This window comes from Paenibacillus sp. NPDC055715 (genome assembly GCF_053617595.1).
This window is the reverse complement of sequence record NZ_JBSHGA010000006.1, coordinates 1-57,671: the sequence shown is the minus strand read 5'-3', so window position 1 is coordinate 57,671 and position 57,671 is coordinate 1. Positions and strand designations below refer to the sequence as shown.

At 43.7% G+C, this 57,671-nt stretch carries 44 protein-coding genes, 1 rRNA gene and 1 pseudogene; 39 read left to right on the top strand and 7 right to left on the bottom strand.

The window, feature by feature from the left end; genetic code table 11:
• Positions 1 to 69 precede the first annotated feature (69 nt).
• The 7 genes from ACWGOO_RS11905 to ACWGOO_RS11875 all read left to right on the top strand — a co-directional run bounded on the left by ACWGOO_RS11905 (position 70) and on the right by ACWGOO_RS11875 (position 7,728).
• Complete coding sequence (locus ACWGOO_RS11905; RefSeq protein WP_452483602.1) at positions 70 to 1,380, top strand: serine protease; 1,311 nt, start codon at positions 70 to 72, stop codon at positions 1,378 to 1,380.
• 174 nt (positions 1,381 to 1,554) lie between these two features.
• A complete protein-coding gene (locus ACWGOO_RS11900) occupies positions 1,555 to 2,112 on the top strand; it encodes a class I SAM-dependent methyltransferase (RefSeq protein ID WP_452483600.1) in 558 nt (185 codons plus the stop codon).
• Between the two features lie 184 nt (positions 2,113 to 2,296).
• Complete coding sequence (locus tag ACWGOO_RS11895) at positions 2,297 to 3,106, top strand: RNA polymerase sigma factor (RefSeq protein WP_452483598.1); 810 nt, start codon at positions 2,297 to 2,299, stop codon at positions 3,104 to 3,106.
• 113 nt (positions 3,107 to 3,219) lie between these two features.
• A complete protein-coding gene (locus tag ACWGOO_RS11890) occupies positions 3,220 to 3,603 on the top strand; it encodes a hypothetical protein (protein ID WP_452483596.1) in 384 nt (127 codons plus the stop codon).
• A 319-nt stretch (positions 3,604 to 3,922) separates the two neighbouring features.
• The gene (locus ACWGOO_RS11885; protein ID WP_452483594.1) at positions 3,923 to 4,117 is read left to right on the top strand and encodes a hypothetical protein; all 195 of its coding nucleotides are present in this window, start codon (positions 3,923 to 3,925) and stop codon (positions 4,115 to 4,117) included.
• A gap of 116 nt (positions 4,118 to 4,233) precedes the next feature.
• On the top strand, positions 4,234 to 6,657 hold the full coding sequence (locus ACWGOO_RS11880) for a glycoside hydrolase family 44 protein (protein WP_452483592.1): 2,424 nt from the start codon (positions 4,234 to 4,236) through the stop codon (positions 6,655 to 6,657).
• A gap of 714 nt (positions 6,658 to 7,371) precedes the next feature.
• Positions 7,372 to 7,728, top strand: coding sequence for a hypothetical protein (locus tag ACWGOO_RS11875; RefSeq protein ID WP_452483590.1), 357 nt, complete (start codon positions 7,372 to 7,374; stop codon positions 7,726 to 7,728).
• A gap of 72 nt (positions 7,729 to 7,800) precedes the next feature.
• Here ACWGOO_RS11875 and ACWGOO_RS11870 read toward each other — a convergent pair whose 3' ends face one another.
• Both ACWGOO_RS11870 and ACWGOO_RS11865 read right to left on the bottom strand, forming a co-directional pair.
• Entirely contained in the window at positions 7,801 to 8,937 is a 1,137-nt protein-coding gene (locus tag ACWGOO_RS11870) for a DUF4179 domain-containing protein (protein ID WP_452483588.1), read from the bottom strand.
• The gene (locus ACWGOO_RS11865; RefSeq protein WP_452483586.1) at positions 8,909 to 9,484 is read right to left on the bottom strand and encodes an RNA polymerase sigma factor; all 576 of its coding nucleotides are present in this window, start codon (positions 9,482 to 9,484) and stop codon (positions 8,909 to 8,911) included. Before ACWGOO_RS11865 ends, ACWGOO_RS11870 begins: the two co-directional genes overlap by 29 nt.
• A gap of 285 nt (positions 9,485 to 9,769) precedes the next feature.
• Here ACWGOO_RS11865 and ACWGOO_RS11860 point away from each other — a divergent pair, with 285 nt between their 5' ends.
• Positions 9,770 to 11,167 (top strand): helix-turn-helix domain-containing protein, encoded by a 1,398-nt coding sequence (locus tag ACWGOO_RS11860; protein ID WP_452483584.1) that lies wholly within the window; start codon positions 9,770 to 9,772, stop codon positions 11,165 to 11,167.
• A 99-nt stretch (positions 11,168 to 11,266) separates the two neighbouring features.
• On the opposite strand, the gene ACWGOO_RS11855 is transcribed toward ACWGOO_RS11860, so the two are convergent.
• Positions 11,267 to 11,638: a helix-turn-helix domain-containing protein gene (locus tag ACWGOO_RS11855; RefSeq protein WP_452483582.1), complete on the bottom strand. Its 372-nt coding sequence runs from the start codon at positions 11,636 to 11,638 to the stop codon at positions 11,267 to 11,269.
• Between the two features lie 251 nt (positions 11,639 to 11,889).
• On the opposite strand from ACWGOO_RS11855, the gene ACWGOO_RS11850 reads away from it, so the two are divergent.
• A complete protein-coding gene (locus ACWGOO_RS11850; RefSeq protein ID WP_452484007.1) occupies positions 11,890 to 13,299 on the top strand; it encodes a DNA-binding protein in 1,410 nt (469 codons plus the stop codon).
• A gap of 204 nt (positions 13,300 to 13,503) precedes the next feature.
• Positions 13,504 to 13,728, top strand: a complete 225-nt coding sequence (locus ACWGOO_RS11845; RefSeq protein WP_452483580.1) for a Spo0E family sporulation regulatory protein-aspartic acid phosphatase — start codon at positions 13,504 to 13,506, stop codon at positions 13,726 to 13,728.
• A gap of 236 nt (positions 13,729 to 13,964) precedes the next feature.
• Here ACWGOO_RS11845 and ACWGOO_RS11840 read toward each other — a convergent pair whose 3' ends face one another.
• Both ACWGOO_RS11840 and ACWGOO_RS11835 read right to left on the bottom strand, forming a co-directional pair.
• On the bottom strand, positions 13,965 to 14,759 hold the full coding sequence (locus ACWGOO_RS11840) for a flagellar motor protein MotB (protein WP_452483578.1): 795 nt from the start codon (positions 14,757 to 14,759) through the stop codon (positions 13,965 to 13,967).
• Positions 14,743 to 15,573: a flagellar motor protein gene (locus tag ACWGOO_RS11835; RefSeq protein WP_452483576.1), complete on the bottom strand. Its 831-nt coding sequence runs from the start codon at positions 15,571 to 15,573 to the stop codon at positions 14,743 to 14,745. Before ACWGOO_RS11835 ends, ACWGOO_RS11840 begins: the two co-directional genes overlap by 17 nt.
• A 208-nt stretch (positions 15,574 to 15,781) precedes the next feature.
• On the opposite strand from ACWGOO_RS11835, the gene uvrB reads away from it, so the two are divergent.
• The 4 genes from uvrB to ACWGOO_RS11815 all read left to right on the top strand — a co-directional run bounded on the left by uvrB (position 15,782) and on the right by ACWGOO_RS11815 (position 22,625).
• Positions 15,782 to 17,773 (top strand): excinuclease ABC subunit UvrB, encoded by a 1,992-nt coding sequence (gene uvrB / locus ACWGOO_RS11830; RefSeq protein WP_452483575.1) that lies wholly within the window; start codon positions 15,782 to 15,784, stop codon positions 17,771 to 17,773.
• Between the two features lie 168 nt (positions 17,774 to 17,941).
• Positions 17,942 to 20,803 (top strand): excinuclease ABC subunit UvrA, encoded by a 2,862-nt coding sequence (gene uvrA, locus ACWGOO_RS11825; protein WP_452483573.1) that lies wholly within the window; start codon positions 17,942 to 17,944, stop codon positions 20,801 to 20,803.
• 314 nt (positions 20,804 to 21,117) lie between these two features.
• Positions 21,118 to 22,314 (top strand): hypothetical protein, encoded by a 1,197-nt coding sequence (locus tag ACWGOO_RS11820; protein ID WP_452484005.1) that lies wholly within the window; start codon positions 21,118 to 21,120, stop codon positions 22,312 to 22,314.
• 35 nt (positions 22,315 to 22,349) lie between these two features.
• On the top strand, positions 22,350 to 22,625 hold the full coding sequence (locus ACWGOO_RS11815; RefSeq protein ID WP_452483571.1) for a hypothetical protein: 276 nt from the start codon (positions 22,350 to 22,352) through the stop codon (positions 22,623 to 22,625).
• A gap of 69 nt (positions 22,626 to 22,694) precedes the next feature.
• Here ACWGOO_RS11815 and ACWGOO_RS11810 read toward each other — a convergent pair whose 3' ends face one another.
• Positions 22,695 to 24,320 carry a nitrite/sulfite reductase gene (locus ACWGOO_RS11810; protein WP_452483569.1) on the bottom strand — a complete coding sequence of 542 codons (1,626 nt, stop codon included), beginning with the start codon at positions 24,318 to 24,320 and terminating at the stop codon, positions 22,695 to 22,697.
• Positions 24,321 to 24,661: 341 nt separating this feature from the next.
• Here ACWGOO_RS11810 and ACWGOO_RS11805 point away from each other — a divergent pair, with 341 nt between their 5' ends.
• The 5 genes and pseudogenes from ACWGOO_RS11805 (at position 24,662) to galU (ending at position 32,791) form a co-directional block, all read left to right on the top strand.
• The gene (locus ACWGOO_RS11805) at positions 24,662 to 25,900 is read left to right on the top strand and encodes a S1C family serine protease (RefSeq protein WP_452483567.1); all 1,239 of its coding nucleotides are present in this window, start codon (positions 24,662 to 24,664) and stop codon (positions 25,898 to 25,900) included.
• 48 nt (positions 25,901 to 25,948) lie between these two features.
• The gene (locus ACWGOO_RS11800) at positions 25,949 to 27,862 is read left to right on the top strand and encodes a stalk domain-containing protein (protein WP_452483565.1); all 1,914 of its coding nucleotides are present in this window, start codon (positions 25,949 to 25,951) and stop codon (positions 27,860 to 27,862) included.
• 483 nt (positions 27,863 to 28,345) lie between these two features.
• Positions 28,346 to 30,856, top strand: a complete 2,511-nt coding sequence (locus ACWGOO_RS11795) for a DUF3656 domain-containing U32 family peptidase (protein ID WP_452483563.1) — start codon at positions 28,346 to 28,348, stop codon at positions 30,854 to 30,856.
• A 226-nt stretch (positions 30,857 to 31,082) separates the two neighbouring features.
• Positions 31,083 to 31,778: pseudogene (locus ACWGOO_RS11790) on the top strand (DEAD/DEAH box helicase); the annotation flags it as partial.
• Between the two features lie 119 nt (positions 31,779 to 31,897).
• Positions 31,898 to 32,791, top strand: a complete 894-nt coding sequence (galU, locus tag ACWGOO_RS11785; RefSeq protein ID WP_452483561.1) for a UTP--glucose-1-phosphate uridylyltransferase GalU — start codon at positions 31,898 to 31,900, stop codon at positions 32,789 to 32,791.
• A gap of 77 nt (positions 32,792 to 32,868) precedes the next feature.
• Here the strand turns inward: galU and ACWGOO_RS11780 are convergent, their stop codons facing one another.
• The gene (locus ACWGOO_RS11780; RefSeq protein WP_452483559.1) at positions 32,869 to 35,325 is read right to left on the bottom strand and encodes a Wzy polymerase domain-containing protein; all 2,457 of its coding nucleotides are present in this window, start codon (positions 35,323 to 35,325) and stop codon (positions 32,869 to 32,871) included.
• Between the two features lie 135 nt (positions 35,326 to 35,460).
• On the opposite strand from ACWGOO_RS11780, the gene ACWGOO_RS11775 reads away from it, so the two are divergent.
• From ACWGOO_RS11775 to ACWGOO_RS11680, 20 genes are all read left to right on the top strand, one after another.
• The gene (locus tag ACWGOO_RS11775) at positions 35,461 to 36,264 is read left to right on the top strand and encodes an ABC transporter permease (protein WP_452483557.1); all 804 of its coding nucleotides are present in this window, start codon (positions 35,461 to 35,463) and stop codon (positions 36,262 to 36,264) included.
• Complete coding sequence (locus tag ACWGOO_RS11770) at positions 36,261 to 37,565, top strand: ABC transporter ATP-binding protein (RefSeq protein ID WP_452483555.1); 1,305 nt, start codon at positions 36,261 to 36,263, stop codon at positions 37,563 to 37,565. Before ACWGOO_RS11775 ends, ACWGOO_RS11770 begins: the two co-directional genes overlap by 4 nt.
• 4 nt (positions 37,566 to 37,569) lie before the next feature.
• A complete protein-coding gene (locus ACWGOO_RS11765; protein ID WP_452483553.1) occupies positions 37,570 to 38,559 on the top strand; it encodes a class I SAM-dependent methyltransferase in 990 nt (329 codons plus the stop codon).
• Positions 38,559 to 40,076: a hypothetical protein gene (locus tag ACWGOO_RS11760; protein ID WP_452483551.1), complete on the top strand. Its 1,518-nt coding sequence runs from the start codon at positions 38,559 to 38,561 to the stop codon at positions 40,074 to 40,076. The genes ACWGOO_RS11765 and ACWGOO_RS11760 overlap by 1 nt, the downstream gene beginning before the upstream one ends.
• Before the next feature lie 9 nt (positions 40,077 to 40,085).
• On the top strand, positions 40,086 to 42,422 hold the full coding sequence (locus ACWGOO_RS11755) for a glycosyltransferase (RefSeq protein WP_452483549.1): 2,337 nt from the start codon (positions 40,086 to 40,088) through the stop codon (positions 42,420 to 42,422).
• Positions 42,412 to 43,551: an acyltransferase family protein gene (locus ACWGOO_RS11750; RefSeq protein WP_452483548.1), complete on the top strand. Its 1,140-nt coding sequence runs from the start codon at positions 42,412 to 42,414 to the stop codon at positions 43,549 to 43,551. The genes ACWGOO_RS11755 and ACWGOO_RS11750 overlap by 11 nt, the downstream gene beginning before the upstream one ends.
• Before the next feature lie 59 nt (positions 43,552 to 43,610).
• On the top strand, positions 43,611 to 43,955 hold the full coding sequence (locus ACWGOO_RS11745; RefSeq protein ID WP_452483546.1) for a DUF2304 domain-containing protein: 345 nt from the start codon (positions 43,611 to 43,613) through the stop codon (positions 43,953 to 43,955).
• 48 nt (positions 43,956 to 44,003) lie between these two features.
• Positions 44,004 to 44,252: a GtrA family protein gene (locus ACWGOO_RS11740; protein WP_452484003.1), complete on the top strand. Its 249-nt coding sequence runs from the start codon at positions 44,004 to 44,006 to the stop codon at positions 44,250 to 44,252.
• 24 nt (positions 44,253 to 44,276) lie between these two features.
• Complete coding sequence (locus ACWGOO_RS11735) at positions 44,277 to 45,020, top strand: sugar phosphate nucleotidyltransferase (RefSeq protein WP_452484001.1); 744 nt, start codon at positions 44,277 to 44,279, stop codon at positions 45,018 to 45,020.
• 30 nt (positions 45,021 to 45,050) lie between these two features.
• Positions 45,051 to 45,599, top strand: a complete 549-nt coding sequence (gene rfbC / locus ACWGOO_RS11730; RefSeq protein ID WP_452483544.1) for a dTDP-4-dehydrorhamnose 3,5-epimerase — start codon at positions 45,051 to 45,053, stop codon at positions 45,597 to 45,599.
• A gap of 112 nt (positions 45,600 to 45,711) precedes the next feature.
• Positions 45,712 to 46,731 (top strand): dTDP-glucose 4,6-dehydratase, encoded by a 1,020-nt coding sequence (gene rfbB / locus ACWGOO_RS11725; protein ID WP_452483543.1) that lies wholly within the window; start codon positions 45,712 to 45,714, stop codon positions 46,729 to 46,731.
• Between the two features lies 1 nt (position 46,732).
• On the top strand, positions 46,733 to 47,608 hold the full coding sequence (gene rfbD, locus ACWGOO_RS11720) for a dTDP-4-dehydrorhamnose reductase (protein WP_452483541.1): 876 nt from the start codon (positions 46,733 to 46,735) through the stop codon (positions 47,606 to 47,608).
• Positions 47,609 to 47,737: 129 nt separating this feature from the next.
• Entirely contained in the window at positions 47,738 to 48,676 is a 939-nt protein-coding gene (locus ACWGOO_RS11715; protein ID WP_452483999.1) for a glycosyltransferase family 2 protein, read from the top strand.
• Between the two features lie 213 nt (positions 48,677 to 48,889).
• Positions 48,890 to 48,982 carry a putative holin-like toxin gene (locus ACWGOO_RS11710; protein WP_219727884.1) on the top strand — a complete coding sequence of 31 codons (93 nt, stop codon included), beginning with the start codon at positions 48,890 to 48,892 and terminating at the stop codon, positions 48,980 to 48,982.
• A 249-nt stretch (positions 48,983 to 49,231) separates the two neighbouring features.
• Entirely contained in the window at positions 49,232 to 50,140 is a 909-nt protein-coding gene (locus tag ACWGOO_RS11705) for a glycosyltransferase family 2 protein (RefSeq protein ID WP_452483539.1), read from the top strand.
• The gene (locus ACWGOO_RS11700; RefSeq protein WP_452483537.1) at positions 50,137 to 51,537 is read left to right on the top strand and encodes an undecaprenyl-phosphate glucose phosphotransferase; all 1,401 of its coding nucleotides are present in this window, start codon (positions 50,137 to 50,139) and stop codon (positions 51,535 to 51,537) included. Before ACWGOO_RS11705 ends, ACWGOO_RS11700 begins: the two co-directional genes overlap by 4 nt.
• A 290-nt stretch (positions 51,538 to 51,827) precedes the next feature.
• On the top strand, positions 51,828 to 52,520 hold the full coding sequence (locus tag ACWGOO_RS11695; protein ID WP_452483997.1) for a heptaprenylglyceryl phosphate synthase: 693 nt from the start codon (positions 51,828 to 51,830) through the stop codon (positions 52,518 to 52,520).
• A gap of 41 nt (positions 52,521 to 52,561) precedes the next feature.
• Positions 52,562 to 54,886 (top strand): DNA helicase PcrA, encoded by a 2,325-nt coding sequence (gene pcrA / locus ACWGOO_RS11690; RefSeq protein ID WP_452483535.1) that lies wholly within the window; start codon positions 52,562 to 52,564, stop codon positions 54,884 to 54,886.
• Positions 54,887 to 54,974: 88 nt separating this feature from the next.
• Entirely contained in the window at positions 54,975 to 56,990 is a 2,016-nt protein-coding gene (ligA, locus tag ACWGOO_RS11685; RefSeq protein ID WP_452483533.1) for an NAD-dependent DNA ligase LigA, read from the top strand.
• 395 nt (positions 56,991 to 57,385) lie between these two features.
• Positions 57,386 to 57,671, top strand: a 16S ribosomal RNA gene (locus tag ACWGOO_RS11680); the annotation flags it as partial.

Genomic DNA, 57,671 nt, shown 5'->3' with positions numbered 1-57,671 from the left:
ATATAGAATAAATGAATATGAAATGTACGTGATCCGCTAAACAGCGGGCCAGGGGTATAAGGAGTGTGAATGAACTTGGAATGGGCTTTACAATGGGGATGGAGCGTTCTAAATGCTTGCTTGTACCTACTTTTGCAGCCGTTTTACTATATCTCGATACTCATTGTCGCGCTTGGCTATCGTCAGCAAATGCTGCTGGAGCGCAAGCTCTTTCATACCAGGCTGCACAATTGGGCGGGGCAGACGTGGCGCGTAGTCTGGAGTGGTCTAATCGCGGGGCTGACCCTGTCCGCTCTGGGGATGTTCGTAAGTGTGCATCTAACCTCGGCTTCCATCGTATGCCTGTGGGTGACCACATTGCTGCTTATGCTGGTGCGCGTGCGTTACCTGTGTCTGGCCTATTCGGTGGGCCTGCTGGGTGTAGCCCAGTTTGCTTTGAACGTGGCAGAGGCCTGGCAGCCTGAGGGAGCGCTCGGAACATCGGTGACAGCCATCCGTGGATTGGATATTCCGGCGTTGCTGGTGCTGGTCGCCGTGCTACATGTGGCTGAGGCGCTGTTGGTTCGCTGGCAGGGAGGAAAGGCCGCTGCTCCACTGTTCGTGGAGGGCAAGCGGGGGAGGCTGGTTGGAGGCTACCGGATGGAAGACCTCTGGCCCATTCCATTGTTGCTTCTGGTTCCTGTTCAGGGAGGCTCTACGCTTCCGTGGACGCCGCTGTTTGGTGATGGAACCGGATATATGCTGGCAGCCTTACCTGTCCTTATGGGCTTCAGCAGCGTGGCGTTAGGCCAGTTGCCACGCCAGAAGGCGGTGCTAACGTCTAACCGCCTGCTTCTCTACAGTGTAGCCTTGCTCCTGCTGAGCATGCTGGCGGCGTGGTGGAGTCCGCTGACGCTGGTGGCAGCGTTGTTCTGCTTCCTGGCCCATGAGGCGCTGATCTGGTACGGCAACATGGAGGAGAGCCGTCTCAGCCCTATGTTTGTTCATCCAGAGCAAGGGCTTCGTGTGCTGGCTGTGCTGCCGAATAGTCCTGCGACGGCGATGGGTATTCTGCCCGGTGAGGCCATTTACCGCGTGAACAGTGTCGTCGTAAACAGCCGCAACGAATTGCACCAAGCCTTGCGTATTAACTCCGCTTTTTGCAAGCTGGAGGTACGCAATCTGCAAGGTGAGAGCAAGTTTGTACAGCGCGGCATGTACAATGGCGATCACCACCAGTTGGGAGTCGTGCTTGCTCCGGACGCGGACGTAAGCTGGGCCGTATCCATACGTTCGGTCTCCATCTATCGGATGGTTGCCATGCGCTTGGGCGCACGGCGGCGTAAAGGTGGACAGGCTTCCAAGACGGAGAGTCCAAGTTTGGACACGATAGAAAAATAAAGGGTACAGAGAGGGCAGTTTTATTTGACTAGATTTGAATAAGGCTGCCCTCTTTTTAGATTCAGACAGTAGCCTGCTTGAAATGACTATTCTGATCGGTATACAATGAATATGTAATTCGATATCTTGATGAACCGAATGCCTATTACGTGTGTCAAGCAGGGAGAGGGAAATATGAATGCGATTCACTTTATTCGAGAGTACATCAGGCATCCACGCAGCGTAGGCGCTGTCATGCCAAGTTCAAGACAGTTGGCCAAGCAAATTACCACACCCATCTACTTTGACCAAGCATCGTGCATCATTGAGTATGGTGCAGGTACCGGTGTGTTTACGCAAGAACTGATTAAGAACAAGCACCCGGATACGCTACTGCTAGTGATTGAGGCCAATGAATCGTTTTATAAAACATTACAAAGCAAGTACGGACACTTGGAGCAGGTGCACGTCATTCATGGATCGGCCGAGCATGTAGCCCGGTTTATGAAACAGTATCATGTCTCGAAAGTGGATTACGTCGTATCAGGACTCCCTTTTACCAGTTTACCGGCCGCTTTATCCAGTCTGATTTTGGGACAAACGGCCGAAGTATTGGGTCAGGAGGGCAAATTTATTACGTTTCAGTATAGTAAGGTCAAACACAATTTTTTTCGTACCTTCTTTGACGACATCCAAATCAAAAAGGTACATTACAACGTCCCGCCCGCCTATGTTTTCACTTGCAGCCTGTAATCGGTCAGCTATGTAGAGGATTAGAAAAAATACGAATGTGAAGATACGGATTTCCATGAGAAGACCTGGTCAACGTCATTAAGATGTTGAAAAGGTCTTTTTTGTTGATTGTTTTGGAAGAAAATTGTAACGCATTGTCCTTTCAAATGATCTAATAGATAGGCAACTTGAAAGGAGGACTCCTTTGAATATTGAGAATGAGGTCAAAAAGGCGCAAGGCGGGGATAGGCGAGCTTTTGTGAACATCATTAGAGAAGTGGAGAGTGACCTGTACGGAATGGCGCATTCTATCCTGCGAAATGAACAAGATAGTGCTGATGCTCTACAAGAAGCAATACTCAAGGCATACAAGTCTTTGGGTACGTTACGGGATGAACGTTTCTTTAAAACTTGGCTGTATCGGATTGTAATCAACGAGTCAAATAAAATAGCTAACAAGCGTTCTCGCTCTGTTACGGTGTCTGAGTTTTCAGACCCAATGAGTATTTCAGGTGAGTATGAAAACATTGAATTGCATGAAGCGGTAGAGCAGTTGGAGGAGCCAATGCGGATCGTCATTATTTTGAGATACTTTTATGATCTGAATATTAAGGAGATTTCAAAAGCATTGGACATTTCAGAAAGTCTGGTTAAAACGCGTTTGTATCGTGCACGGAGAAAGGGGGACACCGATCCATGGAAGATATTAATCTGGATGATAATTGGAAAACAGCTAAAGAAAGATCCCGCAACAAGCATGTCATTGCCCCCTATGTGCTTCAACGGCTGGAAACGGTATATAGCCAGATTGAGACAGGTTTTGTCTATCAACAAACGAATTCTGTGGATTCATCCTTTCGTCGCACAAATTCAAGAGAACTATCCTAGCAGCTTCTTTAGTTACTGTAATGAGCAGTGGAATGATAGCTTCTGCATTTGTTTCTCCTACGATAGCGAAATCGTTGTGGCTAGTTCTTTACGGAGATATAGGGATTTGTTAAAATGCAAAATTTGATTAAGGAATCATATTTTAAAATGGGACACAACCTATATATTACATATGTTGGAATCTGTTAGATTTTGTGCGATTCAACGATAAATCTGAACTTTTGTTAAAGGAGATTATGTATGGAAAAACCGATGATGTTCATGCGTTGGTGTAAGCATTATGACTTAAGTGACCGCGAGACGGATTTTGTATCGTTTTTTATGATGAATTTCTCGGCCGCTCGATCAGGCAATCTATCCAAGCTTAGGGAGCAATTCATCGAAGTTCAGAAAAAAACCTTTCCTGAATACCCGTTTGATATCACCCCTGAGGAGCTGGATTATCTCAAATTTGAAGGACTAATGAAACGGGTGTTGAAAATTCATTTTGACACGGCGGAACTGCTATACTCTTTCTATCTCCAAAAGCTGTGCGCTCCCTTGGCAGAATACATTTTATCCACTGGAGAATCAGAGCCTGCACGCATCTATTATGAGCTAATTCAAAAGGATAAGGCACGGTAGGAGAAATGAGTGTAAATCAACAAGAGTTTTAGAATAGATTGAAGAAATTATTTTTCCTCAGGCAATTCAAATGTGTGGGCTTATTTCTGTTAAACATATATCGTTCCTAAGTTCTATTCTAGGGAGAGAAATAGTGATAAAATATGAAATGGAATGTACGGAAAACAGTATATTCCTTTCCATGAATAGATAACCTATCGAAGTTTGTCCAGTTTCTAAAGAAAGGCGGTGATAGAGCCAGAACAACTTTGCGGCGAATTCATGTTCTCTACTATAACGGTACTACCTTGATGCAAACGGCAAACCCACCATGTGCGGTGTGAATACGTCTGTTGCAACACTTGAGGATCCGGGTCAATTCTGGATTTCGGACGGTGAGGAGAGTGGAGTCAACCGGATACTTGGAGCTTCGACTGGCGAAATCCAAGCGTGTATCAACAAAAACGAGTGGACGAACTACAATGTGACAGATGAATATTCCTGCGATCCTACAAAAAATGAATTTGCAGATTAGAGTAAGGTGACGCTGTACCAGAACGATAAACCCGCTTAAGATCAGATGACTTAAGGCCTGACGGAGTGGCACTCGTACGGGTGCCGCTCTTTTCAAATGTAAAGGAGGAAAGCGGCATGAAGGCGAAAAATAGTAGTAGTATGTTGTCCAAACATTCCAAATGGTTGCCTATCGTCATGGCATGCACGATTATAGTAGGGGGGACTCTACCAGCTACAACTGTAGTTCACGGTCAAACAGCAAAGACCGTTACCATTAAAGTCGATACATCCAAGGACCGTAAGCCTATTAGTCCTTATATATACGGTACCAATGAGGATTTGGCAGGCGATGAAAATCTGGCTGCCAGACGACTTGGTGGCAATCGAATGACCGGATACAACTGGGAAAACAATATGTCCAATGCAGGAAGCGATTGGGAGCAATCCAGCGGTGACTATTTATGCAACAAAGGCGGTCTGACAAAAGCCGAATGTGAAAAGCCGGGAGCGGTGACGACTTCGTTTCATGATCAATCGCTGAAGCTTGGCACTTATTCTTTAGTTACGCTGCCGATGGCCGGTTATGTGGCCAAGGATGGAAACGGAAGTGTGCAGGAAAGCGAAAAGGCTCCTTCCGCTCGTTGGAATCAGGTCGTAAACGCCAAAAATGCGCCGTTTCAACTGCAGCCTGATCTGAATGACAATCAGGTTTATGCAGATGAATTCGTCAACTTTTTAGTGAAAAAGTACGGCGCCGCTTCAACAAAGACGGGTGTGAAAGGATATGCGCTCGACAATGAACCAGCTCTCTGGTCGAATACGCATCCGCGTATTCATGGTGAAAAAGTCGGAGCGAAAGAGTTGGTAGATCGGTCGGTAAGTTTATCCAAGGCAGTCAAAGCGGTTGACGCGAGCGCGGAAATTTTTGGGCCGGTTCTTTACGGTTTTGGCGCCTATAAAGATCTTCAAAATGCACCTGATTGGAAGTCTGTAAAAGGCAACTACAGTTGGTTCGTGGACTATTACCTGGATCAAATGCGCCTCAGTTCGCAAGCCGAAGGCAAGAGATTGCTGGATGTTTTCGATGTGCACTGGTATCCCGAAGCAATGGGCGGAGGCATACGAATTACGAATGAGGTCGGCAATGACGAAACGAAGAAAGCCAGAATGCAGGCGCCTCGTACTTTGTGGGATTCGACCTACAAGGAAGATAGCTGGATCGCTCAATGGAACAGCGAATTCTTGCCTTTACTGCCTCGATTGAAACAGTCGGTGGACAAGTATTACCCGGGAACCAAGCTGGCTTTGACCGAGTATAGCTACGGGGGCGAAAATGATATTTCCGGCGGTATAGCTATGACCGATGTGCTGGGCATCTTGGGTAAAAACGATGTTTATATGGCAAATTACTGGAAGTTAAAAGATGATGCCAACAACTACGTTAGTGCCGCTTACAAGCTTTACCGCAATTATGACGGAAAAAGCTCTACCTTCGGCGATATCAGCGTTAATGCACAAACATCAGATATTGTTAATAGCTCGGTGCATGCTTCCGTAACGGATGCATCCTCCAAAGAACTGCACCTCGTTGTCATGAATAAAAGCATGGACAGCGCATTCGACGCCCAATTTAATCTTTCCGGCGAGACGACTTACGGTTCCGGTAAAGTATGGGGCTTTGACAAAAATAGCTCGGAAATTAAGGAAGCAGCGCCAATTACGCAAATTTCAGGCAACCGCTTTACCTATACAGTACCGCCTTTGACGGCTTATCACATCGTGTTGACTGCCGGCAATGATACACCTGTGGAAAATCCTAAAAGCTTCACGCTAAACGCAGCGGGCGAAACGGCGAAAGTAAAACTGAGCTGGACAGCATCGGCGAATGCGGTAAGCTATGAAGTGAAGCGTTCGACGGCTGAAAACGGCGCGTTCGCCACAGTAGCGAGCGATGTATACGGAAGCAGCTACACCGACACAGCCGTAACGGCAGACACGACGTACTACTACCAAGTCGTAGCGAAGAATGATGCAGGCCAAACGGTGTCGAACACGGCTAGCGCAGCGCCGAAAGCGGATGCTCAGCAGCCGCCAAAGGGACTGGTGCTCCAGTATCGCGCAGCGGATACCAGTGTGAACGACAATCAATTTAAGCCGTATTTCCAAATTTTAAACAAAGGTACAACCTCCGTACCGATCAACGAGTTGAAAATTCGCTACTACTACACGATCGACGGCGACCGCGCGCAGACATTCAACTGCGACTATGCGACGCTGAGCAGCTCGAAGGTGAACGGCAAGCTGGTTAAAATGGATAAAGCTGTAACAGGGGCTGATTATTATTTGGAAGTCAGCTTCAACTCGAATGCAGGCGTGTTAGCACCTGGAGAAAGCACGGGCCAAATTCAAACCCGTGTGAATAAAACAGACTGGTCGGACTATAACGAAAGTGACGATTACTCGTATAAAGGCACGCAAACTTCATTTGCTGATCATACGAAAGCTACGTTGTATCATAATGGCGTACTTGTTTGGGGAGCCGAACCGACAGCTAATTAAGACAAGCGTCCGTTATACGGCAACATGTGAATCAAACGATGATTTGCGCCGATGGGGAGAGCCAGCACTGCGGGGTTCGCTAGCTGATCAAACGGCTATGAATGGCACACTCTAGTTTGGATTACGGGAGATACTGCCATTTTTAAATTATATAAGTACCATCGCTGAAATGAGCAGGGGGGATTTAGTATCCCACCTGTTCATTTTTTTGTCCCCCCCCAGTTCGACTGGGAGGCTCAGGAATTATCATAGCTATTTGCTCGGAAGTATAGAAGACAAGTAATCTACGAGAAATTGAAACTAGAGATCGGAAAAAAACAGGGAACGATGCGAGCAAAAAGGAGTAATGGAGATTTGAAGCAATTCCGTTTGTGGGCTAAAGCCAACTCGTATACTTTGGATTTACTTTTGGGTATAGAGATATCCTTCCTGAGTATATAACTTTCCTCAAGCATCACTCTGATGAAGTAGGCTAGGCCAATCTTAAGGAATTGACCTTTTTATTGATTATTTGTAAAAAAAGAAATGATATGTTTAAAAATATCCTTCTCAAAAGACATCAAGAATTATAATGAAATTAATTAGAAGAAAGAGGGTGGAGAAATGAAAAGGTAAATATTTTGAGAATAACAGAAACGTAGTCACAGACATAAAGTAAAGTATTTACTATTTTGGAAAATTTTAAAGAAAACTATTCAAGAGGAGAAATGACAAATGAAAAAAGCCATCTTAGCACTATCAATTTCAGCGTTAGCGTTATCTTTGGGGGGAGTAGCTTCCGCTTCACCAGTAAGTTCAACGGAATCAGCTGTAACCCCAGCGACAGTCACAGTAACTTTTGAACCTGCTAACGGAGAAAAGCTACCTATCAAGCCACAGAAGGATGTTAAGTTAGGTATGGGGAGCGAATATTATATGGATGGCTCCAACTGGATGCTTTTATATGGAAGCAATGTCGTTAGTCTTTCTGGCAATAAAGTTACTATTATTGGTTATGGTACAGCTCAGGTAAAAGCTTTTAAATCTAATGGTGCCGAGCTAGGTGTATACACCTTTATTGTAAAAAGATAATGATATGAAGAAAGCGAGTGAAATTCACTTTCTTCATATCAAGCTGTCGAGGAAAATCTCGACAGCTATTTCTTATTTACTTATTGGCAAGGTGAACTCTAGTTTAGGAAAATATTCTATTATTTCGTTTCCTTTTTTATCTAATTCAAACTGACTTTTGTCTTCTTTTTTAAAGATATTCTTGTAAGTTTTAATGGTAATTGATTTTGGAATGGATTTAAAGGGTTCGAATTGGGAATCAGTAACTAAAACATTATCATCTGTTGCGCTCCAACCACTAGCACCTATTAATTTTGAAGAAGTTCCTTTTTCATCAAAAAGCTCATAACTTAGAAAAGGTAATGAGGAAATTTTTGAATGTTCAGGTAATACAATACGTGTGGTAATGTTGGTTGTAATCGGAGTAAATTCGATCTTTTCTAACTTAAGATGAATATCTCCATAATCTCGACTAATGGAAGGCATCAGAACTAGATTGTTTTTAGTGTTTTTTTCTACAGGAATACTAATTTTAAATGGTTGTTGTATCCCAGACACGGGCATGGAAAGCGTTAAATTAAACTTATCTGGGAAAGATTTTCCCCCTTGGTTACGTAAATCTGAAAATTGTATAATTGTTGAGTTAGAATTTTTTCCAGGAATCATATAAGGATCAATGGAGTTGCTTGTGTTAGCAGGTGCATAAGAGTTTATTTCTTTTCCATTAATAGTAAGTGTAACATCGTTGATCAGTGATGATACCGTTTCATTTAAAAATCTTTTGTCAGTGGTTTGTCGTTCTAAGGCAATTGATACACGTGTTCCATCAAACATGACTTCCGGTACGCTGAGAGTCAGACCATCGTGAGTGTCACTAAGATTTGGTTTTGATAGCAGCCCTTTTTCGTCCGCTGTTTGTAAACCAAGATCACCAGCTAGCTGGAATATAGAATTCATACCTGGAATTTGTCTAATAGATGCAGCCATAGTTGGTGAAATAAAGCCAGTACCAACCACAAGCATAAACGTCATTGCAAGCATAGCAGAAGTCACAATAATTGTATTACGTGTCCTTTTTGGTCGAGTGTTAGATCGCTTATAGCGTCTTGTGCCTACTTTCTCAAAGCGTTCCATCGTTTTATCCATTAAATCAACTTGTATTGGAGTATTCCGAATAAGCTTTTGTAAATGCTCGATTTCTTTATCTTCCGGTTTTAAAGGAATGTTCATACTTTTTTCCTCCCTTTTCCTTTTGGTGATTTAGTTTTTTACGGAGTCGCTCATATTTTTTCCGGGTATTTGATGGTTTTAGTTCCATAATTGTTGCAATCTCTTCATAGCTGTATTCTTCCAACGAACGCAACAATAAAATTTGCCTCTCTTCTAACGTTAGATGATCCAGTAACTCGTGAATTAAATCTGTGTATTCGTGTGCTGGTTGTTGCTTTAGGTTCAATTTATACTGGATGAACGATTTAAACGTTCTAGTGTTTCTTTTTAATAAGTCATTACAGTGATTTTGAGCAATTTTGTATAGCCAAGCTGAAAAGGAGACTGTAGGTACGAACTGATGGATATGCTCAAGCCCTTTAATAAATATTTCTTGAGCAGCATCTTCCGCTTCTTCCTGATTTTTAAGTAAATAGTAGCAATATAAAAAGATCTGTTGTTGATAACGCTGTATGATATGTGTGTATGCTTGTTTGTCGCCCGTTTGTACCTGTTCTATTACAAGGTTGATATCTGCATCTTGCTTATTTACATGTAGTTTTTCCATGAACTTCCCTCCTCTCTGCCTATATAACTGAAAAAGGGATGCATTTGTGACATTCAAATAAAAAAACTTAAAGTTTGCTTTTAATGCTTCTCTTTATGTACTTCATTCAACTTATCCATTATCACGGGATTCGTTAAAACAAGACTTCTTTTTAAGGCATCATAAATTAGAATGAACATTCAAACCATTTATTTCTCTTTTTTCACACTTTTGTATTATTTTAAGATTTCTTATAGGGATTATTTTACATATTCATATGATTGAAGCTTGATGAGGAGGATTAGCATGGAACATACACCTACGATCCGCTCAAAGATAGAGACAGAATTGAAGCAAAGGGGCTATAGTTTTAGCAGCTTCAGTAAAATATCTGGTATTAACCGTGGCACATTCAGCACCATGCTGAACAGTAACCCGCCCAAGCCGATCTCCGTTCGGCAGATGGACTTGATTACCAAGGCACTGGGATATCCCGAGGGATGGCTATATGAGCTGTACATAGATGAATGCTTTTACGAAGGAAAAGGGCACTGGAAGCGGATTAAGCCGTTTCTGTTGCGTTGTGTGGAGTTAGGAAGACAGGACTTCATTCAAAAGGTGTTGTCGAGGCTGACAGAGGATTTGTCCTATGTGCCGACCATATTTGAGCTTGCAGAAGAATTGCATAAAGTAGGCAAGGAAAAGGGGATCACTCCCTTTTACGAGTGCGTAGTAGAGAACGAAAGATATTATCACTCGGAACGGCGGGCGATTAGCCAGTATCGATTATTTTGTTACTCTTTAAACAAAGATCTGGAGAATAATCGCCAACAGGCTACTAAATTTACTCCTTATCGCAAAAACTTGCCTGAGTATCATCAACTGGATGCTTTATTAAAGCTGGCAAATGTATACTTTCAAATTTATGACTGTGAGACAACTATACAATACGCGAAAGAACTTGAGGCACTTGCCACAAATATTTATCAGCAGCAGATTCAAGCTAGAATAAAAAATCGTGAAGTAAAATCTCTAAACACGGAAAGACATCTAATCGTATATTATGGTCAGGCATATTTAATGCAGGGGAATGCCCGCGAAAAGCAAGGACTATATGAAGAAGCAATGGAATTCATACCTTACTATGCAGATTTGACTGGTTTTGAAGGACTGGATGAAATAGGAATTTTAGAGGCGAGGAAATTTGAAATGTGGGCAGAAGCAAACCGCTTAAATTTAGAAATTCTAATGGGAAATATGACTAGTTTGCCTGTCTATGTTGAGCTTATTAAAAGTAATCCTGAAGAAATACTTCAGGGGCTACTAACCATTATGGAATCGGCCAATATTTACAATCACACAATAGACGATATCCTGATCCTTTTTGCTGAGAATATTAATGATTTCAGAGACTTACGTGCAAATATTACTTACTATCATAATAATTATAATCTGGTGATCTATTCCCGTTTTTTTCTTGAGCTTAGTCGCTACTATTTTAATAAAGGGAACTATTCTGAGGCGATCGACAGTATGTTGAACAGTCTCAAAGCATCCTCACAGTTGAACGATAAGGCTTACTATATCAAGTCCATCACGTTGTTGTTTGAGAAGTATAAAGATCACTCGACGCATGAACAACGGACTGAATTTGAAAAGGTGATTAAAGCTGTGGAGTATAACATCAAGCAGATGACTTCTTAGAACATAAAAGGGCTATGTAACCTACTACTAAGGTAGAGTAACATAGCCCTTTTGAAATTTTATGTTCATGATCAATCGGGAAAAAGTTAATTTTTTTCGTTATTCGCCGGACTCATCGGGGTTACTTGCTGTAAGTCTGCTTTCCGAGGAAGTGAAAAGCTCCTTCAATATCCGATATGCCTTATTTTGATCGGCTTCATTCTGCTGGGAGAGTAAATGAACACATTCCCAAGTCCAAGGCTGGCTTCGAAGTTCTTCATATGGATCGTAGTCAAAAAATGCGAATACATTTGTTCCCATCGCTTCGGCTATTTTCTCCAGAGTTTTGATCTGTACATTGACTTCGCCGCGCTCCAACTTCCCAATATAGGAACCCGTTGAATCGGATGCTTCCGCCAGCTGTTCTTGTGTAATACCACGCAACGTCCGAAATTGGCGTATTTTCGCTCCTATGAGCTTTGTCGTTTCCATAGTCACCCACACCCCTATAATATGAGTGTAGACAAAGGAACTTCATACGTAGAGGTAATTATATTGCCTAAATAATATAACATTAAGTCTTTATGAGGACTTTTACAAACATTAAATCCCATTTTATATAAAAATGGTGCAAAAAAGAGTTGACCATCATCCATATTATTCATATAATTTTAGTATATTGTAATTGTTTGTTGAGGAGGGTGATTTTTAAAAATCATCTGAATACACCGGGGGTGTTTTTATTGGAAAATGCGACCACGATCCGCTCGGAAATTGAGAAAGAAATGAAACTCGGAGGCTTCACTTTTAATAGTTTTGGACAAGCCACAGGGCTTAATAGGGGCATATTTAGTGCTATGCTTAATGGCAATCCGCCTAAACCGATTTCCGTAAGACAAATGGACTTAATTACTAAAGCGCTTAAATATCCAGCTGGCTGGTTGTATGACTTATATGTAGATGAATGCTTTTATGATGGAAGACCTCATTGGAAAAGGGTAAAACCATTTCTGATTCGTTGTGTTGAGGTGGGGAATCTGCGGTGTGTGGAGAAGGTGCTATCACGGCTGATGGAGGATCTTAACCACATTCCAACGATCTTTGCTTTGGCAGAAGAGTTGTATGAAGAAGGGAAGCTACAAGAAGCAGTTCCTTTCTATGAATGTGTAATCGAAAATGAGAAGTACCAACATTCCGAGAGGTTGGCAATTAGTCATTATAGAATTTTTTCATTCTCTGTTAATGAAAATCTAGAAATAAATACGGAAGCTGCACTAAGATTCGTACCCTTTAGAAATCGGGTACCCTTAGATTATCATTTAGATGGTCTGCTTAAACTATCAAATCTTTATTACAACTCGCATCAATGGAAAGAAGCAGAGCGTTATGCAGATGAATTAAGAGCTCTTGCGAATACTGTACGTAAGAGCAGGGAAACTAATAAAAAGAGGTTTACATTAAAAACCGAAAGACATTTAGTCGTCTACTACGGTCAAGGTTACTTGATGAAGGGAAATGCACTGGAGAAACAAGGGAAATACGAGGAAGCTATGAAGTATATTTCTGGATATGCCGATTTGAGTTGGTTTAAAGATTTAGGGGAAATAGGTCAGCAAGAAGTGCAAAGGTTTACTCTTTGGGCAAATGCTAATCAACTTAGCTTGAATATTCTTATGGGCGATACAAGCGGTTTGCCAATGTATATTCAATTTCTTAAAAGTAACCCTCCCGAAATTTTATTGGGTTTATTAACGATAGTAGAGTCGGCTAACAAGCATGGTTTTTTGATAGAACATATTCTACAGCAGTTTTCTAACGAATTGACGTCCTTTCATAATGAATTATCTGTTGGCACCAGTTATTACAAGCAGTCATTTAGTTACGACACATATGCTGATCTGTGCTACCAACTGGCTATATATATGTTTAATAACCTTTTCCATGAGAAAGGTGTTTATTATATTTTAAAAAGCTTAAGAAAATATCTTGAAATCAATAACAAAGAAAAGTTTATGGTCTGTACGGCTTTGTTTGAAAGATTTAGACTTGAGGCTACGAAAGATCAAAATTCAGAATATGAAAGAATCATGGAGGAGGTTTTAGCCAATGCAAGTAAAAAACCTGAAATACATGCTAATTATAGGGGTTTTTAGCTTCTTTGTATTTTCCCATGATATTATTGTTTTGGACATGGATCTGGAGTTTTATAGTTATCAAAAAAACAGCCCTAGTGAGGCTTTTTTTTGATTCATCCCCTTAAAGGGATGAAATGGGTTTTATTATATTATTAACCTGTAAGTAAGGTATCAGCTTGTAAACTAACTGTAAGTACCATACCAAACAGGAGGTTTGTTGATGTGAAATTGCGAGAATTGGAGGATTGCATCGAAGAAAAGCGTAAGGAATTAATTGATTTGGCGAATGAGGTGGGATTGAAGGATCGACGGGTGTTAATCAAGTCCATGGAGTTGGATCGGCTCCTTAATAAGTACAGCGATTGTAAATGTAGTTATCATAAACATAGCATACCCAAAAATTCACCAGTGCAAGAGAAGCAACATGAGCTTGTCCTATCTTATTGATTTACGAGCAACATGACAAGATATACCTAACTTCATCCTGGCTTCTTATACATAGTGGGGATATAGACTAAACAAAATAATCTCAATTGCATCTCGTACGCCGCTCTTTTACACGTTGTTCGTACGGTTTATTGTTCTGCGTCTACATCAGAGCGGAAGCCATGTAATATGATGATATGTATCCCAAAAAAACCTCCCGATTCACGTTGTTGCGTGACTCAGGAGGTTTTTGGTATTTACTGTTGAAGCTGGCGCAGTACGGTAATTTCGACTCGGCGGTTTTTTTGTCGCCCGGCCTCGGTCGTATTATCACCAACCGATCGGGTATCAGCATACCCCGCATATTGAAATTCCGAGGGTGCCAGCTTTTCTCTGTCGAGAAAGAATCGAAGCACCGACAGTGCCCGTGCCCCAGAAAGCTCCCAGTTGTCCTTGTACTCGGAAGAGTTCGAGGAGTGTGTGAACGGAGTATTGTCCGTATGGCCCTCGATACTGATCGGCGTTTTCAAATCCCGAAATAGACTCGCCAGCTTGGATAGTGTGTTCGCGGAGTCTTGTTTGAGAGCAGCTCTGCCCTGATCGAATAAAAAGCGGTCGTTCAGCGTAATGACAATACCACGCGGCTGATCAGATACGAAAATCTGATCTTGCAACTTATTGTCCGAAACATATTGCTCTATGACGCTCATTAAATTTTGAAGTTCTTTTTCCTGCTTGCGAAATGCCTGCTCACGTTCGGTTAGCTTGGTCGGTCCAACTGCTTTGTTATCAGATGATGCTTGCTTGATTGTGTGCTGATCCGAAGTACCCGTAATGCCTGAACCTTGATCTAAAATAGAATCACTCTTGCGGAACGTATCCTGGAGGGATTGAACAACGACTTCATATTTTTTGGCATCCAGGCTGCTCATGGCGTACATCACCACGAAAAAAATGAGCAGCAGGGTGATTAGATCAGCATAGGTAATCATCCAGCGATCACGATGATCCTCCCCCCCTTGACGCCCACGGCGCTTAGCGCGCGCTCTCATGGAAGGAATCCTCCTTTGGAGCAGCGTCCTTTGTACGTGAGCGACGAGGCGGCTTATGATCCCGATTTTGCTCTGAACGGATAAAGAACTCCAGTTTTTTGCGTACAAGCTTCGGATTCTCTCCGTTTTGGATGGCGAGAATGCCTTGCACCAGTAAATCCATCGTGACCATTTCACTTTCGCTGCATGCTCTGATTTTGGATGCGATGGGCAGGAAAATCAGATTGGCGCTGGCAACGCCGTATAATGTAGCGATAAAGGCGACAGCAATAGACGGTCCAAGCGCTGTCGGCTCGGTCAGGCTGCCCAGTACATGGACAAGGCCCATCACAGTACCGATAATCCCCATCGTAGGGGCATATCCGCCTGCGGATTCAAATATTTTGGCATATCCTTCGTGCTTATGCTCAATGGTATCTAACTCGAGTTCCAGAATTTGCTTGATCTGCTCCTGCTCGGTGCCGTCAACGACCAGTTGAAGACCTTCGCGCAGAAATGCATTCGGATGCTCTGAGGAAATACGCTCCAGCGCAAGCACCCCGGATCGGCGGGAGGTGGCCGCCATGGAAACCAAATCTTCAATATATTGCTCGGAGAGGTTGTCCTCACGACTAAACGCCATCCGAAGGGCAGCTGGTACGGTCTTCAGCTTGGAAACGGGGTAGCTGATGACGACTGCGGCCAACGTTCCGCCAAATACAATTAGAGCCGATGTACCTTGAAGCAGCCCTGTAAATTCTCCGCCTTCCAATAAGAAGCCACCGATTAATGCTATGATTCCGACGATGACGCCCAATACGATGGTAATATCCAAAATTTAATTCACTCCTATTCAAGACTTATCGTTTGCATCCAAGATAAAGAAGAGGTATAATACGGGAACAAACATTCTTATTGAACCATATTTCCCAAGTATCATTGTTCGGGAAATATCGACATAAAGTTACAAGTAAAGACGTTAAAGCTCGACTGTTGTAGAAACATGATATTTCCATTTTAGACGATAAGGGTGATGCAGGGCAATGAGTGATATCGTTGTTAGCGATAAGACTTTTGAAATTCAGTCGGAATTCCAGCCTCAAGGCGATCAACCCCAGGCTATTTTTGAATTGGTAGAGGGGATTGCAGAAGGGAAAAAGCATCAAACGCTATTGGGTGCTACGGGAACAGGTAAGACGTTTACCATCGCGCAGACCATTGCCAAGCTGAATCGGCCTACTTTGGTTATTGCACATAACAAGACTTTGGCTGCCCAACTGGCGAGTGAGTTCAAGGAATTTTTTCCGAATAATTCTGTCGATTATTTTGTCAGCTACTATGATTACTACCAACCGGAAGCATACATCCCGTCTTCCGATACGTATATTGAGAAGGATTCCAGCATCAATGAGGAGATTGATAAGCTTCGCCACTCTGCCACAAGCTCTTTGTTTGAGCGTCGTGACGTTATTATTGTAGCGAGTGTCTCCTGCATTTATGGTCTGGGTTCCCCGAAAGAATATTCAAGCCTGCTGCTCTCGCTTAGAGTCGGCATGGAGAAACCCCGCAATCAGATTTTGTCCCGCTTGGTCGATATTCAATATCAGCGGAACGATATCAACTTCGTGCGGGGTACTTTCCGTGTACGGGGAGATGTTGTTGAAATATTTCCGGCTTCCCAAGGAGAGCATGCTATACGGGTAGAACTGTTCGGGGATGAGATTGAACGGATTACCGAGATTAATGTGCTTACGGGTGAATTGATCGGTGAACGTGAGCATATTGCCATTTTCCCTGCATCTCACTTCGTTACTCATGAGGATACGATGAAGGTAGCACTGGTCAACATTGAACGTGAGCTTGAAGAGCGGTTAGTGGAGCTGAAGGAACAAGGGAAGCTGCTAGAGGCACAACGTTTGGAGCAACGTACCCGCTATGATATCGAGATGATGAAAGAGGTTGGTTTTTGTTCCGGCGTCGAGAATTACTCAGGTCCACTGACATTCCGCGAGCGGGGGGCGACGCCGTATACGCTGATGGATTATTTTCCGGATGATATGCTGATCGTGATTGATGAGTCTCATGTTACGTTGCCGCAGATTCGGGCGATGTATAATGGTGACCAAGCACGTAAGAATGTACTGGTGGAGCATGGTTTCCGTCTGCCATCTGCGTTGGATAACCGCCCGCTGAAGTTTGAAGAGTTCGAAGACAAGGTGAGTCAGATCGTCTACGTATCGGCTACACCAGGCCCCTATGAGCTGGAGAAATGCGAAACCACAGTGCAACAGATCATCCGGCCTACGGGGCTTCTTGACCCGATCATTGAAGTGCGGCCAAGCAAAGGACAGATTGACGACCTCATTAATGAAATACGGCTTCGGATAGAGCGTGAGGAACGGGTACTGGTCACCACGCTTACCAAGAAAATGTCTGAGGATCTGACCGACTATTTAAAAGAAGTGGGTATCAAGGTCAGGTATATGCACTCCGAGATTAAGACGCTGGAGCGGATGGCGATTTTACGAGATCTTCGTTTGGGCACCTTTGATGTCCTGATTGGAATCAACCTGTTGCGGGAAGGTCTGGATTTGCCAGAAGTATCGCTGGTGACGATTTTGGATGCAGACAAGGAAGGATTCCTGCGTTCCGAACGTTCGCTCATCCAAACCATTGGACGGGCAGCACGGAATAGCGATGGTCGTGTTATTATGTACGGTGACAAAATTACGGATTCTATGGATAAAGCGATAAAAGAAACCGAACGCCGCCGTGCGATTCAAATTCAGTATAATGAAGACCATGGCATTACCCCGCAAACGATTCGTAAAAAGATTCGTGATGTCATTGAAGCGACTAAGGTGGCCGAGGCACGTAATGATTACCTTCCTGGTGAGACGGGTAAACTTTCCAAGAAGGAGCGTCAGTCGCTGATTCAGCGTTTGGAAGCGGAAATGAAGGATGCCGCCAAGAATCTTCAGTTCGAGCGCGCCGCCGAGTTGCGTGACGCTTTGTTGGAGCTGCGGGCTGATTAAGCTTTCAGGGGCCTCTTGTAGCGCGAACACATTAAAAATGAAACTTATGATTGCTTTTAAAAATAGAGAGGGCGGCCCATGTGGTCGTTCTCTTTGCGATATATCACTTGCATGGGTATTCCATCGGAATATAGCATGTCATGAACTATGGTTAAGGGGATGAAACATTTGGCGAATGAAAGCATCATCATCAAAGGCGCACGGGCGCATAATCTCAAAAATATTGACGTGACCATCCCAAGGGACAAATTTGTCGTCCTGACGGGGCTAAGTGGCTCAGGTAAATCGTCACTGGCTTTCGATACGATCTATGCAGAAGGACAGCGGCGTTATGTGGAGTCTTTATCCGCGTATGCGCGTCAATTCCTGGGGCAGATGGAGAAACCGGATGTGGATTCCATTGACGGACTGTCTCCTGCGATTTCCATTGACCAAAAGACTACGAGCCGTAACCCGCGTTCTACCGTAGGTACGGTTACGGAGATTTATGACTATTTACGGCTGCTGTTTGCCCGAATTGGTCACCCTCATTGTCCTGAACATGGCGTTGAAATCACATCACAAACGGTTGAACAAATGGTGGACCGTATTTTGCAATACCCTGAAAAGACAAGGCTGCAAATTTTGGCTCCATTGGTTTCGGGACGCAAAGGGGAGCATAAAACGCTGTTTGCGGATATTGCCAAGCAAGGCTTTGTACGGGTGCGTGTCAATGGCGAACTGCGTGAGTTATCCGAAAAGATTGAGCTGGAGAAAAACAAGAAGCATTCCATCGAAGTGGTTGTAGACCGGATCGTGGTTAAGGAGGATGTGCGTGCACGTCTGTCCGATTCTATTGAAACAGCATTGAACCTTTCGGGAGGTCAGTTGCTGGTGGACATGATGGGGCAAGAAGAGCTGCGCTTTAGTTCTAATTTTGCCTGCCCGATCTGTGGTTTCAGTATAGACGAGCTGTCGCCGCGGATGTTCTCTTTTAACAGTCCGTTTGGCGCTTGCCCGGATTGTGACGGATTGGGCATTAAAATGGTAGTCGACCCCGACCTGCTCATTCCTGACCCGGAAAAAAGTGTAGAAGGTGGAGCATTTCAGGCGTGGAGTGGAGGAACTTCCACCTATTATCCGCAATTTTTACAGTCCGTATGCGAGCATTATAGTATTCCACAGAACATTCCTGTCAATCAGCTGACCACGGAACAAATGAACACCATATTACATGGAACGGGCGATCAGAAGATCCAATTCCGTTATGAAAATGATTTTGGTCAACGCAAGGAAGCCTATGTGACCTTCGAGGGAATTATCCCGAATCTGGAGCGTCGCTATCGGGACACGGCTTCTGATGGTATCCGTGAATTTATTGAAGGATTTATGAGCGCAAAACCCTGTAGCACCTGTAAGGGACATCGTTTGAAGAAGGAAACCCTGGCGGTGACTATTCAGGAGCGTAACATTGCCTATGTAACGGATTTGTCCATCGGCGAAGCGTCTCAATTTTTTAAAACGCTGGTGTTGAGTGAGAAAGAGCAGTCCATTGCCAATCTCATTCTTAAGGAAATTAACAGCCGTTTGGGATTCCTCGTTAATGTCGGATTGGAATACCTGACCTTAAGTCGTGCAGCGGGCACGTTATCCGGTGGTGAGGCACAACGTATCCGGTTGGCGACACAGATCGGTTCCAGCCTGATGGGCGTACTGTATATTTTGGACGAGCCAAGCATTGGGTTGCACCAGCGGGATAATGACCGACTGATTAGTGCATTGGAGCATATGCGAAATCTCGGGAATACACTGATTGTGGTGGAGCATGACGAAGATACGATGATGGCAGCCGATTATATTATTGATATCGGGCCGGGGGCCGGAATCCACGGCGGAATGATCATGTCACAGGGGACTCCGCAGGAAGTCATGGAAGACCCGAATTCCTTAACCGGGCAATATTTGAGCGGGCGCAAGTTCATTCCGGTCAATACCGAACGGCGCAAGCCTACGGATAAGTGGCTGGAGGTCCGCGGGGCTAAGGAGAACAATCTCAAAAATGTGAATGTTAAAATCCCGTTAGGTGTTTTCACGGCTGTTACTGGCGTATCCGGTTCCGGGAAGTCAACGCTGGTCAACGAAATCCTATACAAAACGCTGGCGCGTGATCTGAATCGGGCCAGAGTGCGTCCAGGTCAACATAAGGAAATTCGCGGGCTTGAGAATATCGATAAGGTCGTTGAGATTGATCAGTCTCCGATCGGCCGCACGCCGCGTTCAAATCCTGCAACCTACACCGGGGTATTTGATGATATTCGTGATTTATTTTCAAAAACAAATGAGGCCAAGGTCCGAGGCTACCAAAAAGGTCGCTTTAGCTTTAACATTAAGGGTGGTCGCTGCGAGGCTTGCAAGGGCGACGGCATTATCAAGATTGAAATGCACTTTCTGCCGGATGTATATGTTCCGTGTGAAGTGTGTAAGGGCAAACGCTATAATCGGGAAACTCTTGAAGTGAAGTACAAAAGTAAAAGCATTGCCGATGTGCTGGAAATGACAGTAGAGGATGCGACAGAGTTTTTTGAAAATATTCCGAAGATTCATCGCAAGATTCAGACGCTGCTGGATGTAGGTTTGGGATATATCAAGCTGGGACAGCCTGCGACTACCTTGTCCGGGGGCGAAGCGCAGCGCGTGAAGCTGGCTTCCGAACTGTATCGTCGCAGCACGGGTAAGACGATTTACATTTTGGACGAGCCGACAACGGGTCTGCATGTTCACGATATTGACAGATTGCTGACGGTGCTGCATCGTCTGGTTGATTCGGGAGAAACAGTATTGGTCATTGAGCATAATCTGGATGTGATTAAAACAGCCGATTATCTGATTGATTTGGGACCGGAAGGCGGTAGCGGCGGCGGAACGATTTTGGCTACGGGAACACCTGAGCAGCTCGTGAAGGTCGAGGAATCTTATACAGGACGGTATTTGAAGCCAATCCTTGAACGGGATACACAGCGCAGCCAAGCGCTTCAGACAGCCGATCTGTAGACATCATTTAAGTAAGTCTTGTAAGCCCCACACAGGTATGAAGGCAGAATACGAATTAGCGTATTCGTTCCTTTGCCTTGGTGGGGCTTTATTTCGTGAAAAAGAGAAGTTTTATCCAAGTCTTGCGTTAAAGCATGTGACACATAGTTTACCAAGCGCTGGTAAAATAAATCTATACGGATATTCATCGGTAGAAAGTCTCTGAGCAGTCATCATTTTGGAGTTTAAAATGTTTGGGCTTGGGCCTTACATCCAAGGTTTTAAAAAACATTTCTGAGGTAAAGTCATGAAGGGAGCTGGAATGTTTGAAGGGAATGCAAAACGGGTTTCTACGTACACGTGTTTATTCATGGACAGCAGGAGTTGCTTTAGCGGCATTGGTCATGGGGTTTAGCGCTGTTCCGTCTTATGCATCCGAGGCGGCTATGCCCAAGCAGGCTGAAATTGAAACAAGCGCGGCGATTGGAAGCTTTGAGGATGAAGGGAATCCACACAATTATATTCAGCCCGCAGCGAATGGTGGGTTTCTGGTACTGAACATCGAAAACAACACCCAGACAAGTATGGCGCATGTCACGTACGGCATGCTGGACAGCTCGCTGGAGGGTGTGTGGAAACATGAGCTGGATCTGAACGTGCAATCTGGTGCAAGCAGTAGGGGAGTCCAGCGGGAGACGGCGGATGGTGGCTCGCTGCTGCTTATCGACTATACGAAGCCGGATGGGATACGGGAGTTACAGGTTTCACGGTTAGATAAGGACGGGAATAGCGTGTGGTCAAGAACGTTACAAAAGGATGGATTGGCATCCCATGGACAGAACTCCCTTATAGGTTTGGAACCGCTTGCGGACGGGGGATTTCTTGTATCCTCTCTGAACCGGGCGGGACAAGCATTTACCGTACGCAAATACTCAGAAACTGGTGAAGAGCTGTGGAACCGAACGAAGGATGGGGTGACCTCAGGTTGGCTGGTCGGCAATCACGATGGATATTTTGCACTTATGAACAGTCCGCATGGCCCGGTAGGGGTACAGGCAGATGTGTACGGCCAGGAAATCCGTAACATTAAGTTCGATTTGGGCTCTGGTAAAGACATTACAGAAGTACGGGAGTTGCCTGGCGGCCATATTGCCGTGACAGGGCTTAAAGGGAACAGCAAGCGCACACAGATTTTGAACAATGGGCTGCAATTGCTCGGCGATACAAAGGATTATCCGGTTGACCGGGTATATCTGCCGGAGGAGCAGGTATACGTCCAGTTTAGTGACCGATATGATCCGATGGGAAGAACCACGAAGATGCATGGGATCACGATCACAGGCTCGCAAGGAAACGGTACGAAGATTTGGGAAACTACTACCTATTACAAGGAAGACAATTCCTTCCGCATCCGATATGACACGGGACTCATATACAAAATACCGACAGGCTATGCAGTGGTGACATCCACATCCAGCGGCGCCCGAAAACCAGTAGTGCTCGATTTTGCGAAAATATTGATACTGGAATAATCGAGGTCAGGAATCAGAAGCTTATTGTGTTTATTATGGAGCTGAAATCTCGAAATCCTGATGATGGCATTAAACAGCTAAGAGCAGGAAAACACTTTGTTGACTATGTACTGAGTATGGTAAAGTTGAAATACTCATGGGTTTCAATCGACTATGATGTGAAATATATTATTTTTCACACGAACGGACGAAAAAATCCTAAAACCAGATCAGATCGTAAAAGTCATAAGGCCAAATATACGAGCAAGCGCGGATTAGAGATTGCTTATGGGAAGTGCAACGAGTCACATTCTTTGGACTATTTTATTTAAGGATAAAAATACAGCCATCGTGTCACAATTTCAAGTGATTAGATGGCTGTTTCTATTTACTTATAAGACTCAGGAAGCAGCGGTGCTGGCCTGCAAAATAGCAGATAGCTTTTCCTGAAAAGTCGGAATGCCTACCCGTTGTACATACGCATAAAAGGTTTCGTCGGCATTTCGATTTTCTTTGTAAAACAGAATCAGTTCTGCCAGCACAGGGCCGACCTGATCACCACGTACGCGGCCTTTGAGCGCTTTATTGAACTGGGCACCCGATCCGAGCGCTCCGCCGACAGCAATGTCGAATGCTTCGACCACACCTTCGGGTGTCTTAATAAGCGAGCCTTGCAGACCGATGTCCGCAATATGCTTTTGTCCGCAGGAATTCGGGCAGCCGATGAAATGAATGCGCACTTTTTCATCCAGCTCTACGTGCTGATCTAAATACTCGGCAACGTCAACCGCCCGCCTTTTAGTCTCCACAATCGCCAGATTGCAGAATTCATTCCCGGTGCATGAAACTGTACGACTCATAAAATGCTTGGGCTGTGGCGTCAGGCGTTGCAGCACGGGAGCCTGTAGTAATTCATCTACCTGGTCGTCCGGAACACCGCTCAGTAAAATATTTTGCGACATAGTGGTACGAATCTGTCCGTCACCGTAGCGGTCAGCCAGCTCAGCCAACTCGTGCAGCTCGTCAGCATCCAGGCGGCCGACTGGAACGTTCAGGCCAACATAGTTTAGACCCTGCTGCGCTTGTGGATGCACACCGTCAAAATAAGCTGCTTGCCAGCCGATCGTTTTATCCTCGCCTCGGCCCGGCATTTCGCCGATATACTCGGTGAGCTTGGCTAAAAACTTTTCCGGGCCCCAATCGGCGATGAGGAATTTCAGGCGAGCATGGTGTCGTTTTTCCCGATAGCCGTAATCACGGAAAATGGTGGTGACTGCAATGGAAACCTTCAAAACTTCTTCAGGACGGACAAACAGGTCCAGCGATTGCGCCAAATGCGGCTTGGCGGATAAACCTCCGCCGACCATCACATGGAAGCCGATGACTTCTTCCCCGTCGATCGCTTTAATAGCTGGCGTAAAGGACAAATCGTTAATTTCAGCCTGCGCGTTATTGTACGTATTACCGGAGATGGACATTTTGTATTTTCGCGGTAGATTGGAGAAGTCCCGATTTAACACGAAAAAACGGTTGACTTCATCCACAATGTCCTTGGTGTCGACCAATTCATTCGGATCAATGCCGGCCAGTGGATTGCCAACAATGGTACGCGGGCAGTCGCCGCAAGCCTCAAAAGAGTACAAATCTACTTTTTCCAGCCGCTCGAAAATATCAGGTAAGTCTTGAACCGTCAGCCAGTGAAACTGAATAGCCTGACGGGTGGTGACATCAACGAGGCCGCGTCCGTACAGCGTGGCTATGTCCGCTAATGCATGTGCCTGCGCTGATGTCATGATACCTGTGTTAATGCGGACACGCATCATGAAATGACCATCCTTGGGCTTTTGCTGATACACTCCGGCCCATTTGAAACGATCCATATCGTCCGCTGAGATCGAATCGAAGCCTTCACTTGCATAGTTTTCGATAATGGTGCGTATGACGTCGAGGCCGTCCTTTTCCAGCTTGGTAAATTCGAATTTGTTCAGTTTATCGGGATGAGCGGTCCAGATTGGTTCGTAAGCCATCCTTGTAGCCTCCTTCACAAGTGTTGTTTGCAGGGATTCAAGATTATGCTTTATTTCCGACAATAGAACTGAGATATAATGTGATGGTATCACAGTTGGATGTGCGCGTAAACGGAGAAATGGCCCAAACGCTATAACGATTATTTATCGTTTTTGCTTATTTTTTTGATATAAGGGTTTGGTAGTTTTATAGTATAAATTACATGAGGGGTCATGTAAGCAGCAAACGGAGCTTTTTTAGAAAAAGATAGGGCTTAAAGCGATTGTATGCGTGTCTCCTCTATGGTAGATTTGGACTAACTGATAGAACAGGGTCATGCTAGAGAGGAAAGGGTGAACATATGTGTAAGTTGGGGAGAAGGGCTGTCATACTGGCTTTGTGCAGCGCTTTGTGTGTTTCTGGAACAGCAGGTGCAGCCAGCAGTGGAAATGCTTTGAAGGCAAAGGTCATTAACGGCGGGGTCTATGTCAATGTAGGCGATGTGAATAAAGTATTAGGAACCAGCGGCGCGTATAACAGCGCAAATGGTACATATACGTTATCGGCCGATCGTGTGCCGCAGGTGGTTAAAAATGTATCTCCCTCTGTGGTAGGTATCATTGGTCGCTCAGCAACGGGACAAACCGCAGGTGGAGATCGGTACAACCTTGCTCACGGCACGGGGGTCATTATCCGGTCAGATGGATGGATCGTCACAAATGCGCATGTCATTGAAGGATTAAATGATGCTGTGGTCGTGACCTCGGACGGTAAATCTTACAGTATTACAGATAGCTACAGCGATCCGGTCAGTGACTTGGCATTGGTTAAAATCAAAGCAAGCAGTCTTAAATCTGCTACCTTAGCAGACTCGCCGAATAATCTTCAAGTAGGAGAGCAGGTAGTGGCTATCGGTACGCCCATTTCCTTTTCCCTGCGTAATTCGGCAACTTCGGGTGTCGTCAGCGGATTAAACCGTGGAGTCAATGCTGCTTATCGTCTCATCCAAAGCGATACCGCGATCAATCCTGGTAACAGCGGCGGTCCGCTCGTAAACCTCAAGGGCGAGGTAATCGGGATCAATACGATGAAATTTTCGGCTGTCGGTATTGAAAATATGGGCTTTTCGATTCCTTCGGATACGGTAAAATATGTTATTGCTCAGTTTTTTAAGTATGGTGAGGTTCGGCGTGCCAGTCTTGGTCTAGGGTTGGAAGAGAGCTGGTCGGCTATCGTGGGGCTGCCTACGGAGGACCCTTTGAAAGTCACAAAAATTACTTCAGTCAGTGCTGTTCTGGCCAAGATCAAGGAAGGCGACGAGTTATATAGTATAAACGGCAAGCGTGTGGCTTCCGTGATCGACGTTAACGAGATGCTTAAAAGCTATCAGCCGGGGCAGACGGTGAGCTTGCTCATGCAGACGGACGGCGATATTGTGCAACGCAAGTTGGTACTGTCACAGGATAATGGTGAAATTTATGAATCTAATCAGGTCGGAGAGGATTCCGGGGACTCGAATGAGTCGGCTGATGATGGCAATGTAGTGCCGTCCAAGAAAGCATCTGAGTCGGTCCAAGAGGCGGCCGCTACAGGGAAGTAAATGAAAACGGATCGTTATGATATCAAATATAGCTAGAGGGAGATTACTGTGAAGCATATCCAAAGAAAAATGATGCATAAGCTGGGAGCTGGCGCCGTTGCATTGTCTGTTCTGCTATCTGCATTGCCAGCAGTTGCGGCGGACAGCGATAAACCGATCTTGGAGCTGCGTCTGCAAGGTGGTAGTAATAAAGCCATCGTGAACGGTCAGAATGCAAGTATTGCAAAACCCTATTCGAAAAGCGGTTCACTGATGGTTCCGGCTGGTGTGTTCAAAAAAGCATTTAAAAGTAAAATTCGACTGGCTGAAGATAATGTGGTCAAAATTAGCAGCGGCGCTCACGTCGTATCGTTAACCATCGGTAGCCGTACAGCCTGGGTGAGCGGTCATAAAGTGACGCTTCCTGCCCCACCGGAAATGTCATCAGGTATCCTGATGGTTCCGCTGCGTCAAGTAGCAGAAGGCCTCGGAGGCAAGCTGGAGAAGAATGGTGCGGGAATGATCATTCGGATGGAGGCGCAAGAAGAGGCAGGCACGGTAGCTGATGAGACGCCGAGCTTTGATAAGGATGAGGGCAAGACGCAGATCGGGAACAGTTACTATGATTGGTCCATGAACTATCCAACAGGGCTGGTCATCGGTCAGGGTGGTGGGGATGAGAGTATTTCCACTTTTATGGACGAGGATAGTGCGTATTATATGGAAGTGCATACGGCCTCACAGCCGGTCCCGTTGAATGCGGACGATCTTCTCCAACAATTGGTGCAAACAGCCAAAGAGACGGGAGAAATCGTTGTAGATCGAAAATCCTTCCCGAAATCAAAGGTACCTTATGCGCGTGTCATTACGAAGGATGGAGATGGCGTGCTGTGGGAAAACCGTCAGTATTATGACAACGGGCGATTGTATGTGATTTATTTTTCTGATGCTAAAGCAACGAACTATAAGGATCTCGCACAGTATGCGAGTCTACTAAATTCCTTTAAGACTTCCTTCAATGCACAGGATAAAAGTATTAAAGACCTGTCGACCGTCATGGGGGGCACACGTGAGGCTGGAAACCCGGACTATGGTGTGACGCTGAACATACCGGCAGGTTGGAAAATGGACGATCAGCGGATGCAGTACGAAAGCAATGATGGATCGAATTTCCGCTTGAAAGTGACTTCAGCTCCTGCGGATGCCACGTTGGAGAACTGGGGACAACAGCTACAAAAGTGGCTGAGTGATTCATTTGTATCTACAGCTTATGAGACCCAGAAGACCTATCCACTTAAGGTGGCGGGGGTTCAGGGCTTGGTTCAGGAGTATCGTTACAACTTTGGCGACGGATGGGTCAAGGAATACAACGTGCTGATTCAGCAAAATGGATACCGCTATCTGGCTGAATACGCTGTGCCGGAAAAAGTAAGCAAAGAGAACGACCAGTTCAATGCGCTCATCTCCTCGCTTCAAATCGATTTCCAAACCGTAGCGGGCAACTTCGGACAGTTGGAAGAGGACGATTATTTGGCAGACAAAACGAAAACGATCAAAAAGACTTCCAAAGCCTATGGGTACACAGTAAATATTCCACGATACTGGACAGCGATCAGTGACCAATTTGAATTAGGTGATGTGGAATACCAGTTTACTGGAGGACGCTTCTCTATCAAAGTCGACAATGACCAATCGTTCGAGTTAACGGTATCCCGGCTCAAGGACTTTTACGATAAGCAGGGTAAAAGCTACAAAAACCTCAAGGTTGAAGAGGTTAAGGACGTGACGTTCGCCGGAGTTCCGGCAGCTTCCTTTACATTCCACCGCGTGGAAGAAGGCATTGGCTATACAGGCCGCCAAATTGTTCTGGAGCGTGACGGAAAAACGTATACCGTGGCAACGACGCTGAATGACGCAAACAATACGGCTGTGCAGTCTACTGCACTGGATTCGACGCTGAATTCGTTTAATTTTGTGAAGTAGAGGGAGTGGGAAAAGGTTAGACAGTTATGGCGGGGGAGCGCTACGCGAGCCATCTGCTCCTGCGATCGCTGCGCTTCTACGGATTCAAATGGTCCGCTTCGCTGGTACCCGCCATAAGAGTGTTAATCTTTTTAAAGAGTGAGTGAGGTAGGAAGCACCCCCAAAGTACCATTTGACGGAATTGGGGGTGTTTTTTGTGATGTAGCGAGATATTTTTGCAAGGAATCGTTTGGAAAGAGTAGAAGCTTGGGACGCAGTCTGGTACACTAGATTAGTTACAAGATAAGAATGATTATGCCGCAAATGTTTGTCATGCGGATTTTTTGAGTTGGATGTCATTGATCCCGTGAGCCTATGGTTCAGAGTAGGGATGATCGGATAGGATGATAGTTCATGAGGTTTTAAAATAAGCAGCATAGCTGCCTTGAAGAATAACGATTAGCCCAAGGATAACAGTTATTTCTCAGCATAGGGAGGACAATGATGAAAGCAGCAGTACGAAGAGAAGATGTCGAGCTTCTGGCACCGGCCGGTGACTGGGATTGCATGCGTGCGGCGGTAGCGAACGGGGCCGATGCGATCTTTTTCGGAGTGGAAAAGTTCAACGCACGGGCGCGGGCGAACAATTTCCGTATGGATGAACTGCCTGAAATTATGGCGTTTTTGCATAGCTATGGGGTTAAAGGCTTTTTGACATTCAATATATTGGTGTTTGAAAACGAGCTGGAGGATGCCAAGGAGCTGGTCGATGCTTGCGTGGATGCGGGTGTGGACGCGTTGCTTGCACAGGATATGGGTTTGGTGAAAATGGTTCGCGATATTTCACCGGATTTTCCGATCCATGGCTCTACCCAGATGACGATTACCTCGCCGGAGGCGGTAGAGTTTACGAAACCGTACAACATTGAACGGGTTGTGCTCGGACGTGAAAATAACTTAAAACAGATTCAAAAAATAGGTGAGCAAGCGAGACTTCCGATGGAAGTATTCGTGCATGGCGCGTTATGCGTATCTTACTCGGGTCAATGCTTGACTTCTGAAATGTGGGGCGGACGCTCTGCGAACCGTGGTGAATGTGCACAGGCATGTCGTTTGCCATACGATCTGATGGTGGATGGCGAGCAAAAGCCGATGGCCGATGTGACGTATCTGTTGTCACCTAAGGACTTGGCTGCCATTGATCTGCTGCCAGAATTAATTGACGCGGGCGTCATCTCTTTTAAAATCGAAGGACGATTGAAAACGCCTGAATATGTAGCCAACGTGGTCAGCAAGTACCGCAAGGCGATTGATAAGTATTTTGAAGGTGACACTTCCAAGACCAGCAAAGAAGATATCCGCGAGCTTCAACAAAGTTTTTCACGCGGCTTTACGCACGGTTTTCTGGAAGGAACGAATAACAAGAAGCTGGTTGACGGTACGTTCCCGAAAAGCCGGGGCGTTTATCTGGGCCGGGTGGAACAAATCCTTCGTGACGGCGTAGTGTGCCGTATTGATGCACCGCTGAAACGTGGCGACGGTATTGTATTCGATGCGGGAGATCCCACGCAAAAAGAAGAAGGCGGACGCGTATACGATATCCGCCGCAAGGGTGTAAAGATCGAAGGCGAAGCCGGAGAAGGCTGGATCATCGACATCGTAGCGGGACGCAACGATGTGGATCTGCGCCGTGTACATGTCGGCGACCGCATTTGGAAGACCAACGACCCGGCGCTGGACAAGCGTCTGCGCCAGACGTACGACACCGACAAGCCGTACCGTGTCTTCCCGGTACATGTGCGTGTCAGCGGCTCCCCAGGGCAGCCGCTGTCGACCTGGTGGACCGATGTGCAGAAAGGCACGACGGTCCGCGTGGATTCCGAGCTGGAACTTGAAATCGCCCAGAAGCGTCCAATGACGCGCGAACTGCTCGAAGAACAGTTCGGCCGACTGGGCGGAACGGTGTTCCAACTGGAAGAAATGGACGTCCACCTGCATGGGGACGTCATCGTGCCGATGCGCGAGCTGAACAGCATCCGCCGTCAGGCGGTGGAATTGCTCGCGGGCGAGCGCCCCAAACCGCCCGTGTACACGAAGCGGGCGGTAGAGGTGTATGGCGATGCATCGGTTCCCGCATCGCCAGTGGCACGCGGTCAGGCAGAGCTGACCGCGCTGTGCCGCAGCCTCCCACAGGTTGAGGCTGCGCTGGAGGCCGGCGTGGAGTTCATTTACGCCGACTTCGAGTTCATCAAGCAATTCCCGGCAGCCGTAGAGGCTGTGCACGCCGCAGGGCGTCGAATTGCGCTAGTGACCCCGCGTATTCACATGCCGGGTGAAAACGGCTACCACAACAACATCCTGCGGCTCAAGCCAGATGCTGTGCTGGTACGCAATCCGGGGGCGCTGTATTTCTACATGCGTCATCGGTTAGAAAATCCGGACGCACATCATCCGCAGCTGATCGGTGACTTCTCGCTGAATGTTGCCAACCACAAAGCGGCTGATCTGTTCCTGGATTCCGGCTGTGACCTCGTTACGCCGTCGTATGACCTGAACATCCAGCAAATGGTCGATATGCTCCGACGCACGCGTACCGATAAGCTGGAGATCGTGATTCAGCAGCATATGCCGATGTTCCATACCGAACATTGCGTATACTGCACCTTCATGAGCGAAGGCACGGACTACACCAACTGCGGGCGTCCTTGTGAGGACCATCGAGCATCCCTGCGCGACCGTATTGGTATGTCTCACCCCGTTCGTGTGGACGAAGGCTGCCGCAACACAGTTTACAACGCCATCGAGCAATCCGGCGCCGAGTACCTGTCCAACTTTATGGAACTGGGTGTGTCCCGCTACCGCGTGGAGTTTTTGGAGGAGACACCGGAGCAGGTACGAGAGGTGATTGACCTCTACAACCGTGCCTTGCGCGGAGAGATCAGCGGTACGCAAGTCTGGAAGACGCTTAAAGCGACGAACCAACTGGGTGTTACACGCGGGCAGTTGGTGAAATAGTGTTTCTGAAGCAAGCGTAATAACTCACTTGATGAATTCCATAGGAATTCATCAAGGCGAATATAGCAGACCGTTCCCCTCTTCCGGGTAGCGGTCTGCTTTTGTTTATAAGCTAACAAAGCTTCTTCTCTCATTAGTAAATTTCGGTGTATCGTATGGGGGAATACTGTACAATGGACTTACTATTGTGCTGAAAATATAGGAAGTTACCCATATCATAAGCCTAAAGCTATCCGGAGAGCAAAAGAAGCTCTATGCCGCATACCTGTCTCAACTACAGGATGACACCATTCAAGATTTGCAAACAAATGGAATTCAAAAGAGCCGTATGAAAATTTTGGCAGGAATTACCCAGCTGCGCCAGTTGTGCTGTCATCCCTCCCTCTTTGTGGAGGATTATCGAGGCTCCTCGGGCAAGATGGAACAGTTGTTGGAGACCGTTGCCGAGGCACGCGCCAGCGGTAGACGTATGCTCGTCTTCTCCCAGTTCACCAGCATGTTGGACATAATCCGTTCCGCACTGGAAAAGGAGGGGGCAGGAGTATTCTATCTGAGCGGTAGCACCCCTGCGCGTGACCGAGTAGATATGTGCCGCCGCTTTAACGAAGGAGAGAACGACGTGTTCCTGATTTCCCTCAAGGCAGGTGGAACGGGTCTGAACTTGACCGGAGCCGACACGGTTATCTTGTACGACCTGTGGTGGAACCCCGCCGTCGAGGAACAAGCCGCCGGACGCGCCCACCGCATGGGCCAGAAACGCGTCGTTCAAGTCATCCGTCTCGTCGCCGAAGGCACCATTGAGGAGACTATGCTGGAGCTTCAACAGCGTAAGAAGGACCTTATCAAGGACGTTCTAGATCCGGCCGAAGGCCCATCATCCACACTTACCGAGGAGGACATCCGGGAATTGTTGAGGGTATAGTAGGGGAAGTCCAGTTCATATCGGAAAATATAGCATACACTATTAAAATAGTTCACCTTCTTGTTATAATCATAGACAGTATATCTATCCGCTATATTGAAAACAAAGGAGCTTAACCCATGAAAATCCGTAAAGCGATTATTCCTGCTGCGGGATTAGGAACCCGTTTTCTCCCTGCTACCAAAGCGATGCCCAAAGAAATGCTTCCGATTGTAGATAAGCCAACCATTCAATATATTATTGAAGAGGCTGTAGCATCTGGGATTGAAGATATTATTATCGTGACTGGTAAAGGTAAAAGAGCGATTGAGGATCATTTTGATTATTCATTTGAGCTGGAACATAATCTGGCAGCCAAGGAAAAATGGAATCTACTCAATGAGGTGCGCAAGCCATCAGAGATGGCAGATATCCACTATATTCGTCAGAAGGAACCTAAAGGTTTAGGGCACGCTATATGGTGTGCACGTAAATTCATAGGGGATGAGCCTTTTGCTGTACTTTTAGGGGATGACATCGTTGAATCTGAGAATCCATGTCTCAAACAGATGATCGACGTGTTCGACGAGTATCAGCGTTCTGTTGTAGGCGTGAAGCAAGTGGCTTGGAACGAGGTACATCGTTACGGGATTGTTGAGGGTCATGCACTTACCACCAAAATCTCGGAAGCAGAACGTTTGGTAGAAAAGCCAAAGAAGGAAGAAACAACCTCCAACTTGGCGATCATGGGACGCTATATTTTGACACCTGATATTTTCGATATCCTTGGTCAGCAATCTGCAGGAGTAGGCGGGGAGATTCAGTTAACGGACGCATTGTCCAAGCTGGGAGAAAAGAGTCCAATTCTGGCCTACGAGTTTGATGGAAATCGCCATGATGTTGGAGAAAAGTTGGGGTTCATTGAAACAACCATTCATTATGCCCTGCAGCATGTTGAGATTAAAGATGAAGTGCTGGCTTATATGAGACAGGTTATTGAAAAGATTGATCAACAAAAAAAAGTATCACCGTAATAAGCCCCTCTTCCTCAATATAAAAAAGAGACTGCCAGATGATGTGTTATATCACGGCAGCCTCTTTTTGTGTTGCTCTATTTCTCCGATTTCAACTGAGCGATTTGCTCTTTCTCCTTTGGATCAGCTTTAATCAGCTTGTCGTACAAAGCTTTGTCATCCTGTCCCTGCTTTTGCAGAGCGACGATATAATAGCGAGCCATCTCACGATTCGTAGCATCGCTCAAATCATCCTTCAAGCCGTTTTTGAGGATGTTGGCAGCCTCTGCAGGCTTACCTGACATGAACTCAATTTTGCCAGTACTGAGCGCAATGCTTGGGGTTACTTCAAAAGTACGTGTCAATTGAATTTCAGGCGGAACCGTCTTAATATGAGCTACCCCATCCAGAACCTGCTGGTAAGCAGCAAGACCTGCTTGGAAATATTTTTGCTCCTTGGCCGTGTCCTTTTGCTCACGTGCCTGATCACCAAGAGAATAAGCTTGAGTGATCAACATATTGTACCAGTCATTGTCCCATTTAAAGTTGGGAATGTTATTTTCCAAAATGCTGAAGGCCTGCTCATTCTCACCCTTTAATTGTAAAAGGTTAATTTTGGAGTTATACATGATTTTATTATACGGCTCTGCCTTCAGGCCCGTATTTAGCACCTCTATTGCAGCATTATAAAATTCCTCTTTTTTCGTTTGCTGATAAACATTCTTGTACAGTGCAGCCAGTCTTATAACCGAATCCGGATGTGTAGGACGAAGTTCAAGATCTTTATTAATAGCACTTTGAATTTCCTCAAATGATGTACTGGCCGACATGATCTGTTTGGCATATGTGGCAGCATTAGCCGATTGCACGAAGCGAAGACCTACAAATAGCAGCACAATGCTCAGGATACCAATGACTGCACTGTACGTGATCCGGAAACCGGAAGCGCTCATGGATAGGCGTTTAAGCGGCTTGCTGTCCATAGCAGCGGCCATACCACCAAGACTCATAAATACCAGTATGCCCATGAACACGTAACTGAGATTAAAGTCCAACAAGCTATGAAGTAAGATCGAGAGTGTCAAAATAAGATACAGAAAGTGAGAATCCCGATCTTCATCATTTTGTCTAATATAGCCACGAATATATTTGTAGAAAATATATAAGATGAATGACATGAAAATCACGAAACCGAAAATGCCGACCTCAACCAGGTACTGCATGAAAAAGTTATGGGCCTGACGGCTAGTATAAGGATAATCTTGATACTTTTCATACAAAGTAGCCCAACCGCCACCACCGGTTCCAATTACAGGGTAATCTTTAATCAATTTGGCAGCATCCTGATAGAATACAAGTCGCTCCAGTACACTGTGCTGCCGGAAATTGATGTTTTCTAACCGAACCTGGACGTTCTCTGGCAGTACGCTACGCAGGCCAGTTCCAATAAACAGAAAAGCCAGCAAGCCAATCACCACAACCGATCCGACAGGCAGCCACAGGTTAGATAACTTCCGGGAAGTCCACCCTTTGAGGGGACTCTCCAGCTTTGGCGCCAGATAACGTTCAACAAGCCATAGTACGACAGCTACAGCAAGGGAGACACCAATAAGCAATCCCCAGGCCTTGGCCGCCTCTCCGCCGTTATAGGCTTTATCGAGTTGTAATCCCATATTCGTAATCGGAGTCAAGATTGATATAGATGCTGCACCAGCGATGGCACAATGCAAAATCCATATAATTTGGCGTGCCGGTCTAAAGAAAAGCAAAAGCAGCACGAATACGACTGGCAGCATAACCAGACCGCCCCGTGACAAGGTCAGGAATAGCGAGATTAGAATTGGCACCAACATGAAGCCATGAGTAGCTTTGCCATACCATGATTTTGATTTTATCAGACAAAAAACGGCTGCGAATAGGAAAGCCATTAGAAAGGCTGCATATGTATTCGCATATTGAAACACTGATGTCAGCCGGAACCCATTTGAATCTGTCATGACTGCATTGGTATAAAGGTCATGATACACATACTGGCTGAGCCAGCCTACCAGCTTGCCGGCAAGTACCCACTGTCCGAACCAGTTGATAAAGCCAAAGCCTACAATGACATAAGCAACGGTCATAATCAGATTGTGAATAATCTTATTGCCTAACCGATCCTGGAGTAGATAGATTGAGATGATAAACAGAGCGGCATATATGCACTGCACTACTACCATATTCATTGCGAGATAATGAGAAGCTGCTGAAGTTAGCGAAAGCACATACGTCAGGGGAAGCAGTAGTACCAATACAGCCAGCCAATCCCTTTGCTCTTCCAGCTTGAATTTCTTATAATAAGATACGATTGCCAGGATCAAAAGAATCGAGGCGATGATGACAGCCCAATAGAGTGGCTTCTCAAAATCAAGCATTTGCCCATTAAAAAGTGCAGCCTGGAAGGGGGCCCAAGCTAAAAACAAAATGATGCCAACAATTAACACCCAAAACATAGCAGGCCTTTTATCGTCACGGGTCGACGTTTTGGCCTGTTTCCCGTATACTGGATTCGACAAGGTTAACAATCTCCTTTTCTTGTAGATACGTCAATATTTTAGCATAATGACGCAACGGAACCAACTAGCAGTATACCAAGGGGATATTCGGTTGTTTAGATAAAAACTTAATTATAGGAAGAAGAGATATTAAGGATGTATTTAAGAACAACATTAAAAAGTATTTTCAACCATAAATATCTTATTAAAAATTTTATGGTCAAGGATTTAAAAAATCGCTATTCAGGTTCCATGATGGGTTTCTTGTGGTCAATCATCCACCCGTTGACAACTCTTGCAGTCTACTCACTAGTTTTCTCATGGATGTTAAAAATGAGGGTGGGTATGGAACTGGGAACCAATAATTTTACACTGTGGATGTTCGCAGGACTGCTCCCATGGATTTTCTTTTCAGAAACCCTTAACCGTGCTACATCAGTTGTAATTGATAATAGTAACTTAATTAAAAAAACAGTTTTCCCTTCTGAAATTTTGCCGATTTCTTTGTTGCTTTCTAACGCGGTAAATTTTCTAATAGGATTTCTAATATTAATTGGCGGAATGTTTTTTTTAGGTCAACATGTCTCTGGCCTTTCGTTACTTTATGTATTGGTATATATATTCCCTTTGGTTTTGTTCACTCTAGGATTTTGCTGGTTGTGTGCCAGTTTAAATGTTTTCTTTAGAGATTTGGGACAGATCGTAAGTGTAGTTTTGAATATTGTTTTTTATGCCAGCGCAATTATATATCCTTTACATGTTGTACCACAAAAATTCCAAGGTTGGTTTTTCTGGAACCCGTTAATACATGTGGTACAAGGAATAAGAGATGCCTTGTTTAAATTACAGTTCATTGAGGACAGGGAACTTATTTATCTTTATACTTTTTCCATTATAGTGTTTTGTTTGGGGCAATATATATTCCAAAAATCGAAAAAAGGATTTGTTGATGTACTATGATGAAAAACGACTTGGCAATAGAAATTGAAAACATAACGAAGACCTATAAAGTGTATAACAAACCTTATCATAGATTACTGGAGACCTTCAATTTAGGGGAAAAAAATACTGAAATAAACGCTTTGAAAGGAATCTCTTTTAAAGTAGAAAAAGGGAAAACATGCGGTATAGTTGGTCCTAATGGTTCTGGAAAAAGTACACTTCTTCAAGTCCTCACAGGAATTCTGCAACCTACATCTGGATATTTTAACGTGAAAGGTAGGATATCTGCGCTGTTAGAACTTGGTGCGGGTTTTAATCCGGATTATACTGGGAGGGAAAATATATTTTTATACGCTTCCATACTAGGAGTAGAGAAGAAGGAAATTGAAACGAAGATAGATGAAATAATTGATTTTGCTCAAATTGGCGATTTTATTGATAGATCTGTTAAAACATACAGCAGTGGTATGTATGTGAGGTTGGCATTTGCGGTTGCCATCAATGTGGACCCTGATATTCTCATTGTTGATGAGGCGCTCGCAGTAGGAGATGAGAGTTTTCAAAGAAAATGCTTTAGAAAGTTCGAGGAACTAAAAGAAAAGGGCGTCACTATATTGTTCGTAACTCACAGTTTGGGGCTAGTTAAGCAATTTTGTGATGAAGCCGTTCTAGTTTATAAAGGGGAACTTATCGAGCAAGGACACCCGAATCACGTCATAAATGTATATACTAAGCTTATTGCTGAAATGGAAAATGGAGTGAAAGTCACTAAGCCAACAGAAAAAAGTAAAGATATCCCGATTTTGGGCGAATCAAAATTGTTGGATAGCGAACAAGCTCCTTCTGAGTATAGATACGGCAATGGGGAAGGGAAGATTATATCCTTTAGGTTAGATGGCGAAGACGGGAATAAATCGAGGATATACAGGCATGGGGAAAAAATAACAATTTCCCTTAAACTCCAGTATTACAAGGATACTTATTCTTCACTTGCTGCCTATACGATTAAAACTGTTTCAGGGGTCGAAATAACCGGAACGAATACCAGTTTTGAGGGCTTGGATTTAAAAAATTATAAGAAAAATGATATTTTAAATGTCGTCTTTACACAAAACACAATATTAAATGCAGGCGATTATGTAGTTTCTTTGGGGTTTATTGAATTAGTCGATGATAACATCGTAGTCATGGATAGAAGATATGATGTTTTAACTTTTAAAGTGGCAGAAACCAAAAAAGCAGCCGGCCTTGTAGATCCTAAAGTTGAAATAAATATTAGTAAAGTAATGGATAACTTAACTTTAGAGAGCTCGGAGTGATCTTATGAATGATTTATTCAAACAAATCTATCCTGTACATGATGGGATTTACTTATGTTCTGAAAGCGGCCACTATTATTCTGATTTGGATAATAAGAGGATGAGTAAACTAGTTGCTGAATGTGTCTCTGAAGGATGGAGGAAGACTGTTAAAGAGAATTTTTATGGTAATCCATTTCTGTTTAACATCATTACAGATGAATCCAGAGCAGACTGGCAGTATTTATTACCATTAACTGAAGATTCAGTTGCACTGGATATTGGGGCTGGTTGGGGGACCATTTCCATCCCGCTCGCACGTAATATTAAGCATATTGTTGCATTGGATGGGACCTTAGATCGGCTACAGTTTCTTTCCACCAGAGCAAAACAAGAGAATATAGAAAATATTACGGTTATTCACGCAGACATATTTAAGCACCCTTTTAAAGAGGAGAGTTTTGATTTAGTTTCCTTTAATGGAGTTTTAGAGTGGGTAGGACTTAATGATTTGGGCCAGAACCCTCAAGAAAGACAGAAAGAGGCTTTAAGAATAGCCTACAGTTTACTCAAACCTGGAGGTTATCTATACATTGGGATTGAAAACGCTCTGGGGCTAAAATATTTGCTTGGCGAACCTGACGATCATACAGGCATTAAATACATTAGTTATTTGGGCAGAGAAGAAGCCGACGAAATGAATTTAAAGTGGAATAAAAATGAATATAGTACCTATACGTATACAAAGCAGGGTTATCAGGAATTGTTGGAGCTCTCGGGTTTCAGTAATGTTGACTTTTTCTATCCGCACCCTGATTACAAACGAATTGAATTTTTGTACAGCCTGTCTGAAAACAATGTATCAAGCTATTTAGTCGAATTTTTACGTTACACAAAATCTAACTCATCAATTAGTGAACGGGTAAATGACTTGGAGAGGTTTTTAATCGAATATGAACAGTTAAGTCCGTTTCCTGCTTCTTATAGTATCTTTGCGCGTAAGGAGGAGAACTAATGATACCTCAGATCAAAAATTATGTAGAAACAAATTGGAATCAATTCTTTGAGGTTAAACCCTCAAATCTCCAATTTCTTTTATTATCTAATCCTCAAGGGAAAAAGATTACGCATGGAAAATGCACGGTACTTATTTTTAAAGACCACGAAGCCAAGCCTACAGTAGTCGCCAAATTTTTAAGGGATCGTAAGGGACGCCAGGAGAAGATCGTCAGAGAATATAAAATTCTTGATAAAATTAGTGGTTGGGGTCGAGCTCCTCAACCTTTTGATTTGTTAAGAATAAACAATCGGTATGTTTCATTTGAAGAATTTAAGCCAGGTATTTCCCTAAAGTCGAGATTGCAACGATTGGTCAACAAACTTTCTTTAAATAAATTAGAAGATGTTATTGATCAGGTTCGTTCAGACTTTCGTAATACCGGAGTCTTATTGAACGACTTTGGAAGCATAGAGTTGCCGATTCTAGAAGTGGATGAGAACAGTAACTATGCACACAGAGCACTAGAAAACTATAATGCATTAACTTCTTTATTAAGTTTGTCCGATAACAATTTTAAAATGTTAAATGAGATGCTTGAGGATTACAAGGAAATCAATCTGCCGACAAAAATGGTGCATTTTGATTTAACCCCATCAAATATAATAGTAGATAAAGGGGAACTCAACCTTATTGATTTTGAATTCAGTACCCCTTCTAAAAGCTATTTTCTAGATCCATTTAGATTTAGTTTTTATTATTTTTATTTACTTTATGAATTAAATTTGTTCCGTGGTCTTTCATGTGAAGCCAGCTTTTATCATTTTTTTGTGGAAAATGAAATCACACAGAGTATTGTCCATGAGTTCTTTGAGGCTACCATCGAAGGGTATAGGGAAGAATCATTTTTTAATCATATGTCTTTATTTTTGTTGAGTAATTTACAACTCCAAATAGATGAAACTGATTTTATTAATGATGAATTTGTTGAGCAAACCAATAATCTGTTGACTATCTCGCTGGATGTGATCCAGAATAATGAAGTTAATTTGGCTGTTTATGAGAGTAAAGTAGTTGAAATGACTGATGAAGAGGTTAGAATTGAGTACGGAAAATGCCAAAATGTAATTGCAAATTACGAAGCCACAATTCAGGAAAAAGATCTACAACTGGCACAAAATCTCGAATATATAGAGCATTGTCATAAGGTGGTAGCCGAGAAAGACAAGGAATTATTGAAAAACACTGAATATATTGAGCATTGCCATGCTACAATTACTGAAAAAGATGAGCAATTAGAGGAGAATAATCGATATATCTCCTTGTGCCATGATTCAATAAAAGAAAAAGATGAGCATTTAGCGGTTTTGGAAAGCAATAATATTGAATTGCAAGAGAATATACTGCAAAAAGAACAATTACTTGTGGACTTGAAAGCGCAGTTGTTGCAGCATGAACAGCTTATTGAGAGCTTACAAGAAAAACTGAATCAGAATCCAATTGTTAGAGCTTTTCAAGAATTCAGAAAAAGGTGAGAATTAAAAATGGAAGTGCGATCCTGTGATATTATCATTCCCGTGTATAATGCACCAGAAGAACTAGAAGAATGTGTACAGTCATTATTCCGTTATACTAATTTAAAAGAAAATAGAGTTGTAATTATTAATGACTATAGTCCAGATCCTAAGGTGAATGAATATCTTGATACCTTAGATAAACAGGAAGGTTTAATTATCCTGCAAAATGAAGAAAATCTAGGTTTTGTAGGTACAGTTAACAGAGGTATGTCCTTCTCACAGGAGGATGTAGTTCTGTTGAATAGTGACACGGTCGTTACCGCTGGATGGTTGGAAAAGATAAAAGAGGTGGCATATTCAGATAAATCTATTGCAACAGTTACACCGCTAACAAACAATGGAAGTATTTGCTCTGTTCCAAAATTTTTAGAGGATAACTCAATTCCCGAGGGTTATACAGTTGAAAGTTTCGCACATTTTATTGAGAATATCTCTCTAAAAGAATACCCTGAAATACCTACAGCGGTTGGTTTTTGTATGTATATCAAAAGAGTGATCATCGATGAAGTCGGATTGTTTGATCAGGAAACTTTCGGTAAAGGATACGCAGAAGAAAATGATTTTTGTTGCAGAGTAATTGAGCATGGTTATAAAAATGTGCTTGATGATCACACATTTATATACCATAAAGGCTCTATGTCTTTTAAAGGTGATAAACTGGCCTTATTAAACAAAAATTTAAAAACTTTAAATGCCAGATATCCTTATTACGAGAAAAATGTTCATGATTTTATTGTTAAAAATCCATTGAAACGTATACATGGGAATATAAATATCAGATTACCACATTATGTTGATTCTTACAAAACTCGCGGCAATATACTTTATGTTCTTCACAATTTCTTTGACGAAAGTTATACTCAGCCAATTGGTGGAACAGAGTATCATGTTAAGGATATTGTATCGGAGTTACAAGATTATTACGCTTTTGTATTAGTGACGAATGGAAATGAGTTGGTGTTAAAGCAGTATCTTAAGGGGGATTTTATTGCAAAATATCATTTTCCTTTACATGATTCTATCTCTATACAACATTTTCATCATCAAGAATATAGTGAAATTGTAGAAAGAATTTTGGGGACGTTTGAGATTAGCCTTGTGCATATACATCATTTGATCAGGCATTCTTTTGATATCCCTCATATTGCTCATAAATTTAATATACCAGTAATTTTTACTTTGCATGATTACTATCTATTCAGTCCAAAGGTGAATTTGTTAGATGAGAATAATAAGTATATTTTAGATAGTGGAAATGAAGAAGAAAAATTCAATTCCTCCTTGAGAGCTGCTTTTGGATTTCATACTCCATTTATAAAGAAATGGAGAGAAAAAGTTGAAGAGATGATTAGTAAAGTCGACCAATTTATTACACCTTGTGATTTTTCGAAAGATTTATTTATAAAGCACTTTCCCTCATTAGAAAGCAAGATTTCTGCTATCGAACATGGAGTTACTATTGAGAATAATTTAACAGGCTCTGAAATTTCATATGTGAAATCAGAGGAACAAGAAATTAAAGAATGGAATATTGGGTTTTTAGGAGGGCTTGCACCCAATAAAGGTAGTGATTTGATTTATAAATTAATCACGAAATATTCTAGAAATAATATTAAGTGGCATTTGATTGGTGGTTTGGGAGACCAAAAATTGAATCTATTGCATCAAAATAATCTTCAAAAGCATGGAGAGTACAAAAGAGAAGAACTGAGCCAGATCATAAAACGTTTGGATCTGGATTTGGTTTGTTTGTTATCTCCATGGCCTGAGACATTTTCTTATACGTTAACTGAAGCTTGGCTGCATGATATACCTGTCCTGGTTACTCCTATGGGAGCCCTTAAGGAAAGAGTTAATAAGATCGAAGGTGGCTGGGTATCCCAATCTCTTGAATTAAGCGATGTTATGAAGAAACTGGATGAAATTATTGATGATGGGCAAGAAGAACTATCTAAAGTCAAAAATAATATAAAAAAATATAAGTTTAAAACAAAACAACAGATGGTTGCCCAGTACAATCAATTATATCAAGCTTCAGTGACTGACATAATTGGTGCTCTAGCTTTTGATAATGCCTCAGTATTAAAAGCGATAAAATACTACTTACCTGATATTAGTTCCGTGTCCCAGGATGACTATAATAATCGATTAGATGAGTTAGAAGAAGAAATAAAAAATATAAAGCAAACTATAGGTTGGAAAGTACTTGTAAGACTAAGGGCAAGAAATTCAATTGTTTTGAAAATAGGTAAAAAAGCTATTTTTACTATTCTAAAATATAAAAGGCTCAAAGGTGAAAAATAAAAAGATGGCACTGTATAAAGGCGATATATTAACGTTAGAGAAAATTTACGATAAAAAAAATAATTCTTTTGATATTGCTCGTTTTATTTTGGCAATAGCAGTTATATTTTCGCATTCGTTTGTATTGCTTTTGGGTCAAGGCCATGGAGAGGATCCTCTTGTAAAATTAACTAATAATCAAATTTCATTTGGTAGTTTTGCTGTGAATTGCTTTTTTGTAATAAGTGGTTTTTTAATTACGCAAAGCTTGTTGACAGGGAGTTCGTACACACAATATTTTAAAAATAGAATTCTAAGAATTATTCCTGCGTTTTTCTTTTCTTTATTTCTGGTAGCCTTTGTAGCAGGACCTTTAACGACCAATTTGGGGCTTAAAGAGTATTTAGCCATGGACGAAAATAGTCCATATCATTTCATGGTTAAAAACCTATCTTTTAATTTTTTTGGATATGCTTGGTCTATTGAGGATGTGTTTTCAAGTGTTCCGTTTCCAGGTTCAGCAAATGGTTCAATGTGGACACTTAAACATGAGCTTGCACTGTATTTAATTCTGCCTTTGTGTAGTCTTTTTCTTATTCTAAGCCTTAAACGTATTATGTTAGTCTTAACTTTCTTTATAAGCGGACTGAGTGTACTAAGTATTCTTTTTAAATATCAATTACTTAATCTAGTTGGAGATTATTACTGGGTTTTAAGTGTTAATGAATATAGTAACTTTATTAAATTAGCACCTTATTTTTTATTTGGATCTCTTTTCTATCTTTATAAAGATAAATTAATTATTCACAAACGTTTGATTTTACTATGTTTTATAGTAATCTTAGTAGCTTTAAAGGCAGGACTTTTAAACGTTTTTCTGATCTTTACATTACCATATATTATTTTAACGATATGTGTTAAGTATAAAACCTCTCAATTTAGAAAATATGGTGATTTCTCGTATGGTCTATATATATATGCTTTTCCAATTCAACAATTATTGGTCTATTATTTTTTCGATAAGTTAAATGTCGCGACCTTTTTTATCTTAAGTACTATATTCACTTTATTAATCTCGTTTTTTTCTTGGCACTTTATCGAAAAAAAAGCTTTAAGCTTTAAGTGGAGGAATTATGGGAATGAAACCTAACAAATTGTTCAAGATTACAAAGTCAGTAGGGGGATAAATGTGATTTATTCAAACTTCAAGTGCTGCTTTTATTAGGCTGCTTATTTGCTTTAGTCTATTTTATTCTAAAAATCAAAGCATATAAGCTTGAGTTGAAATATACCATATTATGGATGTTTGTTATTGTCTTGTGTTTTTTCTTGGCTGCTTTTCTCTCTCTACTAAATTTTGTATCGTATATTATTGGTATAGAGACACCTGTTAATACTCTTTTTCTATGCGCCTTAATAGCATGCTTTTTAGTGATGTATAGATTAACATCGACTATTTCTACATTGTCTAATAAAGTAAAGCAACTTAGCCAAGAAGTTGGATTGATGAAAGCTGAACTAGAATTATTGAAAAAGGGTAGACGTTTGGAGTGATATAATGGAATTAGTATTTGTACAGTCAACATTTAGACAATTTATTAAATATGCTTTAGTTGCTCCTTGATTATTTCATATTATATAAACAAAAAGTGGACTTTCTCCAATAGGGACGTTAAGTCAATGGCTTTTTTGAAATACTTTATGGTTTCTTGCTCTGGACTGTTGTTAAATTTATTAATTTTACATGTGTTAGTGAATATATTTTCCGTCTGGTACACATGGGTTCAGATGGTTATAATTGTTGTAGTACCACTAAGTAACTTATTTTTAAACAAATTCTGGACCTTCTAATTATAAATGGAGATGATTATAGAAATGAAAGGTATAATTCTTGCAGGAGGTACAGGCTCACGTCTCTACCCCTTAACTAAAGTAACAAATAAGCATTTATTACCCGTTGGTAAGTACCCAATGATTTTCCATTCTGTATCCAAGCTCAAGCAAGCTGACATATACGATATCCTTATCGTTACAGGTAAAGAGCATATGGGAGATGTCGTTAACCTTCTTGGTAGCGGTCGGGAAATGGGCGTAACATTCACTTATAAAGTTCAGGACGAAGCAGGTGGGATCGCACAAGCCCTTGATCTGGCTGAACAATTTGTAGGTGATGATCAAATGGTCGTTATTTTGGGCGATAATGTATTTGAAGATGACATTGCACCATTTGTGGACAATTTCCGTAATCAAATCACGGGGGCGAAGATCCTTCTTCAACAGGTACAAGATCCACACCGTTTTGGAGTGGCTGAGCTTCAAGGGGAGCGGATTGTATCAATTGAAGAAAAACCTAAAGATCCTAAAAGTAATTATGCTGTAACAGGTATCTATATGTTCGATCATAGTGTGTTTGAAATTGTAAAAACACTTGAACCTTCAGCTCGTGGAGAACTTGAGATCACTGACGTTAACAATGCATATATTGCTAATGGAACATTGACATACGATGTTCTTCAAGGCTGGTGGACTGATGCTGGAACCCATCCATCTCTTGCACGTGCAAATGAACTAGCTAAAGACATCATCTTTGGCGAGGAATTTGGGAAATTAAAGCTATAATAATTATAATTGAAGGGAGGATACATATTCATGAAAGTAATCCCTTTGAAACTAGAAGGTGCAAAAATCAATGAACCCGTGGTTCATGGTGATCACCGTGGTTATTTTATGGAAAGTTACAATGAACAGATCATGAAACAAAACGGAATGAATCATGTTTTTATTCAGGATAATCAGTCCTTATCTGTAGAAACTGGCGTGATTCGTGGTTTGCATTATCAGCTTAATCCTAAAGCACAGACCAAACTCATTCGTGTGATTTCTGGAGCCATATACGATGTTATTTTGGATATTCGTAAAAGTTCTCCAACATTCGGTCAATGGGTTGGAGTGATTTTGAGCGAGCATAATAGACGTCAGTTACTGGTGCCTAAAGGCTTTGCTCATGGATTCTGTACGCTTGTTCCCAATACCCAGGTGCTGTATAAGGTAGACGAATATTATTCACCTGAAAATGATCGTGGTATCCTGTGGAATGATCCTGCACTGGGAATTGACTGGCCGACTTCTCATGCTATTCTTTCAGAGAAGGATCAGAAGCATCCAGTACTAGCCGATGCAGACATTAATTTTGATTAAAGTATTTAGCCGCAATTATATAATCATTTGAACTAATAATAAACTCATCTTTGTTCGTTGTTAGTTTAAAAGCATATATTGTATGTATTAAAGCACGTTTTAGGAGGTCTTTATGAAACTTCTTGTCACCGGCGGGGCCGGATTTATTGGCAGTAACTTTGTGTTGTATATGTTAAAACAGCATCCAGAATACGAAATTGTGAATATCGATGCGCTTACCTATGCAGGTAATCTGGAAAATTTGAAATCCATCGAGAATCACCCTAAACATACCTTTGTCAAAGCTGATATTACCGACGCACAAGCGATTGATCAACTGATGCAGCAGGGAATCGATGTTGTAGTGAATTTTGCGGCAGAGTCGCATGTGGATCGGAGTATCCTGGAGCCGGAAGTGTTTGTGAAAACGAACGTCCTCGGTACACAGGTGCTGTTGGACGCAGCTAAGAAGTATAATGTGACGAAGTTTGTACAGGTATCCACAGACGAAGTATACGGCTCGCTGGGTGAAACAGGCTTGTTCACGGAAGAAACACCACTTCAACCTAACAGTCCTTACTCAGCTTCGAAGGCAGGCGGAGACCTGCTAGTTCGTGCCTATCACGAAACGTTTGGTTTGCCTGTGAACATCACACGCTGTTCCAACAACTATGGCCCGTACCAGTTCCCGGAAAAGCTAATTCCGCTTATGATCTCACGTGCGTTGAGCGACCAACAGCTTCCTGTGTACGGAGATGGCTTGAACATCCGTGATTGGTTATATGTAGAGGATCATTGCAGTGCAATTGATCTGGTCATTCATCAGGGTAAGCTTGGTGAGGTATACAATATCGGGGGAAATAACGAGCGGACCAATGTACACATTGTCAAAACGGTATTGGAGGAGCTGGGCAAGCCAGAATCTCTAATTTCGTATGTGCAGGATCGTCCGGGTCATGACCGTCGATATGGTATTGACCCAACCAAAACAATGAACGAGCTGGGCTGGAAGCCAAAACACTCTTTTGAAACGGGTATTAAAGAAACGATTCGTTGGTACTTGGACAACAAAGAATGGTGGACTCGCATCCAATCCGGCGAATATCAACAATATTATGCTAAGCAGTATGGTTCCCGCTTGGGGGATGCGTAAGATGAAGGTACTGGTTACTGGAGCATCCGGTCAACTCGGTAAAGACGTAGTAAAGGTTTTTCAGGAGCAAGGACATGATGTCCTTGGATACGATCGGGAACAGCTGGATATAACGAATTTGGAGCAAGCTGTGAAGATCGTAGGACAGTATCAACCGGATGCTGTCATCCATTGTGCAGCGTATACGGCGGTGGACGCAGCCGAGTCCGATATTGATGGGGCTTATCAAGTCAATGCGGCGGGAACACGCAATATTGCACTGGCAGTGGAAAAGGCAGGAGCCAAGCTGGTGTATATCAGCACGGATTACGTGTTCGATGGAACAGCGGAGCAGCCATATCATGAGTACGATAATACAAATCCGCAGAGCATCTATGGAAAGTCCAAACGTGCGGGAGAGATAATGACCCAGACACTTTCCTCCAGATACTTTATTGTTCGTACGTCTTGGGTGTATGGACTGCACGGGAATAATTTTGTTAAAACGATGTTGAAGCTTGGGCAGGAGAAGCCACAGCTTCAGGTTGTGAACGATCAGAAAGGCTCACCAACTTATACGGTGGATTTGGCCCGTTTTGTGGCGGAGTTAGTACAAACCGAGAAGTATGGTGTATATCATGCTTCCAACAGCGGCTCCTGCACCTGGTATGAATTTACGCAAGCTATCTTGCAGGATGCGACTGAAATATTAGGTGCCAAGATCACAGCAAAACTGGAACCATGCAGTACGGAGCAATTCCCTAGACCAGCAGCTCGCCCACGTAATTCCGTGATGGAACATATTGCGATCCGGACAAATGGGTTAAATGACTTGCGTGCTTGGCGTGAGGGACTGCGAGATTTTTTAAAAGAATATCTAGCAAGTTCGAGCAAGTAAAGGTACACTATACCTACAGCGATCTCCCATCATGTTATGATTGGGAGATTTTGTTATGTAGAGACATATGTCGATCAAGTTCAATGAGTATATAATGGTAAGAGCTATAGCTATAAGGAGGGTATCATTCTGAACAGGCCCAGCGTACAAATTTTATTATCTACATATAATGGAGCAGTTTATCTAGAGGATCAAATTGAAAGCTTGTTAAATCAAAAAGATGTAGATATTCAGATTCTAATTCGTGATGATGGCTCTACGGATAGTACAGTTGTAAAGTTGAATGCCCTGAAGCAGCAATACCCCCACCAAATCATTTTATATCCTGAAAGCAACAAAGGGGTTATTGAAAGCTTTTTTAACCTGATTCAAAGATCGTCTGAGACATTCGATTATTATGCATTCTGTGATCAGGACGATGTGTGGATGCCGAACAAGCTTGCCCAGGCTGTAGCTCATCTCAGGGAAAAGGATGGAAGCCGACCGTTGATGTACTGTTCTGCTACACAAATGGTCTCTCAAACATTGAAACCACTCAAGGTATGGCCAGCAGATATTCCTAAACCTTTGTCTTTTTATAATGCTTTAATTGAGAATGTATGTGTAGGTTGTACCATGGTGATCAACAAAGAAGCACTCCAATTAGTGAAGAAGAGAATTCCAGCTTCTTTGAAAAACATTATAATGCATGACTGGTGGATTTACTTATGTGTATCCTCTTTGGGGGAGGTTGTTTTCGACCCTAAACCCTCCATTTTATATCGGCAGCATCAAAACAATGTGCTTGGAGGTTCTACGGATAGTTGGGCAAGCAAGTGGAGGAAAAGGCTAAACAGATTTGTAAAAGGGAAAAATCGCTATATTCTAAGCAAACAAGCCCGGCAGTTCATTCAATTGTATGGACAAGACCTGTCTCCTCAAATGTATAAAGATATTGATCAGTTCCTGAACAGCTACCAAAAGGGCGTATTTTCTCGTATGAAATATATTTGGCAGTCTCCATTTTATAGACAGTCACGAATGGACAACTGGATTTATAAGCTAGTTTTCGTACTGGGTAAATTATAGAAACATGAAAAATCGCCTGCATTTTTTCCATCTAGAAGCGTCAAATGATAAAAGATAAAGATTAGATAGATTTGGTTGATTATAAAAGCCTCAAGACTATTTTACCAAAACATCATCGAATACATGTTCCTTTATGGAAAAATATAGTATAATTGAAGAGTGCAACCGATATAGGCTGACAAGGGCGGTCGGCTAACTCTCCCGAGGAGGGGGGTGAAGCCTGTGACAGTGTTTGAGGCGCTCAGTTTAATGCTGACGTTCGGGGCGTTGATCGTCACACTGTTAGAGTTTAACAAACGAAAATAGACCGCCCCCGCAAGGAAGGGTCTATTTTCGGTCTGATGTTCCAAAACCGTCCGCTCTTGGGAGCGTCGGTTGCGCAGGGGCTGGCTGGCACCAGCCCTTTTTCCATGTATATCTTATCACGATGATTTTTATACCTCAACTATGTAAGGTTACAAGTTATGTGCTTTTTTGTGCCCTGTGATCTGTGGGGTATGCTATAATAAAGGATAGTAGAATAGATTACTGAATCTGTCAGGAGCGTTTTAAAATATGGACGTAAGCATACTGGTCGTCAACTATAATACATGCCGTTTGACGCTGGATTGTTTGCAGTCGGTGTATGCGTCAGAGACGCAGTATCGATATGAAGTGATTGTTATCGACAATCACTCCAATGATGGGTCTGTGGAAGCCATTCGTGCTGCATATCCGGAGATTACCTTGATTGCCAATGAGGATAACACAGGTTTTGCCAAGGCAAACAATCAGGGGATCGAGGTAGCGGACGGGCGTTACGTATTGTTGCTGAATTCCGATACGTTGGTGCAGCCGCATACGCTGGATACGATGATTCGGTTCATGGATACACATCCGAAAATGGGAGCATCGGGCTGCAAGGTTATTTTGCCGGATGGTTCGCTGGATAAGGCCTGTAAGCGCGGTTTTCCAACGCCGTCTGCCTCCTTTTATTATGCCTTCGGCTGGTCGAAGCGTTACCCGGATAACCCGAAGTACAATCAATACCAGCTCGGGCATTTAAGCCCGGATGATGAGTATCCTGTCGATGTGCTGGTCGGCGCTTTTATGCTGGTGCGTCGGGAGACGATTGAGCAGGTCGGCGGCTTGGACGAAACCTTTTTCATGTATGGCGAGGACATTGACTGGTGTTACCGGATTAAGCAGGCGGGGTGGGGCATTTACTACTACCCGCGCACATATATTATTCATATCAAAGGAGGCAGCGCTCGTCGTCGTCCTTTGAAAATTATTTACGAGTTTCATAGAGCGATGTGGGTCTTCCACCGCAAGCATTATAAACAGCAGTATAGCTGGATCACGAACATGGCTGTATACGCGGGAATTACGGTGAAATTTGGAATGGCCTTTTTAAAAAACAAACTCACTGCACCGGCCAAGCCGGACGACGGCGAACAATCTCGTACCGAGGTGAAAGCATGATACGCAGAAATCAACGTTTTTTAACCCAATTGTATATTGTGGCGGATTTTGCGGTCATTCAGTTATCCTTTCTGATCGCCTGGTTCTTCAAATTCGAAAGTGAATGGATTACTTATCAAGAACCGCTTCCTATTCAAGTATATGGAGGCTGGAGCTTAATCTACGGTCTGATTGCCGTGGTGCTGGGGATGTTATTCTCTCTCTATTCACCCAAACGTAAAAAACGTTTTGCAGACGACGTATTTCGCGTCACTCAAGTTCATATTGTTGGCCTGTTCGTGCTGTTGAGTGTCATGTTTTTCGTAAAGCAAATCGACATTTCACGGTCCTATCTGGCGATCTATATGTTTGGGAACGTACTGCTTATTTTATTTTATCGATATTTTTTGAAACAAGTACTTAAAGTTCTTCGCCAAAAAGGCTACAACAAGCAGTTCATGCTCATTCTCGGGGCAGGTTCGCTGGGCCAACGATTTTATCATAATCTTGGACAGTATCCTGATTTGGGATATGAAGTGGTGGGTTTTCTGGATGATAAGCGCCACTGGGATGAAGAGGAGGAAGAGCATTTCCGCCCAATCCTTGGAGGATTGGATCAGTTAGAAGCTACGCTGTCGAGCATGATGATAGACGAGGTCATTTTGGCTCTTCCGCTAGATGCGCATGATAAGTATCCCAAGATTATCAACATGTGTGAAAAGGCAGGGGTACGCACGCTCATTATTCCTGACTTTTTTGATTATCTGCCAGCTCGACCGTATTTTGATAACTTTGCAGGTATGCCAATGATCAATGTACGGGATATTCCGCTGGATGTGGCGGGGAATCGATTGTTTAAGCGTTCGTTCGATATTCTGTTCTCTTTGTTCGCTATTATTCTAACTTCTCCGGTTATGCTGGCAGTGGCGATTGGCGTGATGACGACATCGAGAGGCCGGGTTATTTTCAAACAGGAGCGGGTGGGTCTGAATCGGCGTACCTTCATGATGTACAAATTCCGCTCGATGAAGGTATTGCCGCCCGGAACTGAGGATACAGGATGGACGACGGCCAATGACCCTCGGCGTACTCGCTTTGGTACCTTTATTCGTAAAACGAGTCTTGACGAGCTGCCTCAGTTCTTTAATGTGCTGCTAGGAGATATGAGCGTCGTCGGCCCCCGCCCGGAACGTCCGTATTACGTGGATCAGTTCCGTGAGGAAATTCCAAAGTATATGGTGAAGCACCATGTTCGTCCTGGTATTACAGGCTGGGCACAGAGCAACGGGTTGCGGGGTGACACGTCCATTGAGGAACGGATTAAGCATGATATTTTCTATATTGAGAATTGGTCGCTCTTATTCGATATTAAAATTATTTTCCGCACCATCCGCAACGGTTTCAAAAATGCGTATTAATTCAGAATTAACCCTTCGGTTCAGCCGGAGGGTGTTTTTGTGTCTGGAAGTTGTTTTTTTTTTTTTTGAGTGTGCGCATGCAGGGTGTTGACCTTTATGAAAAGGATGTGACAGCGTAGTTGGCTGTACGCGTTACGGCCCTGAGATATGTGAACAAAGTGTTCCCATTGAATACGAACATTGACACCTTTTGAGCACTATCATAGACTTAGCATAGAACGCTTTTGGATATTGGAATCCGGTTAAACCGGATCGTGGCAAAAGCACAATGGAAGCTGGAGGAATGTGTGTTGGCAGATTCGATTCAATCATGGAGGCATGTATTTAAGCTGGACCCTGACAAGGAACTGGACGATGAGGGACTGGATGCCGTGTGCATGTCTGGTACGGATGCCATTATGGTAGGAGGTTCGTCGGGCGTTACCTATGAAAATACGGTGGATTTGCTGTCGAGGGTTCGGCGTTATGAGGTGCCGTGTGTACTTGAAGTGTCCGATCTGGAGGCTGTGGTGCCGGGGTTTGATCTGTATATGATTCCAATGGTGCTTAATACCACGGACAGTAATTGGATCTTAGGACAGCATCAGCGTGCGATTGAGCAGTTTGGTTATATAATCCCTTGGGATTTACTTGTGACGGAAGGATATATTGTTTTGAACGGCGATTCCACGGTCGCCAAGCTTACAGGGGCGGATACATCACTCGATGCTTCTTCTGCCGCTTCATATGCACAGGTTGCTGACAAGCTCATGCATCTGCCGATTGTATATGTGGAGTATAGCGGTGCCTTCGGAGATATGGAACTGGTACAAAAAATACATCGCAGTACGGAGCGCGCTCGTGTCCTATACGGAGGGGGTATCATGGATAAATCTACCGCGTTACAAGCGGCTGCCGTTTGTGACACCATTGTAGTAGGGAATATCATTTACCGTGACTTGGCGAAAGCGCTAGAGACGGTGGCTGTGAAATTGAAAGTATAGAACGTGATTTTATGGAAGCTTGCAGAAAGGAGCATGCACGCATGCAATCAATAGATATACACGAGGCTGTAGCCCGCCTCAATCCGCCTCAGCGTCAGGCAGTGGAGGCGATAGACGGACCGCTGCTGATTATGGCTGGCGCAGGCAGTGGAAAGACCCGAGTGCTCACGCACCGGATTGCCTACCTCATCGCGACCCGCAAAACGGCTCCATGGGGCATTTTGGCGATTACCTTTACAAACAAGGCTGCGCGTGAAATGCAGGATCGCGTATCCAAGCTGATTGGCCCGCAGGGGAGAGATGTGTGGGTATCCACCTTTCACTCCATGTGTGTGCGTATTTTGCGTCGGGATATCGAGCGGATCGGATTTACCTCCAATTTCAGCATTCTCGATTCCACAGATCAATTGTCTGTCATTCGGAGCTGCATGAAGGATCTGAACATAGACACCAAAAAATTTGAACCCAAAGCGGTTCAGTCCATGATGAGTACAGCTAAAAATGAGCTGGTCACTCCTGAAATGTATGAGCGCAAGATTGGTGACTATTTCGAGGGAATTGTGGCGAAGGTATATACCAAATACCAACAACGTCTCAAAAACAACAACTCTCTGGATTTTGATGATCTGATTATGGCAACGATTCAACTATTTAAAGAAGTACCTGAGGTACTGGATTTCTATCAGAAGAAATTCCAATACATTCATGTTGATGAATACCAGGATACGAACCGTGCGCAGTACATGCTGTGTAAAATGCTGGCTGACAAGCATCACCGGATTTGCGTAGTAGGTGACAGCGATCAGTCCATCTATCGTTGGCGCGGGGCGGATATCAGCAACATTTTGAACTTTGAAGAGGACTACCCCGAAGCACGTACCATTTTGTTGGAGCAAAACTATCGGTCAACCTCGAATATTCTGAATGCCGCCAATGAAGTGATTGGTCAAAATACAGGTCGCAAGCCGAAGAAACTATGGACCGACAAAGAAGGCGGGGCCAAGATTAAAGTTTACCGGGCTGACTCGGAGCATGATGAGGGCTATTTTATCGCCTCGGAAATTCATAAAAATATCAATGCAGGCAAAACATATAGCCATCATGCTATTTTGTACCGTACCAATGCTCAGTCACGGGTGGTCGAGGAAATTTTGATCAAATCGGATATTCCGTACCAGATCGTTGGCGGCATCAAGTTCTATGATCGCAAAGAGATTAAGGACTTGCTGGCGTACCTTCGTCTGCTCTCCAATCCTGATGACGATATCAGCTTAATCCGAATCATTAATGTGCCAAAACGGAGTATCGGGGATACAACGGTCGGTAAATTGCAGGCAGCCGCAGCGGAACGTGGAGTTTCTATTTTCCGTGTGTTGCAAGTGGTAGACGATTTGGGCTTTGCCGGACGTACGCGCAATGCGCTTGTAGAGTTTTACGATATGATCGAAGGTTTAAGTCGGATGGTTGACTATCTGTCGGTTACTGAGTTAACGGAAAAAATGCTGGAAACCAGCCAGTATCGACTGGAGCTGCAAAACGAGAATACGCTCGAATCACGCTCACGTTTGGAGAATATTGATGAGTTCCTGTCAGTAACGATGGAATTTGAAAAAGGAGCGGAGGACAAGTCCCTCGTCTCCTTCCTGACCGATCTTGCTCTTATCGCGGATATTGATTCCATGAATGACGATGAAGAGGAACAAAGCGATGCAGTTGTATTGATGACCATGCATAGCGCAAAAGGACTGGAGTTCCCAATCGTATTTATTGTCGGTATGGAGGAGGGCGTATTCCCTCACAGTCGGGCCTTTTTGGATAATGAAGAGCTGGAGGAAGAGCGCAGATTGGCGTATGTCGGGATTACTCGTGCAGAGGAGCAACTGTTCCTTACATGCGCACAGATGCGCACGCTGTTTGGTCGTACTACAGCTAATCCGCCGTCTCGCTTTCTCGAAGAGATTCCGGATGAACTCAAAGAGGATACAATTATCAAACGTGACCGCTATCGCCGCTCAGGCAATGTAGGTGGCTCCTATGGCGGACGAGGACTGGGTAAAACCAGCGGCAGTAACTTTGGTGGAGAGCGTTCCTTTGATACGATGAGCCGCAGTGGTTCGTCCGCTTCCGCGTCGCCCCGCGTAACTGTAACGACATCTTCATCCGGCAAACCAACTCCGGCTGCTTCGGCAGGAGGCCCCTCCATTTTTGCTGCCGGAGACAAGGTACAGCATGGCAAGTGGGGAATTGGAACTATTGTAGCTATAAAAGGTACAGGTAATGATATGGAGCTTCAGATCGCTTTCCCGGCTCCGGTAGGGGTTAAACGTCTGCTGGCTGGCTTTGCACCTATTACAAAAGTAGAATAGATCTCAAACATCATTAAATCTCGAACCTCACAGTGGCAGCTTGGCTTAGGCTTCTGCCCTGATGAAGTTCCCGGAGGGATACGCCTGCATGAACCCAATGCACAGGATGGAGCAGCTTGTTGCTGAGCTGAACACATATAATTATCATTACTACACACTGGATGAGCCCAAGATCAGCGACAAAGAATATGATGTGCTTTATGACGAGCTGGTAGCGCTTGAACAGACGAGCGGTCTTGTGTTGCCGGATTCGCCGACACAGCGTGTGGGCGGGGAGTTACTCAAAGGCTTCACATCGCATCGCCATCTGGCCCCGTTATGGAGCCTTGATAAAGCACAGAATGTAGAGCAGCTGCGTGCCTGGAACGCGCGTGTCGTGAAACTGGTCAACGATTACAACACCAAGAACCCGGAGCAGCCTTTACCGCCTCCAGGATATGCGATAGAGCTTAAATTTGATGGACTGACGCTGAACCTGACTTATACCGACGGGAAGCTGGTACAGGCTTCTACACGCGGCAATGGCGTGGTGGGCGAGGGAATACTGGCACAGGTGAAGACCATTAAATCTGTGCCGCTTACGATTCCTTTTCAGGATGGGACCATTGAAGTACAGGGAGAAGGCATTATGAATCTGTCTGTGCTGGCGAAATATAATGAGACCGCTGTGGACCCTCTTAAAAATGCACGCAATGCCGCAGCTGGCGCTCTGCGTAATTTGAATCCCAAAGCGACAGCAGAGCGGCGGCTGAATGCATTCTTCTACAATGTGGGGTACGCGGACCGCATCCAGTTTAATAGCCACCAGGAGATGATGACTTTCCTGCGTGACAATCATTTTAAGGTGAATCCATATCTGACTTACTTCGACGATTTTGATGATGCTATGGAACAACTGGCTGATATTGAAGAGTCTCGTGCCGGACTGGATTATCTCATTGACGGGGCGGTACTCAAAATTACGGATATGCGCACACGTGAGGTTCTCGGCTATACCGATAAATTTCCGCGCTGGGCAGTGGCATATAAGTTCGAGGCGGAGGAAACGACCACGGTGCTTAACGCTGTTGAATGGAATGTAGGTCGCACGGGTAAAATTACTCCACTGGCAAGGGTAGAACCGGTAGATCTGGCGGGAGTCACCGTACAAAATTGTACACTGAACAATGCTGGAGATATAGAGCGGAAAAACCTGAAGTTCGCTTTGGGCGCTCGTGTGTTTATCCGCCGCTCGAATGATGTCATTCCGGAAATTTTGGGAAAAGTTACGTCTGAGGACGACGGAGAGGAAATTATCGTACCTGACCATTGTCCGGCCTGTGGATTTCCGTTGCAGCAGCGAGGGGCTCATTTATTCTGCGATAATAAGCTGGGTTGTAAGCCGCAGATTGTGGCCCGTATTTCTCATTTTGCTTCACGTGACGCTATGGATATTGAAACCTTCAGCGACAAAACGGCAATCCAGTTGCATGACGAACTGGAAGTGCGTGAGCCTGCGGATCTGTATACACTTCAATTCGATGATCTTGTAAAGCTGGAGCGATTTGGTGAGAAAAAAGCCAATAACCTTCTGGCAGCGCTTGAGAAGAGTAAAGAAAGGGATTTGGCTTCATTCCTTTATGCCCTCGGTATACCGAATACCGGTAAAGCAACCACGCGTATGCTGGCAGAGCATTACCGTGATTTGCACAAGGCCATGTCCGCTACGGTGGAGGAATTAATAGAGTTGCCAGATGTAGGCGGAATTGTAGCTGAAAGTATTGTCACCTTCTTTGCTGATCCATTTACCCAAGCAGGGATTGAAAAGATGTTATCCCTAGGGATGAAGGCTCAGGCTCCCGAAGCTCCACAGGAGAAGAAGACAGACAGCTTTTTCAGTGGCAAAACGGTTGTGCTTACAGGTACCTTGCATCAGCTTACGCGTGATGAAGCTGCTTCCAAGCTGGAGGCACTCGGAGCCCATGTGACCGGGTCTGTATCGAAAAAGACGGATCTAGTCATAGCTGGTGAAAAGGCGGGCAGTAAGCTGGCTAAGGCCCAACAGCTCGGAATTGATACTATAGAAGATGAGGATGAATTCATCAGACTGCTGGAACAAGAATAATTAGTTTGCAAGGAGCACAGCCATTCCGTTTCAGTACGGGGTGGCTGTTTTGTTATCTACTGTATAGATAGGAGGTATAATAGCTACGGAAAAAGAAATCAAAAAAATGCTTGCTAAATAACTTTAGGTATGTTACATTATTAGACGTTGCTTTGAGAATAACATTTCTCGAAGCGGAGGATGCTGAAAAGAAAATCAAAAAAAGATTTGACAAGGAAGCAACCAACATGATATGATCTAATTCCTGGCCCGTTGAAGAAACGAGGACAGACAAGTTCTTTGAAAACTGAACAAATGGATGATGAAAATAAAGATTTCTTCTTTATATTAAAGAAGAATCGCTAGCATTAAAAATGAGCGAATCGCTCTTTCTATAAACCAACTTCGGTTGGTCTTTAATGGAGAGTTTGATCCTGGCTCAGGACGAACGCTGGCGGCGTGCCTAATACATGCAAGTCGAGCGGGGTTGTTTTAGAAGCTTGCTTCTAAAACAACCTAGCGGCGGACGGGTGAGTAACACGTAGGCAACCTGCCCATGAGTCTGGGATAACTACCGGAAACGGTAGCTAATACCGGATACATCCCCTCCCTGCATGGGGAGGGGAGGAAAGACGGAGCAATCTGTCACTTGTGGATGGGCCTGCGGCGCATTAGCTAGTTGGTGGGGTAATGGCCTACCAA

Coding starts and splice junctions, on each gene's coding strand:
- ACWGOO_RS11905 (WP_452483602.1), top strand. CDS start 70: ATGAACTTGGAATGGGCTTTACAATGGGGATGGAGCGTTCTAAATGCT.
- ACWGOO_RS11900 (WP_452483600.1), top strand. CDS start 1,555: ATGAATGCGATTCACTTTATTCGAGAGTACATCAGGCATCCACGCAGC.
- ACWGOO_RS11890 (WP_452483596.1), top strand. CDS start 3,220: ATGGAAAAACCGATGATGTTCATGCGTTGGTGTAAGCATTATGACTTA.
- ACWGOO_RS11880 (WP_452483592.1), top strand. CDS start 4,234: ATGAAGGCGAAAAATAGTAGTAGTATGTTGTCCAAACATTCCAAATGG.
- ACWGOO_RS11875 (WP_452483590.1), top strand. CDS start 7,372: ATGAAAAAAGCCATCTTAGCACTATCAATTTCAGCGTTAGCGTTATCT.
- ACWGOO_RS11870 (WP_452483588.1), bottom strand. CDS start 8,937: ATGAACATTCCTTTAAAACCGGAAGATAAAGAAATCGAGCATTTACAA.
- ACWGOO_RS11865 (WP_452483586.1), bottom strand. CDS start 9,484: ATGGAAAAACTACATGTAAATAAGCAAGATGCAGATATCAACCTTGTA.
- ACWGOO_RS11860 (WP_452483584.1), top strand. CDS start 9,770: ATGGAACATACACCTACGATCCGCTCAAAGATAGAGACAGAATTGAAG.
- ACWGOO_RS11855 (WP_452483582.1), bottom strand. CDS start 11,638: ATGGAAACGACAAAGCTCATAGGAGCGAAAATACGCCAATTTCGGACG.
- ACWGOO_RS11840 (WP_452483578.1), bottom strand. CDS start 14,759: ATGAGAGCGCGCGCTAAGCGCCGTGGGCGTCAAGGGGGGGAGGATCAT.
- uvrB (WP_452483575.1), top strand. CDS start 15,782: ATGAGTGATATCGTTGTTAGCGATAAGACTTTTGAAATTCAGTCGGAA.
- ACWGOO_RS11820 (WP_452484005.1), top strand. CDS start 21,118: ATGCAAAACGGGTTTCTACGTACACGTGTTTATTCATGGACAGCAGGA.
- ACWGOO_RS11815 (WP_452483571.1), top strand. CDS start 22,350: ATGGAGCTGAAATCTCGAAATCCTGATGATGGCATTAAACAGCTAAGA.
- ACWGOO_RS11810 (WP_452483569.1), bottom strand. CDS start 24,320: ATGGCTTACGAACCAATCTGGACCGCTCATCCCGATAAACTGAACAAA.
- ACWGOO_RS11805 (WP_452483567.1), top strand. CDS start 24,662: ATGTGTAAGTTGGGGAGAAGGGCTGTCATACTGGCTTTGTGCAGCGCT.
- ACWGOO_RS11795 (WP_452483563.1), top strand. CDS start 28,346: ATGAAAGCAGCAGTACGAAGAGAAGATGTCGAGCTTCTGGCACCGGCC.
- galU (WP_452483561.1), top strand. CDS start 31,898: ATGAAAATCCGTAAAGCGATTATTCCTGCTGCGGGATTAGGAACCCGT.
- ACWGOO_RS11775 (WP_452483557.1), top strand. CDS start 35,461: ATGTATTTAAGAACAACATTAAAAAGTATTTTCAACCATAAATATCTT.
- ACWGOO_RS11770 (WP_452483555.1), top strand. CDS start 36,261: ATGATGAAAAACGACTTGGCAATAGAAATTGAAAACATAACGAAGACC.
- ACWGOO_RS11765 (WP_452483553.1), top strand. CDS start 37,570: ATGAATGATTTATTCAAACAAATCTATCCTGTACATGATGGGATTTAC.
- ACWGOO_RS11760 (WP_452483551.1), top strand. CDS start 38,559: ATGATACCTCAGATCAAAAATTATGTAGAAACAAATTGGAATCAATTC.
- ACWGOO_RS11755 (WP_452483549.1), top strand. CDS start 40,086: ATGGAAGTGCGATCCTGTGATATTATCATTCCCGTGTATAATGCACCA.
- ACWGOO_RS11735 (WP_452484001.1), top strand. CDS start 44,277: ATGAAAGGTATAATTCTTGCAGGAGGTACAGGCTCACGTCTCTACCCC.
- rfbC (WP_452483544.1), top strand. CDS start 45,051: ATGAAAGTAATCCCTTTGAAACTAGAAGGTGCAAAAATCAATGAACCC.
- rfbB (WP_452483543.1), top strand. CDS start 45,712: ATGAAACTTCTTGTCACCGGCGGGGCCGGATTTATTGGCAGTAACTTT.
- rfbD (WP_452483541.1), top strand. CDS start 46,733: ATGAAGGTACTGGTTACTGGAGCATCCGGTCAACTCGGTAAAGACGTA.
- ACWGOO_RS11705 (WP_452483539.1), top strand. CDS start 49,232: ATGGACGTAAGCATACTGGTCGTCAACTATAATACATGCCGTTTGACG.
- ACWGOO_RS11700 (WP_452483537.1), top strand. CDS start 50,137: ATGATACGCAGAAATCAACGTTTTTTAACCCAATTGTATATTGTGGCG.
- pcrA (WP_452483535.1), top strand. CDS start 52,562: ATGCAATCAATAGATATACACGAGGCTGTAGCCCGCCTCAATCCGCCT.
- ligA (WP_452483533.1), top strand. CDS start 54,975: ATGAACCCAATGCACAGGATGGAGCAGCTTGTTGCTGAGCTGAACACA.